This window comes from Pseudoxanthomonas sp. UTMC 1351, from assembly GCF_040948865.1.
Taxonomy (GTDB): Bacteria; Pseudomonadota; Gammaproteobacteria; order Xanthomonadales; family Xanthomonadaceae; genus Pseudoxanthomonas_A.
Window position 1 is genome coordinate 1 of the sequence record NZ_JAVGJT010000032.1, and the last position, 57,671, is coordinate 57,671.

Here is a 57,671-nt window from a genome sequence, read left to right on the forward strand (position 1 = left end):
AGGCCGGGGCCCAGCGACTTTGCCATCTGGAGTGCGAGGCACTGGGTCCCGGCCTGCGCCGGGACGACGATGAATATTGATTCTGGTCGCTACTCGGGGAAATCCCGGCTGAACTGTCACGTATTTGTCATCGTTTTGAGGTAGCGGCACTCGCCAGGCTACCGCTATGGTGCGCGACCGTTTGCTCCCCATTGTTGCCCGCCATGCTGCGCCTGCTCGCGCTGGCCTGCGTCTGCTTGTCGCTGGCCGGCTTCACCTTTACCTCTACCCAACTGCCCTCTCTGTCGCTGAGCGATCGCCTGGCCGCGCCCGGCGGAGTGTCGCCGTTGCTGCCGCTCGCGCGAATCGATGCACTGTTGACCCGGTTGCCGCATCACGATGGCTTCGTCACCACCGCTGGCGGCGTGCGCCTGTATTGGCGCGCGTTCGATCCGGGCGATTACGGAATGCGCTACCGCTACGATGGCGGAACCGCCGACAACCGCATGGATTTCGATCTCGACGTCACCGCACCTAAGTCGCCGCAGGTGGTCGCGCCGCGCGGCACCGTGGTGCTGCTGCACGGCTGGATGATGGATAGCGGTTCGCTGCTGCCATGGGCGTTGGAACTGGCGCAGGCCGGCTACCGCACCATCGGCATCGACTTGCGCAACCACGGACGTTCTGGACCGGCGCCGTCCGGCTACGGCACTCGCGAAGGCGAGGATGTGGTCGCGGTATTGCGTGAGCTACGCACGCGCGGCGAAATCACCGGTCCGCTGCATGTCATGGGTGTGTCCTATGGCGCGGCAACCGCGATCTTCGCGGCGCGCGACCTGGGCGTGCAGGCCGGCGGCGTGGTGGCGATGGAATCATTCGACAACGCCGGTAGCGCGATCCGCGACATGGTCCCGCACATGCTGTCGCGGCCACCGGAACGCTGGAGCGATTGGCTGGCCTTGCCATTGGCGCGCTGGCAATACGACGGTAAATCATTGGACACGGCTATTGCCGATGCCGACCGCAAGCTCGGGTTGGATCTGGATCGCATTGACGTAGGTGCCGCGCTGGCGCAGGCGCCTGCTTGCGTGCTGCTGATCCATGGCCGCGACGACCAACACATCCCGGTCGCACATGGTCGTCTTCTGGCAGCAGCGGCTCCACGCGCGCGCTATCTGGAAATCGCCGGTGAAGATCATTTGAGTTTGCCGATGCGGCTGGATCGATTGGCACCCACGGTAGTCGATTGGTTCGAGCGCACGCCGGCGGCGAGCAAAGATTGTCCACAGCCGTTGCTGCCGGGTTAGTCGCGCCGGGATTGTCTTTCGTAGAGCGGAGCTGCGCCCGTGATAGTACCGAGTCGGTAGCAATGGGGCCGTCGCAACGGCAGGCGATAGCGAATAGTTATTTAAGGGCGCCTCGTAGAGCCGATATCCTGTATTGACCGTCAAACCGTGATGGCGGCAGTGTCGACACAACATCCTTGTGGGAGCGACGTGAGTCGCGACGTTGATGTTTCCGGTCGCGACTTACGTCGCTCCCACAAAGACTTCGTCCATTCTTTCGTAGAGCGGAGCTTGTTTAAATCCCCTTGGGGGGCTCCGCTTCTCTAGATTTTTTTCGCTCCGGGCCGAAGAGCAGCCGGGCAAGCTCGGCTCTACGAGAAGCGCAGGTCACCGTCCGTTCAAATGCCGTTCGCTCCACGTAAAGCGGAGCTTGCTCCGCTGCTCTAGATTTTTTCACTCCGGATCGAAGAGCAGCCGAGCAAGCTTGGCTCTACGAGAAGCGCAGGCCACCGTCCGTTCAAATGCCGTTCGCTCCACGTAGAGCGGAGCTTGCTCCGCTGCTCTAGATTTTTTCACTCCGGATCGAAGAGCAGCCGAGCAAGCTCGGCTCTACCAAAGCATCCTACGAAGCTAATCCAACCATCCCTTCGCGACAGCCGCAACAACATCATCCTCAGTATCCAAATCATGCTGCAATTCCGGCGCTGTCATCATCGCCAAACCATCGCGCGGAAATGCATTAAGGATCTCGCCCAGACCGTGGTCGCCACGCAAACTGTAGGCCGTGCGCAGAACCGGCGCGGAGACCACGACGGGGATGCCGATCCGCTCGCCATGGAGAGTGGCCGCACAACCGGAAGGCGTTTTTTGCGCGATATCCAGCAAGTCCTGCAGATGCGAGATAGCCAACGCAGGTTGATCGCAAGACAAAATCAGCGTCGGTCCCGTGTGACGCGCCAACGCGGAAGCGGCCACGCGCAAGCTACTGCCCAGCCCGCCTTGCCAGTGGGTGTTGATCAGCAATTCGATGGGCAGGTCGTGCACGGCAGCACCCACTTCGTCAGCGTAGCCGCCGCATACCACCAGCAAGCGATCAGGTGCGGTCTCCATCGCCAGGCGCGCGGTGCGATGCACCAGCGTTTCGCCATCGCGCAGAAGCAACTGCTTGGGCCGGCCCAGGCGGCGACTACCACCCGCGGCCAGCACGATGACGGCATGCGGCTTCATGCTTCGAGTCCGTTGCGCCAGGCTTGCAGCTGCGCGGCGATGCTCAACGCAATCGCTTCCGGTCCATAGCCACCCAGGTCCAGCCCGACCGGCGAACGCAGGCGCGACAACAATTGCGTATGCGCGGACGGTGGCAACAAACGGAACAGATCCTCGCGGCGACGGTTTGGACCCAGCAGCCCGATAAAGGGAATAGCGGTATCGGCCAGCATCGCCAACGCCTCGCGATCCAGTTCGAAGTGATGGTGCATCACCAGCGCCGCATCGAAACGGCCAGCGGCCACTATCTTCGCGGCCGATGAAGGTGTCGCTTCAGTGGTGTCGTCTGCCATTTCCCGCACCGGCAACCAGCGCGAGCGCCGTTCGACCAGATGAGTTATCCAGCCGGACTGGCGCAGCAACGGCAATAGCGCCGGCGTCTCCGGCCCACCACCGAACACCGCCACGGCGGGCGGTGGCGCAATCGACACCTGCATCGTTGCCGTCATTGGCCAGGGCGGCTGTGCCGCTGTAAGCCGCCAGTGCTGGCGATGTTCGCCGACGCTAGCGGTCAGCGCACCATCGGCCTGCAGTTGCAGCACTAGCGCGCCCTGGCGCTGCCGCCACGCTTGCACCAGTGCGGGCCAGCCGGGCAACAGACGCAGCGGTATCAATGCGATATGCAGACGGCCGCGGCATCCCAGCGCGGAGCCGGAAAGCAGGTCTTCGTCATCGCGGGTATCGATGTCCATCCACGTCAGCTGCGCATCGCGGTCGGCCGCGGCGGCGCGCTCGGCGATCTCCGGTTCCAGGCAACCGCCGCTGAGCCAACCCCACTGTCGCTGCGCCTCGCCGAACAATGCCATGCCGCCGGCACGTACGTAGGTGGAGCCTTCGGTATCGACCACCAGCGCGAGCACCGCCGACTGTGCGGTCGCGGCATGGGCGGATTGTTCAAGGATGCGGGCGGTGCTGGACATGCGCGTCACGATGGCCCAGGCCAGGGTGGATTGGCAACCGCGAAACTACTGAGTTCCCGGGCATCCACCGCCCTCCTTCGCGATCAGGCAAACATCCAGCAGGATCAGGCAATCGCCAAAGGGCGGCAGGGAGTAATGTCAGCTGGCCCTATTGATTCGGAACAGCCCGAATCAATCTCCACCCTTTCCTCCCCCGAGAAGCAGGGGAGGAAAAAGAGAGGCACTCGATGTTCGAGTGCCGCATACCCAAGCCATCGCCAGGGAATTCCCATGAAGCTGCAAGTCAACGGTGCCGATCACGAAGTAGAAGCTGCGCCCGATATGCCGCTGCTGTGGGTTCTGCGGGACCTGATGGGGCTGACCGGCACCAAGTTCGGTTGCGGCACCGCCCAATGCGGCGCCTGTACCGTGCATATCGATGGTGCCCCCCTGCGCTCCTGCGTCACGCCAGTAGCCGCGGTTGCCGGCAAGAACATCACTACGATCGAAGGTTTGTCCGCTGACGGCACGCACCCGGTGCAGCAGGCGTGGACCGAACTGGATGTCGTGCAATGCGGCTACTGCCAATCCGGGCAGATCATGTCCGCCGTTGCGCTGCTGGCCAAGGTGCCCACGCCCACCGATACCGATATCGACCAAGCGATGTCCGGCAACATCTGCCGTTGCGGCACGTACCCGCGCATCCGCGCGGCGGTGCATCGCGCCGCCACGCTGGCCAAAGGTTGACGTCTCGAAAGCAGTCAGCTTCCGCTTGCATCCTGTAGTCGAACAGCAGGTTCCTCACGACGTTCGTAACGCCATTGCCGGAGATTCTTGTGAACGCTGTGACCAATAATTCCCGCCGTAATTTTTTGAAAGCCGGTGCCGTCATCGGCGGCGGCCTGGTAGTCGCTTTCGTGGTGCCCGGCGCGCGCCGCTTCGCCCATGCGCAAACGCCCGCCGCTGCTGCTGCGTTCGCGCCCAATGCATTCCTGCGGATCGGCAGCGACGACAACGTGACGGTATTGCTGGCGCACTCGGAAATGGGCCAGGGCATCTGGACCACGCTGCCGATGCTGATCGCCGAAGAACTGGACGCCGACTGGACCAAAATCAAGGTGGAACACGGCGCCGCATCGCCCGCCTATGCCCACGCGGTGTTCGGCATGCAGATGACCGGCGGATCCAGCACGACCTGGTCTGAGTTCGATCGCTACCGCCAGGCCGGCGCCGCGGCGCGCGCGCTGCTGATGCAGGCAGCGGCTGATCGTTTGAAAGTACCCGTAGCAGAGCTGCGCACCGAGAACGGTGAAGTGATCGCCGGCAACCAGCGCCTGCGTTACGGCGACCTGGCCGACGCGGCGGGAAAGCTGACGCCGCCGGATCCCAAGTCGCTGACGCTTAAAGATCCGAAAGACTGGAAATTCATCGGCAAGAGCACCAAGCGTCTGGATACGCCGGAGAAAATCACCGGGCGCGCGAAGTTCGGCATGGATGTCCAGTTCGAGGGTCTGCTGACCGCCGTGGTGGCGCGGCCGCCTGTATTCGGCGGCAAAGTCGCTTCGTTCGACGACAGCGCGGCCAAGGCTATTCCCGGCGTGCGCCAGGTGGTGCAGGTGCCCAGCGGAGTAGCGGTTGTCGCGGATCATTATTGGGCGGCCAAGCTGGGCCGCGATGCATTGAAAGTGGAGTGGGATCTGGGGCCGAACGCCGGCCTGGACACCACCGAATTGCGCCAGCAATTCGCCGCGTTGGCGCGCACGCCTGGCGCCGTGGCCACACAGGCCGGCGATGCCGCAGCGGCAATGGGCAAGGCGGCCAAGGTGGTGGAGGCCGAGTACAGCGTTCCTTATCTGGCGCATGCGCCGATGGAACCGCTGAACTGCACCGTGAAGATTTCACCCGACGGCTGCGACATCTGGACCGGCACGCAATTCCAGACGGTCGATCAGCAGGTCGCGGTCGGCATCACGGGATTGAAGCCGGAACAAGTGCGCATCCACACGACGTTCCTGGGCGGCGCCTTTGGCCGGCGCGCCACGCCCACGGCGGATTCCGTTACCGAGGCTGTGCACGTGGCGAAGGCGGCGAACGCGCCCGTCAAGACGGTCTGGTCGCGCGAGGACGATGTGCGCGGCGGCTTTTACCGGCCGGCCTACGTGCAACGCGCGAAGGTCGGGCTGGATGGCAACGGCATGCCGGTCGCCTGGCAACAGGTGATGGTGGGCCAGTCGATCATCACCGGTACGCCGTTCGAATCGGCAATGTTGAAAGATGGCGTTGACGCTACGTCGGTCGAAGGCGTCGCCGATTCGCCCTATATCTCGGGCACAGCGGCGCATCGCGTCGATCTGCATTCGCCACAGACCGGTATTCCGGTGCTGTGGTGGCGTTCGGTCGGACACAGCTACAACGGCTTCGTCATGGAGAGCCTGGTGGACGAGCTGGCGCACGCCGCCGGCAAGGATCCGGTGGAATACCGTCGCCTGCTGCTGAAGGATCACCCACGTCATCTGGCGGCCTTGAATCTGGCCGCGGAGAAATTCGGTTGGGGCAAACCCGCGGCACAGGGCCGCGGGCATGGCATCGCTGTGCACGAGTCCTTTGGCAGCTTCGTCGCGCAGGCGGCGGAAATATCCGTGGAGCGCGCCGCCGACGGTAGCAACGCCATTCGCGTGCATCGCGTGGTCTGCGCGATCGACTGCGGACCGGTGGTCAATCCGGACAACGTCACGGCGCAGATGGAAAGCGGTATCGCGTTTGGATTAGGTGCGGCGCTGCACAGCAAACTGACGTTCCTGGCAGGCCGTGTGCAGGAATCCAATTACCACGACTATCAAGTGCTGCGGCTCAACGAGATGCCAGTGGTCGAAGTGCACATCGTGCCCAGCACCGAGAAGATGGGCGGGGTGGGAGAGCCGGGCACACCACCGATAGCCCCTGCCGTCGCCAATGCGGTGTTCGCGTTGACCGGACAGCGTCTGCGCGACTTGCCGCTGCGCTTATCCGCCACCACGACGGAGGCTTGAGGAATGTCCATGCGAATCGCCGCAATCCCATTGATGGCACTGGCCGTCCTGACGCTCGCCGCCTGCGGGCAGCGCGTCAGTCCTGAGCAGCAAGCAGAAGCAGTGCGCGCCTTCGCCACGGTGGAGAAGGTCTTCCAGCACCCGCGCTGCAGCAACTGCCACATCCCGGGCGATCAACCGCTGCAGTTCGACAGCCAGACGCCGCACATGATGAATGTCGTCCGTGGCCCCGAAGGCAAAGGTGCGCCCGGCCTGCCCTGCTCCACTTGCCATGGCGAAGCCAATCTTCCCGCCAGCTACGGCCCGCATGCACCGCCCGGCGCGCCGCATTGGGCGCTACCGCCGCCGGATCAGAAGATGGCCTGGATCGGCGTACCCGCCTCCGAGCTATGCGCGATGATCAAGGACAAAAAGCAAAACGGTGATCGCGACCTGGAAGCGATGCTCCAGCACGTTGCCGAGGACAAACTGGTTTTGTGGGGCTGGCAACCTGGCGGCAACCGCGCACCGGTATCGGTACCTCACGACGAATTCGTCGCCGCGTTCAAAGCTTGGTCCGATGCCGGCGCGCCCTGTCCGGAGCGTGAGGTTGCCAAGGCGGGCGCCTCACGGTAAGCCGATGACCGTCAAACCATGTAGGAGCGCCGTCTCGGCGCGAGCTCTTTAGCTTCTATAGCGATCTGACGGGAGGAGCTCGCGGCGAGACGCCGCTCCTACAGGGAGTATCCCGTCTCTCATGGCAGCAGCGTCGACATAGCGTCCATGTGGGAGCGACGGCTTTCAACAGCCGAATGGCTGGTCAAGTCGCGACGTTGATGTTTCCGGTCGCGACTCACCGGTGGTGGCATGCCACCACCACTCCCACAAGGAGTCTATCCGTGGTTTTGTAGAGCCGAGCTTGCTCGGCTGCTCTCCGGCCCGTGTGCATAATGCTCAAAAAGCAGCGGAGCAAGCTCCGCTCTACGTAGAGCCACCACCGGAACGATGTACTACGCGCCTTCAGCCACCGGCACCGCAGGCCTACGCCGCGAGCGCCACAATCCGTCGCTGGCGAACACCAACAAGCCTACCCAAATCGCTGCAAATCCAATGGCCTGATCCGCGCCAAAATCTTCCTTGAAAACGAACACGCCAATCAGGAACTGGATGCTGGGCGCGATGTACTGCAACAGCCCGACCACCGACAACGGAATGCGCCGCACGCCATAGGCGAACCCGATCAACGGCACCGCCGTCACCACGCCGCCGAAGATCAGCAGCAGGCCACTCCACATGCCGCCGTGCAAAAACCCGCCACCGTGGCCCATCTCTGCCCACACCACATAAGCCAATGCGGGCAGGAACAGATAGACGCTTTCCACGCCCAATCCCGCCACTGCGTCCACCGAAATTATCTTGCGCAGAAGACCATACATGGCGAACGAAAACGCCAGGCCCAACGCGATCCATGGCGGCGAACCGGACTGCACGGTCAGCCAGCCGACACCCAATAACGCGAACGCCACCGCCACCCATTGCGCCGCGTTCAAGCGTTCGCGCAACAGCACCACGCCCATCAGCACGTTGATCAGCGGATTGATGAAGTAGCCCAGGCTGGTTTCCACCACATGGCCGGCATTCACCGCCCAGATGTACAGGCCCCAATTGAATGCAATGAACACGCTGCTGAGCGCCAACGTCGCCAGCGCGCGTGGCTGTTCGCGAATGGTCCGCCACCAGCCAAGTCCATTCCTCAACACCAGCCAGCCCACCACCAGCAAACCGCTCCAGACGATGCGATGCGCGATGATCTGGAATGACGGTACGGCTTTCAGCAGGTACCAGTACAACGGCACCACGCCCCACAACAGGAACGTCAGCGAGGTGACGATCAGACCTTTGCGGTCGATAGCCGCGGCGTTCATCAGCTGCGCTTCGCCTTGGCCAGCGTGATGATCACCACGCCCAGCAGGATCACGGCCATCGCGCCCAGGTCATGTGCGCTGAAGGTTTCATTGGCCAGCCAAGCGCCAAGCGCGACCGCGATGACCGGATTGACGTAAGCGTAGCTGCTCGCCAGTACCGGACGCGCGTTCTGCAGCAACCAGACGTAGGAACTGAACGCGATGATGGAACCAAACACCGCGAGATAACCGATGGCCGCAGCGCCCTTCATAGTCCACTCGCCGTCGAAACGCTCACCCACGAGCAAGCCGGTAATCATCAGGAACACGCCGCCACAGATCATCTGCGCGGATGCCGCCATGAAGGGAGAAGGTTGATCGCGGCCGCGCGACCACACCGAGCCGAACGCCCATGCCACCGGCGCGATCAACAGCAGCACCAGGCCTTTTGGAGAGGCAGTCAGCGTGCTGCCGGCATTGAGCCACACCACACCGGCGAAACCGACCGCGATGCCCAGCCATTCGCTGCGCGTGGGGTGCTGGCCGCGCATCATGCCGAACAATCCCATCCACAGCGGCACCGATGCAATGGCGATCGCGGCCAAGCCGGAGGAAACGGTCTCTTCGGCCAAGGTCACCAGGCCGTTGCCCAGCATCAGCAACAACGCACCCATGATGGCCAGGTTCTTCCATTGCGCGCGGGTCGGCGCGGGAACGCCACGCCAGCGCAGGAAAGCGAACATCAGCAATCCCGCCACCACGAAGCGGCTGCCGGACACCATCAGAAACGGCGGGAAGCCGCCCTCCAAGGCGAAGCGGATGCCGAGGTAAGTGGATCCCCAAACGATGTAGACAGTCGCCAGCGCCGCAACGACGGCTAAGCCGCCGCGCGCGGGCACGGCCGTGGCGGGTACGGAGGAATTCATGGGGGAGGCGTCTCGGGTATGGCGCGTATTTTAGGCCAGCCACATGTAGAGAATGCGGCAACGCGTCGCGAAAGGTTTGATACGACGTGTTGCATTTGGCTCAAGTCGTGCCGCGCCGTTGCGGGGGCGGTGCCGGCCTGTCGGCGCCGGTCGGTCGCGATCGAAAAACCCAAAGCTTTAGACACGGATCAACGCAGATGAACACGGATAGAAGTATTCGTTGCCTTATCCGGGCTTTCCGCGTTAATCCGCGTCAAAAGCTCTAGCTCTATTCCGATCGCAACAGGCGTTATCGGTAAAGCTACATCGCCACTTACGTCGCTCCTACAGGTTCGTGGGCTGGCTCAAGCCCGCTCGCGCTCCAGCAAACTCTGCTTCATCGGCAACCCCCAGCGGTATCCGCCCAGCGAACCGTCCCCGCGCACGATACGGTGGCAAGGCACCACCACCGCGACCCGGTTGTGTGCACAGGCGCTGGCAACGGCACGTGCCGCGCGCGGCGCGCCCAGTTGTTGCGCCAATGCGGCATAGCTCAGGGTCTCGCCGGCAGGAATCTTCATCAATGCGTCCCACACGCGCTTCTGGAAACTGGTGCCCATCAGGTCCAACGGCACCTCCGCGCGCAATCCTGCCAGCCGGTCGGCCACCGCTTGCAGGCGCGGCGCCAGGAACTCATCGCTGCCGGCATCCACGCGTTCGATCCGCGCCCGCGGGAATTCCTGGCGCAAGCGCCGTTCCAGCGCCTCGGCATCGTTGCCCAGCTCCACCGCGCAAATGCCGCGCTCGGTAGCCGCCACCAACGCCTTGCCCAGCGCGGTGTCGACCATCGACCAGCGGATCTCCACACCCAGGCCACCAGCGCGATAAGTGGCGGGTGTCATGCCCAGTTTCGCCGAGCTCTGTTCGTAGACGCGCGACGGCGAACCGTAACCGGCGTCGTATAGCGCCGCAGTGACATCGCTGCCAGCGCGCAATGCGGATTTCAGCGCCGTCAGCTTTTTCTGCGCCAGGTATTCCGCGGGGCTGATGCCATAGCGCGCGCTAAAACGGCGCTGCAAATGCGATGCGCTGAGACCGGTGTGGGCGGCCAGTTCGGCCAGCGAGGGTTCACCGCTGTCGAGCAGTTGCCGCGCCAGCTCCAGGGGGTCGTGCTTTGTGGGAGCGTGCTTTATGGGAGCGTGCTTCGTCGGAGCATGCTCCAAGCGGGCATCCTCCAGACGAACACGTTTCAAGGGGTCGTATTGTTTGGCCATGAAGTTCATGCGCCTAGGTTAGGACGGAGCGGAAAGCCCTGCTATCCGGATCTTGCGATCCCGCTTCAAAAACCAAGGGAGCCGGAAACGCGGAGAGGGTGGAAAGAAGCGCATCCGCGTTCTCACCACCCTCTCGGCATTTCCAGCGCTGGCGCCGCCTTTGACGCTAGCGCTTTACTCGGCCCAGCGGCCCGGACCAGTCGACTCAGGCAATACCTGCGCCGACAGCTTGCGGTCCTGGCCCAGCACGTCGATGGCATCGGCCAGGATCGCGGCCGATTCGCGCAGCAGCGGATCAGGGCGCTTATCGGCGAGCTTCTCGCGCGCGGCGTCCTTGATGATGTCGCGCTCGTTGGCGCCCAGACCATCGTCGGCCATGTCCTCGGCCAGCGGGTCCAGTGCCAGCCCCAACGTTTTGCGCTCGGCCTGGCGCTCGATACGCTGCTTGTCCTGCTTCTCGCGTTCGGCGCGGCGTTCTGCTTCGTTCAACGACAGGTATTTCTTGGCGGCTTCGGCGCGGAACTGCGCCACGTCTTCCGACCACCACTGGAATTCCTTGTCGGTGGTCGCGCGCGCGGCGTGCAACGCCTGCAAGCGCGGCACCAGCGGCGCGAAGTTGCCGTACTGCGTGTGCGGTACCGGGGCGATGCGGGTCCACGGCAAGGCGTTGTCGTAGGTGTTCTCGCCGTACTCGGTAGCATCGACGCTGACCGGGAATGCGATGTCCGGCACCACGCCCTTGTGCTGGGTGCTGCCGCCAGCGACGCGGAAGAACTGCGCGATGGTCAGCTTGACCTGACCGAACCGAGGCGTCTCGTTGCTCGGCCAACGATCCAGATCCACCAGGTTCTGCACCGTGCCCTTGCCGAAACTGGTCTCGCCGATCACCAGGCCGCGGCCATAGTCCTGGATGGCGCCAGCGAAGATTTCCGATGCGGAAGCGGAGCCGCGATTGATCAGCACCGCCAGCGGGCCGTCCCACGCCACGCCAGGCTTGCGATCGCTATTGACCGTCACTCGACCACCCGACTCGCGCACTTGCACCACGGGACCCTTGTCGATGAACAAGCCGGTCAGTTCCACCGCCTCGTCCAGCGATCCGCCGCCGTTGTTGCGCAGATCCATCACCACGCCGTCGACGCCTTCGGCCTTGAACTTGACCAGCAGCTTGGCGATATCGCGAGTCGCCGAGGTGAAGTCATTAGGGTTGCGGCGGCGGCCTTCGAAGTCCTGATAGAACGCCGGCAGCTTGATCACGCCGATGCGGCGCTCCGGCTCGTTGCCGTGCGCCGGCAAGGTAATGGTCTCCGCCTTGGCGGCCTGCTCTTCCAACTTGACCTTCTGGCGCGTGATGGTGACCTGCGCGTGCTTGCCGTCGATACCGGCTTCGGCCGGGATGTACTCGATGCGCACCTGCGTGTCTTTCTTGCCGCGGATCTTCGCCACGACGTCATCGATGCGCCAACCGATCACGTCGGTAAGCGGGCCCGAGCCACCCTGTCCCACGGCGACGATGCGATCGCCCACCTTCAACTTGCCGCTGAGGTCGGCCGGGCCACCGGGGACGATCTCGCGGATCGCCACCAGATCGTCCTGGCGCTGCAGCACCGCGCCGATGCCTTCCAGCGACAACGACATGGACTGATTGAAGTTTTCCGCGGTCTTGGGTGTGAAGTAGTCGGTATGCGGATCGATGGCCGAGGTATACGCGTTGAGGAACGTCTGGAAGACATCCTCGCTCTTCAATTCGCCGACGCTGCGCTTGAGGTTGGCGTAACGCTTGTCGAGCGTCTTGCGGATGTCCTCCGGCTTCTTGCCGGCCAGCTTCAATCGCAGCCAGTCGTTCATCACCGACTTCTTCCAGATCTCGTCCAGCTGCTGCGAGTCGGTTGCCCAGGGCGCTTCCTCGCGGTCGTATTCCCAGCGTTCTTGACCGCTGAAGTCGAAATTCTGCTTCAGCAGCGCGCGCGCATAGGCCACGCGCTGATCGACGCGTTGGCGGTACAGCGCGAAGATGTCGTAGGCCGGCGCGAGGTCGCCATTGCGGATGGCGTCGTCCATCTGCGTCTTATAGGGCTCGAACTTGGCGATGTCGGCCGCGGTGAAAAATTGCTTACCGCTGTCCAGCGCTTCCAGATAGCGCTTGAAGACATCCTGCGAAAGCGCGTCGTCCAGCGCCCGGGGGCGATAGGCGTAGCGGCTGTCGGACAGCAGTCCGTACACCAGCTTGGAGGTCGTCGACTGATCGGCACTGGGCGCGGTCGGCAGACCGGCCGGCAGAGCCTCGCCTTCGCCGCGCGCCAGCAATGCCAGCGGGGTGGTCAGGGCCAGTGCCAGGAGTACAACAGGGAGTCTTGGTTTCATACGACAGCTCGGGCCCTCAAGGCCGGAAGGTGGATGCTACGGAAGCGCTTGGACCGGTTCACTGTGCCGAAAGTTGCAGCACCTGTCACCTTGTCCGGAGCAGCCAGCCTAGCCGCGTAAACGTAGAGAAAAGTGAATGGGATCGTATCGGGCGACGCCGCGGCGCGCGGGCCGAAAACAGCCCGCAAGAAGCCGAAAGGACAAATAGGGTGGGCCCTGGCCCACCGATGAACCGCGATACTGCCCCAACTACATTCTTGCGACGTTCACAACAGCGCGGTGGCCGACCGGCATGACTTGCCTATTGCTGTGAGGCGACGAGCCGCTGGTCTTTCGGGCAGTGTAGCGGCGCCTTAGCGGTGGGCCTGGGCCCACCCTACGCCGCTACGCCCGCCTCGGCCGCCTGGCGATCCGCGTGATACGAAGAACGCACCAGCGGGCCGGAAGCGACATGGCTGAAGCCCAGCTCGTCACCGTAGAGCTCCAGCTCCTTGAACTCGTCCGGTGTCCAGTAGCGCATCACCGGATGGTGATGGGCGGTGGGCTGCAGGTATTGGCCGATGGTGACCATGTCCACGTCGTGCGCACGCAGATCGCGCAGGGTGGCCTTCACCTGCTCCATGGTTTCGCCCAGGCCCAGCATGATGCCGGACTTGGTGGGCAGTTGCGGATGCTGCTGCTTGAACTTCTGAAGCAAGGTCAGCGACCACTGGTAATCGGCGCCTGGACGTACGTTGGGGTACAGATCCGGCACGGTTTCGATGTTGTGATTGAACACGTCCGGCGGATTCGTCGCGAGGATTTCCAGCGCGCGATCCATGCGGCCTTTGCCGCGGAAGTCGGGCGTGAGGATTTCGATACGCGTCCTGGGCGAATGCTCGCGTATCGCCGCGATGCAATCGACAAAATGCTGAGCACCGCCATCACGCAGATCGTCGCGGTCGACGGATGTCACCACCACATACTTCAGACCCATATCGGCGACGGTCGTCGCCAGGCTCAGCGGTTCACTGGCATCTGGCGGCTTGGGCCGGCCATGGGCTACATCGCAGAACGAACAGCGTCGCGTACAGACCTCGCCCAGGATCATGAAAGTGGCGGTGCCGTGACTGAAGCATTCGTGGATGTTCGGGCAGCTGGCTTCTTCGCACACCGTGACCAGCCGATTCTCGCGCAGCTTCGCTTTCAGGCGCGCCACCGAACCATCCGAAGGAATGCGCACGCGTATCCAGGAGGGTTTGCGCAATACCGGCGCGTCGGCGAACTGAACCGGCGAACGCGAAATCTTGTCGCCACCCAGCTGTTTCACACCGGTTTCCAATGAAACGGCCGGCGCATTGCCTGAAGCAACATTGGCTGAAACGACTTGGAGTGGGATCTGGCGAGGAGTGGAATCGGTCATGCCGCCATTCTACTCCGAGCCCCAGGATCGGAGCCGAGTCTTCTTACAGGAATCCGGCCGCCACAAGCGGCTCGACATCACGCACCTGTTTGGCCCGCCTGTGGGATTGTTCCGGCCGGAGCACTCTGGAACGGGGCAAAAAAAAGCCCGCAAAGGCTAGGCCAATTGCGGGCTTTGCTCCCTCCCCCACGTCGGGATGCGGGACCATCGTGAAGTAGCTCTTGGCGATCTTGCACGCTGCACTGCAAAACAGAACTGAGCGGTTCAGTAGAGGGTCATATGGCCTGATATCTGTGAACCGGGTCGCAAGCCTTGTCCTACTTGGATGTTATCGATACCAGACCAATTCCGGATTCCCTGAAAAAGGCGCCCCGCCGGATCGCCACTTTCCAACCTGAACAGGGCGGCCAAGATTCGACCGCACCAAAAATGCGCTATTTGAGCAAGGCGGGCTGGGCGTCGTACCAGGCTTTGGCGCCGATCAGATGGAAACGTCGGCGGTCGTCCTTTAACTCCAGACCCACACTCAGCGCCCGCCACTTGGCGTAGAGCTGGCCGTTCCTGCGGGTGCCCTGCAACCGCAGCCGGGCATGCAGGTCGAAACGTCGGTTCCGCGCTTCCATGCTGTCCAGGATCAGGGTATCGGCATGCCATTGCACGCGGCCTCGCATTTGGGCCGAACCGGCATCTACCAAACGGTATATCCAGGCCGGGTATTCGCGTTGCCGCGAGAACAGCGACAGCAGGAATCCGACATCCTTCATCGTCACATTGGCGAAGCCGCCCGCGTTGAGCGGACGGTCCACGTCCAACTGCGCGCGGTCCAACACGATCCTGGCCCACCAGCCGCTGCGCGCCTCACCGCCTGGATCTCGGAAACCGACGTTTCTCAACTGCACGGTACTGCCGTCGACAACGAAGCGGCGGCGCTTCAAATCCGCGCGCCGCAACCGCAGATCGATATCCACATCGCCGCGTAGCTGCAAGCCGGCCATCGTCATCTGCGCCTGCCGCCCCACCACACGCAAAGTGCCATACCCGACATTACCCGCCGCATCCAGCACCAAATCGCCACTGAGTCGCCCAGAGCCTCCCAGAAAGCGCAATTGCGACTGCGGCAGGTATCGGTTGTAGACACGCAGGTCGGGCACCGAAGCATTCTTGAAGTTCACCTGTCCTTTCAGCGACTGGCGCAGATGGTCCAACTGGGCGCCGGCCTCCAGGCGCAGCCGCAGGTCGCGCCCCTGCACATAAGGTTTTTCCGGTGTTTCCACAGCGGCAATGTGGAAGCGCTCCATCACCGCATCCAATCGCGGCAGCAACTCGCCGTTGGGGCCAGCTTCCAGACGGATATCGGCACGCGCGCGGCCGCGGATGCGGTTGCCCATCACGTCCGCCACGGCGTCCACATCCGGCACGCCGATGCGGCTGCCTGCCGCCAACTGTCCGTTCACCACCTGCACGTCGGCATCGACATCGCCCGCCCCGTCCAGCGACAGCCAAGGTGCCTGAGGAAAGAAATCGCCCGCCAACGCAGCGAACCGAACCGCCAGCGCGCCACCACATGCCCCGATGCACGCGGGATCAGCGTGGTGAAATTGCGCAGCGGAACCTGTGTGCCGGCGATGCGCAGATCCGCGTCCACCGACAGCTTTCCTTCGGCTTGCGGCGGCACCTTCATTTTCAATGCGATATCGCGATCGACCGAAAGCGCGATGTCCAGTTCGTCTTTATGCTCACCACCGGCGATGTCACGCCCCGTGACTGGTGCCGTCCACCGCAACTCGCTACCAGGCTTCAACGCGCCGCGCGAAAGCGCGAGATCGATGTGTGCGTTGCCTTTGCCCGGCAACGATGTCACCGCGACCTTGCCCGCCGGACTGACCTGGATATCCAGTGCGGCGGTAACGCCATCCAGTTTCAAGCGCGCATCGGTCTTCAACAGTTTGTCGATACCGATGGCTTCAGTACTACGGTGCTGCGCAATGGCGAACTCGGCATCGAGCGTACCCTCCCGCAGCCACTCGGCACCTCCATAGGTCAAACGCGCATTGCGAAATGTCGCCTTGGAAGGCAACAGCGCCATCGGGCCACCGCGCAATTGCTTGAAAAAGCCTACTTCCGCGTTGCCTTGTCCTTGCAATACGAGACCGCCGAAACGGCTCTGGCCTATTGAGGCGCTGACGATGCGATCGAAGCGCAGCGTCCATCCCTCGCCTGATCGCGACGAAGATGCCGAGACAGGTGCCGCCTGCTTCCGGTCGACGCTGCCACTGACACTATCCACACGCAGTTCGGGTACATGCACGTGTTTGCGCAAAAGCTGCAGCAGCGCGATGCGCCCGCTGGCGCGACGCGCTTCCACCTGCCAGTCCGCACGCACCGCATGGCCTTGGATCTTTACATTCGCAATCGTGATGCGGCCAGGCCACCACGTGTGCCCGGAACTCCAGTGCATCTGGAACTTCTCGGGCATGCGATTCACCGTGGAAGGCCCGAGCGACGTATTGAGAAACAGATTGCCTGCGGCCAGGTATGCGCCGTAGAGCAGCAGCAAGGCCAACACGGTGCGGCGCAGCCAGCGCATTGCGCTGGTCGAAAAAGATGACGTCCTGTTCATGCGAACAGCATGCCCGAAGAGTTGCGCGTGGGGAATCGCGGCGAACTGGCGGGCTTCAATTATTCTTGGCGTTTATCGCGATCCGACAGAAAGAGCTCGCGCCGGGGACGGCGCTCCTACAAGAGCGTTTGCCTTGGTAGGAGCGCCGTCCCCGGCGCGAGCTCTTCGCCGTAGCGATGCAAGATGCACTAACCCACCGCAAAATGACCGTGGAAACCCAACGGGAACGCATACGGCAGCCACGCCTGCGCCAGCGGTCCATCGCTGACTCGCTGCGCATCCAACACCGCGATACCGCTGCGGCCACGTTCGGCATCCAACAAGGTTCCCACCAACCACCCATCGCCCGCACGACGACTACCTGGCCGAGGTACGAAGACATGCTCTTCGGCCATGATCGCGTCGCCATAACGATGCACTTGCCGTCGGCCGCGCTCCACGTCGAATGCCCCAACGGCATTGAAGTACGGTGTCGAGCTGCCTTCCGACACCGGCGCGTACAGGCGGGCGGCACGGTCGCCGCGGGTGCGTGGATCGAACAGCGGAAACTCCAGATCGCCAATGCCCGTATCCACCCAGCGCGCCTGGCCGCTGCGGAGATTCAATCGCAGATCGAACAAGCGGGTGGGAGAATTGACCGCGCTGCCATCTCCCTTCATTGCCGCCTTCAACGGCGATTTCGCTGCCTGGGCGTCGGTGTGATGCACCGCGCGGACGACGATCTCGCCATTCTTCTCGAACGCATCTCCGAAGTGATAGACCGCGGCGAAGTCCGCTTCGAACCACCGCGTTTGCTCGGCCGAATCCTTTGGCACAACGGCGATACGGCACGCCTGATCGGTGCTGAAATGCAGGCGCTCGAAGAATGCGCCCTCGCCTTCCGCATAGCGAAATGGCGCGAGTACGAATATCAGGTGCTTTTCTGTCATTGCGAAGCTGTGCAGATAGCCGTGTATCGGCGTTTCCAACACATTGGCGGTGATCAGCATTCCGTTGGCGCCGACATGCCAGACCATCAGGCCCGCTCCGCCCATCAACCCAATGGAACCGAAGTTCCAAAGCGACCCGTCGCGGTCCTTCAGCGGATGCGCGGAGAACGGCACCGCCACAAGATCGTCACGCCAGGTGACGGGACCCAACGTCGTCAGCTGATCCGGATCCAGTTCGAAGGCCGAACCCCCTTCATGCAACGCAAACAAACGTCCATTGATCGTCGTTACCGACGTATTAGCGGTATTGACGTCGTCGTTGTTGCGAACGGCCCGCACATCCGGAATGGATGTGCCCGCCGCCGGATAGAGAAAACGTCCGGCTTTTTGTTCGCGCACGAACTTGGGTGTGGCGACCATGCGCGACCGGTGAGTAACGCTGCCTTCATCGAAATGCCAGCCGTGCACCATGCCGTCGCCATCGAACCAGTGTTCATAGCGGAACCCGGCACGTTCGGTCCACGCGGGACCATTGCGGTACAACGTGCCGGCGAAGCCATCCGGAAGGCGGCCTTGCAGTTCGACCGTCGTTGGGCCGAATGATTCGGTGTTGACGCTTTTCCAGCCTGCGAGCCAGGGATGCTCTCGAAGACCGGTGGCGAATCGCGAAGCGTCGCCCGCCTGCACCCATTCGCCATGCAGCAGCGTAGGGCCTACGGCGAGCGCGGTAGCACCGGACAGAAAATTACGGAGGAAGCGGCGGCGATCCATGGTGATGTCCTCAGCGCAGCGTGACGTCGATGGCCTGGTCGGCCGCCAACTCGAAGCGCGCTTCTTCCCAGGTTGGCTTGCGCATCACCGCTGGGTTGTTGCTGAAACCGTAGCCTTCGGTCGGCATACCCATGAAGTTGCTGTCCAGCTTGCCGTTGCCGTTTTCGTCGTGGCTGATCATCACCGCGTAGGTGCCCGGCGCGAGATCCTTGAACACGAACGTGGCGCCGTCGCCCTGCGGCGGCGCGCCGTCGGCTTTCACCGGAGCGGCCTTGCCGTCCCAACCTGGCACGCCATCGACCAGCGCCACCTTCAGCACGCCCGTCTGGGCACGAATGTCGTGGATGCGAACGGTGAGTTCGGCCGCCTGCGCGTTGATGCAGGACAAACCGGCGGTCAATGCGGATGCAACGAGGAAGTAGTGAAGGCGACGATTCATGGCGAAGTCCTCTGGCAATGTCGGCTCGACAAGGCCAGTCTGCTTCGGCGTGTCGTCAGGGTCAGTTGCCTGAGGTCACTACTTCCAGGTGCCGGAAGTCATTTTGTGCGGTGGTTTGCAGGGCCTCATGGATTCGAGGTCACCGCGCGTCTCGTAGAGCGGAGCTTGCTCCGCTGCTCTTCGTGTCCGTTGCCTCAGAGCCAAAAGCAGCGGAGCAAGCTCCGCTCTACGGCATCGGCTATTGGTTATCGCCTGCCGTTGCGACGGCATTGTTGCCATTGCTTCGGTCCTATCGCGGGGCGCGCCGTTGCGACGGCCTCATTGCTACTGACTCCGTACTATCGCGAGGCGCAGCTAGGCTCTACAAAGGCGCGAATGAATTTCTTGTGGGAGCGACGTAAGTCGCGACCGGAAACACCAACGTCGCGACTTACGTCGCTCCCACAAGGAAGCATACGGTGCTAAGCCGCCTGCGACAGCCGGCGCTCGCGGCGGCGGCGGACGGCTTCGGCCAGGCGCTCCAGCACGGCGACCGAAGCATCCCAACCGATGCAACCATCGGTGATGCTCTGGCCGTAGATCAGCGTCTGCCCGGGAACCAATTCCTGGCGGCCGGCGACCAGATGGCTTTCGATCATCGTGCCGATGATCCGGTGGTCGCCGGCTTCCACCTGCGCAGCGATGGCATCGACCACGCGTGGCTGATTCTCCGGATCCTTGCTGCTGTTGGCATGACTGGCGTCGATCATCAGGCGCGCGGGCAGGCCCGCCTTCGTCAGCACCAGGCTGGCCGCCTCCACGCTTTCTGCGTTGTAGTTGGGCGCTTTGCCGCCGCGCAGGATCACATGGCAGTCGGGATTGCCGGTGGTGGATGCGATCGCGGAGCGGCCTTCCTTGGTGACGGCCAGGAAATGGTGCGGATGCGAGGCGGCATTCACCGCATCGGCGGCGATTTTCACGTTGCCGTCGGTGCCGTTCTTGAAGCCGACGGGACAGGACAAGCCGGAGGCCATTTCGCGATGGATCTGGCTCTCGGTGGTGCGCGCGCCAATCGCGCCCCAGGCCACCAGATCGGCGATGTACTGCGGTGATGTGGTATCCAGATATTCGCAGCCGGCCGGCAAGCCGAGGCGGTTGATGTCGCGCAGCAACCCGCGCGCCAACCGCAACCCTTCATTGATACGGAAGCTGCCATCCAGGTCCGGATCGTTGATCAGGCCTTTCCAACCGACAGTGGTGCGCGGTTTTTCGAAATACACGCGCATGACGATTTCCAGGTCCGCGCCCAGCGTATCGCGCAGCGGACGCAGCCGACGCGCGTATTCCATCGCGGCAAGGGGATCGTGGATCGAACAGGGACCGATGACGACCGCCAGGCGATCGTCACGGCCATGCAGGATGTCGTGCAACGCCTGCCGGCTGTTGGCAACGGTTTCGGAAACCACGTCGTCGCACGGTAGTTCGGAAATCAACTGCGCAGGCGGTGTGAGCGGTTCAAGCTTGCGGATGCGCAGGTCGTCGGTATGGGGGGCCATAGGTGTTTCTCCAGTTATTTTGTTCCGCCGGCCCTGGCAGCAAAAAAGCCGCCAGGGTGGCTGGCGGCTTTCAGGGGATGCTTCTGTTTCAAATCTTCAGAGCGATCGCAACCCTTCCTCCGCCAGCGGCATTGGAAAACCGTAATACCAAAAGTAAAAGCGGGCGCGGGGTGCGTTCGTTGGCGCCATTGATAACACAGGTTTTGGCGGGTTACGAATGTTTCATCTGCAACGGGCATCCTTTTTATGTGAGATGCGGAAACGCTGCCCTGATGCGATCTACCTGGGACAACGTAGGAGCGTTTTGCCCTTGTAGGAGCGGCGTCCCGCCGCGAGCACTTCCTGTCAATCGCATCGTAAAGCCAAGACCCAGGCGTCCGCCATCCGGACGCGCTGCGGCGCGCTTTTGATCCCGCACGCCGAGAAGCTACCGAGGCGCGGAGCGGCGTCCCGCCGCGAGCACTTCCTGTCAATCGCATCGTAAAGCCAAGACCCAGGCGTCCGCCATCCGGACGCGCTGCGGCGCGCTTTTGATCGCGCACGCCGAGAGACTATTGGGGCGCGGAGCGGCGTCTCGCCGCGAGCTTTTTCGCTTCCATCGCGATCTGACAGGAAGAGCTCGCGCCGGGACGGCGCTCCTACGGAAAAAGAAAAACCCCGCCTCGCGGCGGGGTTTTTTGTGTTGCGGTAGTGCGTACGGAAAGGGGCTGGATCAGAAATCCATGCCGCCCATGCCGCCCATGCCACCGCCGCCCGGCATTGCCGGCTCGTCCTTCTTCGGCGCTTCGGCCACCATCGCTTCGGTGGTGATCATCAGGCCGGCGATCGACGCTGCGTTCTGCAGGGCCGAACGGGTGACCTTGGTCGGGTCCAGGATGCCGAACTCGATCATGTCGCCGTATTCGCCGGTCTGGGCGTTGTAGCCATAGTTGCCCTTGCCGTTGGCGACGTTGTTCAGCACAACCGAAGGCTCTTCGCCGCAGTTGGCGACGATTTCGCGCAGCGGGGCTTCCATCGCGCGCTTGGCGATGTTGATGCCGTGGTTCTGGTCTTCGTTGGCACCCTTCAGTTCGCCAATGGCCTGCAACGCACGGATCAGGGCAACGCCGCCGCCCGGGACCACGCCTTCTTCCACCGCCGCACGGGTCGCGTGCAGGGCGTCTTCAACGCGGGCCTTCTTTTCCTTCATTTCGACTTCGGTCGCCGCGCCGACCTTGATGACGGCCACGCCGCCAGCCAGCTTAGCCACGCGCTCCTGCAGCTTCTCGCGGTCGTAGTCCGAAGAGGTCTCTTCGATCTGCGCCTTGATCTGCTTGATGCGGGCCTGGATGCGATCGGCTTCGCCGGCGCCATCGATAATCGTGGTGTTTTCCTTCGACACCACGACCTTCTTGGCACGGCCCAGGTCGTTGATGGTGGCCTTCTCCAGTTGCAGGCCGACTTCCTCGGAGATCACCGTGCCGTTGGTCAGCGTGGCGATGTCTTCCAGGATGGCCTTGCGACGGTCGCCGAAGCCCGGCGCCTTCACGGCGGCAACCTTGACGATGCCGCGGATGGTGTTGACCACCAGGGTGGCCAGTGCTTCGCCTTCGACTTCCTCGGCCACGATCAGCAGCGGCTTACCGGCCTTGGCGACGCCTTCCAGCACCGGCAGCAGCTCGCGGACGTTGGAGATCTTCTTGTCGTGGATCAGGATGAACGGGTCGTCGAATTCGACCTGCTGGCTCTGCTGGTTGTTGATGAAGTACGGCGACAGGTAGCCGCGGTCGAACTGCATGCCTTCGACCACGTCCAGTTCGTTCTCCAGGCCCGAACCTTCTTCAACCGTGATCACGCCTTCCTTGCCAACCTTCTTCATCGCTTCGGCAATGATGTCGCCGATGTTGCTGTCGGAGTTGGCCGAGATGGTGCCGACCTGGGCGATCGCCTTGTCGTCGGCGGTGGGCTTGCTGATCTTCTTCAGCTCGGCCACGGCGGCGATGACCGCCTTGTCGATGCCGCGCTTCAGGTCCATCGGGTTCATGCCGGCGGCGACCGCCTTGGAACCTTCGCGGATCAGCGCCTGTGCCAGCACGGTGGCGGTGGTGGTGCCGTCGCCGGCGTTGTCGGAGGTCTTGGAAGCGACTTCCTTGACCATCTGCGCGCCCATGTTCTCGAACTTGTCAGCCAGTTCGATTTCCTTGGCCACGGACACGCCGTCCTTGGTGATGGTGGGGGCGCCGTAGCTCTTCTCGAGCACGACGTTGCGGCCCTTCGGGCCCAGGGTGGCCTTGACGGCATTGGCGAGAATGTTCACGCCGCGCACCATGCGCGTACGAGCGTCTTCGCCGAAACGGATATCTTTAGCTGCCATGATGTTTCCTTAGCAAGAATGAAAAGCGGGAAAGGGGAACAGGGAACGGGGAATGAAAGCTGGTCGTGATCGGGAGCGGAGTCTGCGCAGGAGCTGACGATGTGTCATTCCCGGTTCCCCGTTCCCGCCTTTCGCCTTATCCCAGGACCGCGAAAATGTCGTCTTCTTTGACGACCAGGTAATCGGTACCGTCCAGCTTCACTTCGGTGCCGCTGTACTTGCCGAACAGGACCTTGTCGCCCGCTTTGACCTTAGGCGCGCGTACGCTGCCGTTGTCCAGCGCCTTGCCTTCGCCCACGGCGACGACTTCACCCTTGATGGGCTTCTCGGTGGCCGAGTCAGGGATCACGATGCCGCCAGCGGACATCTTTTCTTCTTCCATACGCTTGATGACCACGCGGTCGTACAGCGGCTTGATATTGCTCATTTCAATCCTCTTTAAGTGATTGATTACACACGGGAAAGGGTGGCGATGTTAGCACTCGGACATGCCGACTGCCAGCATCGCGGGCGCAAAAACCCGGCACGAACGCCGGATTGCCCTGATGTTGGGGCCCCAAGATGACGATTCAAGGGCCGCTTGCCGGATTTTTTTGCGAAAGGAGTCCTGCCGGGGTCTGCGATAATCCGCAGCCCATGCCCATCCACCTTGTCTACTGCACCTGTCCGGACGCCGCTACCGGCCAACGCATCGCCGATGCCCTGGTGGGAGAACGGCTGGCCGCATGCGTGAACCTGCTTCCCGGGGTTACTTCGGTGTATCGCTGGCAAGGCAAGGTGGAACAGGCTAGCGAAATCCTGCTGCTGATCAAGACCACCGCGGATTGCCTGGAAGCGCTAAGCGCCCGTATCCGCGAGCTGCACCCATATGAACTGCCGGAGGTAATCGCGGTCGAAGTCCGCGCCGGCCTGCCCGCTTATCTGGATTGGGTCGCCGCCCAGACCCAAAAACCCGATTGATTCCCCAGAGTGATTCCATGACGCCGTCGCGCCGCCCGTTCTTCATGTCCGCCTTTTCCGCGCTGCTCCTGATCTTGGCGAGCGCCTGGCCGAGCGCCCCCGCGCTGGCCGTGGATGTGGACGACCTGCTGCCGGTGGACCAGGCCTTCGAGCTGAGCGCCAAGGCGTCGACCCGCGACCGCATCGAGGTCGAGTGGAAAATCGCCGACGGTTATTACCTCTACCGCCATCGCACCGATGTGCAGGCTACCGAAGGCTTCACCGGCGAGGCGCTACAACTGCCCAAGGGCAAGGCTTATCGTGATGAATTCTTCGGCGATGTGGAAACCTATCGCGACCGTTTGACCGGCATATTGCCAGGCACCGCGACCGCAGATCGCGTCACGCTGAAGGTGAAATACCAAGGTTGCGCGGACGCCGGCGTCTGCTATCCGCCACAAACCCGCACGCTGACCGTCACGCTGCCTGCGGCAGGCAGCGCTCCGGCGGCGTTCGTCCCGCTTACGCGCCCTGGCACGTCGCTGCTGGGCAACCCGGCCGCAAGCGCCATCGATGCCGCGCCGCTGTCGCCGGAGCAGGCGTTCGCTTTTGAAGCGATCGCCTTCAACGGGGACCAGCTGCTGTTGCGCTTTACCCCGACGCCCGGTTACTACGTGTACCGCGACCGCACCTCGATGACGCTGGAAGGCGCGCCCGGCATCGCGCTGCAACCGCCGCAATGGCCGACGGGCAAGGCGTATCACGATGAGCACTTCGGGGACGTCGTGGTCTATTTCGATCAGGCGGAAGTGCCGGTCCCGCTGAAGCGCGAACACGTGCGCGCCGCCGATGCCACGCTGCGGGTGACCTTCCAAGGTTGCCAGACCGGTGGCATCTGCTATCCACCGATGACTCGGCAGGTGAAGCTGTCGCTTCCGGCCGGCACCATTACCCCTACTGCCGCGGTGACCGGTTCTGCGACGTCCGCGGACGCCGCCGTTGCGTCAGAACCCGACAACGCGGAAGTCGCGGTTACCCCAGGCGCCACGGCCGCAGATACCGCTGCTGCAAGCACTCCGGCCGAAGTACCGCGCACCACGCCGCCGGCAGACGTGCAGCGCCGGAATGCGGCTACGGTCGGCAGTTTCTTGCTGGCGCTATTGCTGGCACTCGGCGGCGGAATAATCCTCAATCTGATGCCGTGCGTACTGCCGGTGTTGTCGTTGAAGGCGCTGTCGCTGGCCGATAGCGGGCGCAGCGGTGGTCGCGCGCGGCAAAGTGCGCTGTGGTACACCGCCGGCGTGCTGATCAGCTTCGTGGCGATCGGCGCCTTGGCGCTGGGTTTGCGCGCCGCCGGACAAGCGTTGGGCTGGGGCTTCCAACTGCAGCAGCCCTGGGTGGTCGGCTTGCTGGCGTATCTGATGTTCGCCATTGGCCTGAGCCTGTCCGGCGTGTTCTCTGTTGGTCATCGCCTGGCCGGCGCTGGCGATGCGCTGACGCGCCAATCCGGACCCGCGGGCGATTTCTTCACCGGAGTGTTGGCGGTGGTGATCGCCAGTCCCTGCACCGCGCCGTTCATGGGCGCGGCGCTGGCGTTCGCCTTCACCGCCTCCACGCCGCTGGCGCTGATGGTGTTCGCCGCGCTTGGATTGGGGCTGGCGCTGCCATTCCTGCTGATCGGCTTCGTGCCGGCGCTGGCCAATCGGCTGCCGCGCCCGGGCGCATGGATGGAGACACTGAAGCAATTCCTCGCCTTCCCGATGTACCTAACCGCGGTCTGGCTGCTGTGGGTGCTCGGCAATCAGCGCGGCATCGACGCCATTGGACTGGCGTTGGCTGGGTTGGTGCTGCTGGCGCTGGGGCTGTGGTGGTTCCAGCGTTTGCGCCTGCGCACGGCACCCTTGCGTCGTGGGCTGGCGGTGTTGCTGGCGGCTGCCTCGCTGGTGCCGCTGGCGATGGCGCATCGTCTGCCCTCGGCGCCTCGTGCAGGCGCGAACGCTTCTGCGATTGTCCCGTTCTCCAACGCCACGTTGACCGCGCTGCGGGCGGAAGGACGCGTGGTGTTCGTCGACATGACCGCCGACTGGTGCGTCACCTGCAAAGCGAACGAGAAAACCGTGCTTCACACCCAGGCCTTCCGCGACCTGCTGGAGCAGCACAACGCCGTATTCGTGCAAGGCGATTGGACCAACGTGGATCCGGAAATCACCGCTTTCCTGGAAAGCCACAAGGCCGTCGGTGTGCCGTTGTATGTGGTGTATCCGCGCAACGGCGGCGAAGGCGAGGTCCTACCGACCGTGCTGACCCGCAAGATCGTGAGCGACGCAATGGCGCGCGCGGCGCAATGAAAGTCACCACGCCTCGCATTGTGTTGGCTGCTGTCGTAGCGGCTGGGCTAGGCGCGGTCGCCAGCGTGTGGTTCGACGGTAGCCGGGTGTTGCTGCGGACAGAAACGGGACAGCGCGTACTGCAAAGCGCCGCGGATGCGTCGGCACCCAAACCGCCTGCCGGTGTGATTCCTGCCAAGCGCGGCGATGCGATGCCGTCTGTCGTGCTGCCGGGCTTGGATGGCGAACGCATTGATATCTCGGCTCAATATCGCGGTCGCCCGATATTGATCAACGTCTGGGCCAGTTGGTGCGGCCCTTGCGTGGAAGAAATGCCTGAACTGGAAGCCTTCGCCAAGACCCAAGCGGCCGACGGTGTGCAAGTGATCGGATTGGCACTGGATACGCCAGAAGGAGTACGGGATTTCCTGCAGCGCGTACCGGTCAGCTACCCCATCGTGCTGGACACGCCCGGTCCCGCCGATGCCAGCGTCTGGCTAGGCAACACGCGCGGCGTGCTGCCGTACACGGTGCTCGTTGGCGCGGACGGACGTATCGTCAAACAGAAGATCGGCCCATTCGTTCACGGCGAGATCAAGAGCTGGGCGAAGCCGTAGGGTGGGCCCCGGCCCACCATTGCCACGCTTCAACTCACGATGGCAATCAACGAAGCCAGTTCGAAACACCCGCGGCATGGATTTTTCGATGATTGCCGATGCAAGCGTCAAGATGGCAATGGTGGGCCAGGGCCCACCCTATGGGACGTAGGTCGGAACCACGCCCCGACGCGCGCTCCGCACAACAAGCAGCAGGTTGCTCAGCCCTCCTCCAATTCACCCTTCTGCTTAGTCGTCACCAGCCGCAGGAACGTCTCGTGCTGGTAGCGGCTCATGCGCAGTTGCTGGCCGGTATCCATGGTGACGACGTGGTGGCCGTTGAACCACGGATGGATCGCCTTGACGCGGCGGATGTTGATGATCGCCGAGCGGTGGACACGGGCGAAGTGGCGTGGATCCAATCGCGCGGCGAGCGTTGCCATGGTTTCACGCAGTTCGTGCACGCGGTCGGCCAGGTGCAGCTGCACAATGTTGCGACTGGCCTTGATCCAAACGATGTCCTGCACCTCGACGAAGACGACATGCTCGTCCACGCGCACCGGAATACGTTCCAGATACGCATCGCGCTGGCGCAGCGCATCCAATGCCTGCAGTATCTGAGCGGTGACCTGCGGGCCGGTGCCGCCGGCGGCCAGACGCGTCTTCGCACGTTGCAAGGTGTCGGCGAAACGCTCTCGGCTGAAAGGTTTGACCAGATAGTCCACCGCGTTGGCCTCGAATGCGCGGACTGCGTACTGCTCGAATGCGGTGACGAAGATCGTCGCCGGCATGTGCGCCGCACCGATCGAGGCGACCACGTCCATACCGGTCATCGCAGGCATCTGGATATCCAGGAATACCAAGTCCGGTTGCTGACTGCGGATGGCGATTACCGCCGATGCACCGTCGCCGCATTCGCCCAGTAGCTCGATGTCCGGGTCGCCACGCAGCAGGCGCACGATGGCGTGGCGCGCAATCGGCTCGTCGTCGATCACCAGCGCGGAGATACTCATAAAGGCAGACCCACAACGGGCGGCACGTTCATGCGGGCACATGCTCCGGCATATCGTCGGGCTCTTCCAACTCGCGGAATGGCAAACGGATGCGGCAGGCCACGCCTTGCGGCCAGATCATGTCGAGACGGATCTGCGCATTGTCGCCATAGAGTTCCCTGAGGCGCAGCCGCGCGTTGGACAGGCCAATACCGTGACCTGCGACGCTCCGCTCGCCCTCAGGCCTGCCGTTGTCGATCACGCCGCTATCCAGCGTGTCTTTCGCGAGCATGCTGTTGCGATTGCGCACATCGATGCACAAACTGTCGCCCTCGCGTCGGGCTTCTATCTCTATGCAGTCGCTACCGACGCGCTGGCTGATGCCGTGCCGGATCGCGTTTTCGACGATGGGTTGCAGGATCAGGCTGGGCACGGCGCAATCCAGCACATCTGGCGCGACATAGACCTGCGTGGTCAGGCGATCCTTGAATCGCACGCGCTGGATACCGAGATAGAGATCCAGCAGGGCCAGTTCCCGGCGCAGGGTAATTTCCTGCCCGTCGTAGTCTTCCAGGAATGCGCGCAGCAGGTCGCTGAGCCGCAGCAGCATGTCTTCGGCCGATAACGTGTCTTCGTCAAGCAGCGTCACGATGGCGTGCAGCGTGTTGAACAGGAAGTGAGGCTGCAGCTGCGATTTCAACGCCTGTAGGCGAGATTGCGCGAGCTCGGTGGCCAGACGGCTCGCCTCGACTTCGCGGCGGGTCTTCTCGGCATGAAAATGCAGCGCCTGCTGGATGGTGAAAAGTGCCCAGTAGGTAAATAGTCCGGTAGCGAAATGCATGCCCAGAAAGAACCGAAGCTGTTGGCCGAACGAACTTGGCTCGAACGCGGTAGAGACAAACGCGCCGATTCCCAGCGCAAGCAGGGTCACGGCGATGCTCAAAGGCAACTGGCGTCCCAGCCCGCGCAAGCGCACAGGCGCCTGGATGGGGTAGCGCTCAGCCAACCGGAACACCAACGGCGCGAGCGCAGCCCAGGTGTACCACTGGATCATCGACCAACGCAGATAGTCGGAAGCCGACCACGTCGGCCCATCGATCGCGTCATACAAGTATCGCTGTATGGCGAACACCACCACCACCGCCGACCACAGGCCGAGATAGCGGAACAGGCCGATTTCCGTGCTGCCGAGGCGGATATTCATTCGCACAGTTCTGGTTGGGTACGCCGCCATCCTAGGCGCAGCGCGCGGCGCTGAAAAGCACAGCGGAACGCAGCTACGATTCGCAACGGCGTAGCGACGATTCGTCCCGGATCGCTTTCCCGGGCGCCCATGAAGTGGCTTGATCGGTGCGCCGGGTGGCGCAATCCATCACCGCTACCGGCGACCCATCATTTCGTCGGAGACCTCGTCATGCGCCCGATCCTCGCCGCCGCTTACGCCCCTCTTCTGTTCGTCACTGCCGCATATGCCGATAAGGGAACGCAGACGCGGTACGTGGAGTTGATCAACCGCGCACACGACAGCGTGATATCGCTTTCCATCGCCACCGCCGGTAGCGATTCATTCCAAGACAAGCCGCTGGGTGCGGCGCTGCGCGGTGGTGGGGATTCCGCCACTATCGAAATCGCGAGCGACAACTGCTTGCACGATTTTCGTTTCGGTTTCCGCAATGGCCAAACAGTGATCTACGAGGGCGTGGATGTCTGCCGCGGCAACCGTCTTCGCATCGCGCCGTTGCCCGCCATTGCCAAGCATCGGGGAAGCGATTCATCTGAGACGGCTGCCGAAGGCAATCCATAGTTCTTGTTGAAAGTGCCGGCGTTATACATTTGCCCGATTACGCGCCCGTGCGAGCGAGTGTAATTGCGGCTTCGTCAGCTCCGCTCAATCCCATGTCGTAAGTGCCATTACACGGTTCGCATGTTTTCGTTGACCGGACGTCATAGAGAAAAACGGCAATTACGCCTGTTTTTCAGCTTTTTACGCGCCGCCACGTAATCGCGAATTCGCTCTCGCCAAATTGGGCTTGTTTTCATTTTCGATAAGTTAAAGAAGTGGTAAACCTCTCTGACGGCTCCACGAGTCCGAAACTATTCAGGAGGAAATCCACTCATGTCCCAATCGAGTCTGCGTCATTTGACCCTGGCGATCAGCGCCGCTTTGGCCGCTTCCGCGCTTACGCCCGCCCATGCGCAAACCACCACAACGGCTTCCAGCAGTACGGAAGCCAGAACGCTGGATGAGGTCGTCGTGATTGGCACCCGCGTGCGTGGCCGCACGGCGGAGGAAACCGCCGCACCTGTCGACGTGATCGGCAAGGAAGAATTGAATTCCACTGGCGCCATGGAAATCGGCCAGATACTGCAGATGCTGGAGCCTTCTTTCAATTTCTCGCGCACGTTCGTCAGCGACGGCACCGACATCCTGCGCCCAGCCACGCTGCGCGCGCTGGGTCCCGACCAGGTGCTGGTGCTGGTCAACGGCAAGCGCCGCCATCAGCAGGCGTTGGTGAACGTACAGCAGACTATCGGCCGCGGTTCGGCCGGCACCGATATCAACGCCATTCCCATTTCCGCCATCGAGCGCATCGAAGTGCTGCGCGACGGTGCGGCGGCGCAGTACGGCTCCGATGCGATTTCCGGCGTCATCAACATCATCCTGAAAACCCAGACCGATCACACCGATGTTTCGATCGAGGGCTCGCAGTACTACGCTGGCGATGGCGAGATGCTGCACGGCTCGGTCAACACCGGTTTCAAGCTGGGCAGCGAGGGTTTCCTCAATCTGTCGGCGGAAGCGCGCAATCGCAATGAAACCAACCGTGCCGGCCCGGACAGTTTGCGTGTGGATCCGCCGCGGGTGACGCAGCGCTTGGGCGACGCCGACGCCAAGGACTACTACCTGTGGTGGAACGGCGGCTTGCCGGTAGGCACAGGCGAACTGTATTGGTTCGGCGGTGTGTCCAAACGCGAAGGCGACTCCTCCGGCTTCTTTCGCAGCGCCGGTGACAATCGCACCGTGCCCGCGCTGCATCCGAATGGATTCCTTCCCAACATCCTGACCACGGTGGAAGACGGTTCCCTGGCAGTCGGCTACAAGGCGCCGCTTGGCGACACGTGGGATTGGGATATCTCGATCAATCACGGGCGCAGCAAGTTCGGTTTCGAAGAGAGCAATTCGGTCAACGTCAGTTGGTGGTACGAGCCCTTACCCGACGGCAGCGGCATCTATGCCGAATCGCCCACGTCCGCCGACACCGGCACGCTGGAGTTCGAGCAGACTACCTTCAATTTGGATTTCCGCGGACAAGTGGGCGGCTTCAACGATCAGCCGCTGTATCTGGCCACCGGTTTCGAATGGCGTGAGGACAACTACCGCATCAAGGCGGGCGATCCGGTGTCGTATACCTACGGCCGTACCAACAACCCCAACATTCTTATCGTCGGCCAGACCGGAGACCCGGCGGCGCCGGGTATCCAGGGTTTCCCCGGCTTCACTCCCGGCACGGAAGTGGATGATGGCCGCCATAGCATGGCGGTGTATTTCGACGCCGAAACCAACCTCACCGAGAAATTCCTGGTGGGTGCGGCTGTTCGGTTCGAGGATTATTCTGACTTTGGCAACACCACCACGGGCAAGCTGTCGGCGCGCTTCGACGCGACCGAAGCGTTCGCCGTGCGCGGCACGTTAGCCACGGGCTTCCGCGCACCCGGCGTGCAACAGCAGTTCTACAGCCAGGTCTCCACCAACCTGGACCCCGGCAGCGGCACGCTGACCGACACACTGACCGCGCGCCAGGACAGCGAGGTGACGCGTGCGCTGGGCATTCCCTCGTTGCAGGAGGAAACCTCCACCAGTGCGACGATGGGTTTCGTGCTCAAGCCCAATGAGCGATTCACGCTGACGGCCGATCTGTTCCGCATCGAGATCGACGACCGCATCATCTTTTCCGGCAACATCGCGCCGGAAGCAGTGGGCACCGACGGTCTGCCGTGCGCGGCGGATAACGCGAACTGCCCGATTGCAGCGGCGCTGGCTCCCTTCAATGTGGGCCAGGCGCAGTTCTTCACCAACGCCATCGACACCCGCACCACCGGTCTGGACATCGTCGCGAACCACAACACGGCGTTCGATGGCGGCAGCAACCTCAATCTGACTGCGCTCATCCACTTCAACAAGACCGAAGTGCTGAACCGGCGCTCACAATCGCCGATCCTCTCGCCCACCGCGTTGTTCGACGACACCCAGGTGACGTTGGTGGAACGCGGACAGCCACGCGCCCATCACGTGCTGCAGGCGGTGTGGGAGAAGGACCAGTGGCAACTGACCACACGCGCGAACTATTTCGGTTCAGTGGCGGCGGAAGGTTTCACGCCGGGGTTCGTGCAGACCTGGGGCGGCAAGTGGCTGTTGGATCTTGGCGTCCGCTACGCCTTCAGCGATAACCTGGCGCTCAGTGTCGGCGGCAACAACATCCTGGACGAGTACCCGGACGAATGGGATCCGGTCAACGCGGCACCATTCCCGCAGCTTGGCTTCAAGTACGGCTGGGAAACCATGCCCTTCGGCATGAATGGCGGCAGCTACTACGTGCGGTTGGATTATCGCTTCTGATTGGGGTGGTGGTGTGGTGAAAAGAAGACGGGCTGGGCCCGTCTTTTTTTCTTCCGATCTTTGTTCGATGCGGTTCTTGTGGGAGCGACGTGAGTCGCGACCGGGAAAATCAACGTCGCGACTCACGTCGCTCCCACAAGTACGAAGCCGCCAAGCGAGAGCCAGGACACAGCGACCGGCATCGTTCGTCGTGATCTTTTTGTCATGATCTTTTGTAGGAGCGGCGGGACGCCGCTCCTACACAAGCCCGATTTACCTACGCCTGTTTACCCACGTGTCGCGCTATATCTCAACGGCTTCCGCCGTTAAGTCGCGCCTTCTTCGCGGGCGGTGCGCCGCGACTGCGGCGATCCCGCCACTGGTCTTCCGCCACTTCGCCCTGATCGGTCAGATCGACCTGATCGAGGGCCTTCTCCACGGGCTGACCGACATCGGGCCGGCGCAAACCTTGATGTTGTCCACTGGCGATTCCACTACCTGCATCGGGCGCGGAACGAAGCGCGTTGCTCTTGCTGACCATCGTCTTCTCCTTACACGAAAATGCCGACGCATCGATGAAGAAAAGTGATGCCGTACGTCGTCAATAAGGGCGTGTCATCCATTGGGTAGTCACCCGCGCCGCACGGCTTGACCTGACGGCCAGTCAAGCGCTACGCCGCGCAACACCACCTGGCGACCGTACTGACTCAACGCGGATGATTACCCAATGGATGCACGCCCTATCATCGCACCGGAGATGTAAGTGATTTGACAAGCGCTATTCAGTGGTATGAACGCAAGCGACGAACAAAAGAGAGTGCTTTTTTTTCGGCTTTTAGTACCAAATGAAACAGTGCTATTGCAGGGTCAGCAGTAAGTCGCGTCGGGCCTGAGCCACGTTGCCGCTGTAGTCCTTCGCGGTAATGCGCACTGTGTAATCGCCGGCTGGCAGTTCGCTGGGTTCCCAGAAGCCGGTCGCGACTGCGCCATCGCGCACGGTATTGGTCGCCACGTATTGGAACCGGGTCATCGCGCTACCGTGCGCGGTGACGCCACTGTCGGGGCCGTAGGCGATTTTCACCGCGTCGATGTCCGCCGGCATGCGGTTGAACTCGATGTTCATCCGTGGCGTTTCATAACCAGGCAATGGTGTGCCGTCACTACCCAGTATCTGGTAGCCAAGCGCATGCAGCCCCAGCCGCCGGCGCGGTAGATTGCGGTCGACCTGATCCCACGCCTCCACCAGGATCTGCACGCGGGTCAGATCGCGTGGTACGAGCAATCGGCCTTTCTGCTTCTTTTGCAGCGGCTGTTGCGATACATCGACCAAGCGAATGCTGTCGATGCGTGGCGGATAGCGGTCGGCGTAGTCTTTGAAGCCCAACGCCACTGCATTGCGCTCAAAGCCATTGACGCCAACGCTGAGATGCACATGCGCCAGGCCGTTAAGGGTGCCGAGTACATCGCCTACCTTGAAGCGGGTTCCGCGTTGCACGCGTACACGTTCCAGCGCGCCGGCATCGTCCCGCAGCATATGGAAACGTTGCGGGTCGATCGCCGCGCCCCGCGCGGTCCGGCCTACCCGCATGTGGATATAGCTGATGCTGTCCAGTGCAATGCCTTCGCCCTGCTCGCCAGTGCCCCAGGTGCCTGATGGACTGCTGACCTTGGCGTCGGCGATCGCCAGCACTTCGGCGCCCACATCGCCGCGGATATCCAGTCCGCTGTGCAGGTGGTCGCGATTCTCGCCCTGGTAGTTGCCGCGCACTTCGCCAAGCGTGCCGACCACTTCATGCCAGCCGTCCTGCGGACGCAACGGCCAGCGGCCGGCCGTATCAGGCAAAGGATGATCCGCGGCCGGGCCTACTGTCGCCAGCGATGGAGCGGCATCTCCGGCCAACGGTGAAATCTTGTGGATGCGATAGCTGGTGGCATCGGCCGCGTAGAGCGCGCCAGCCGCGTTGATCGCCAGGCCGGACGGACGCGACAGCTGCTGACCGCGGATGCCGCCGGTCAGCACATGCCACTGACCGCCTCGGGAAAGCTGCAGTATCCGGCCGCGCGCCATTTCGCCGACATAGAGCAGCCCATCGCGCGTCACCGCCAGGCTGAGTGGTCGGCGCACTGCACTCATCTCCCCTGGCAGCGCGCTCACCAGCGTGCTCACTTCGCCGCTGGGCGTCAGTTTGCGGATCGCGTTGTTGCGTGTATCGGCAATCCAGACATTGCCCAATGCATCCACTGCCAAGGCGGTGGGCGTATCGAAGCGGGCGGCGATGGCCGGACCATCCTGATAACCGGGCTGTTCGGCGCCGGCCAAAGTAATCACGTGGCCATCGGCACGGATGACGCGAATACTGTCGTTGTACGTGTCGGCGACGTACACGTTGCCAGTCGCGTCCACCGCCACGCCGATCGGTCCATTGAACTGTGCCTGCGAACCAAGGCCGTCGCGAAAGCCCGCGGTGCCGTTACCCGCCAGCGTGGTCACCACGCCTTGTGGGCTGATCTTGCGGATCGCGTGGTTGCCGGTATCGGCGACATAGATATTGCCCGCGGCATCGCATGCCAGTCCGGAAGGCGTATGAAAAGCCGCGGCGCTGCCAACGCCATCGGCGAAGCCTTCGACGGAACCCGCCAGAGTCGTGATGGTGCCGCCGACACCGATCTTGCGGATGAGGTTGTTTTCGCCGGCATCCGCGATGTACAGCGTGCCATCGCCATCCACGGCAACGCCGTACGGGTCAGCGAAGCGCGCCTGCAAGACTGGGCCATCCCGCAAGCCCTGCACACCATCTCCCGCTACCAGCCCCAGCTGCGCGGTCCAACCGAAAGGCGTGGCTTCGGGTGTGTTTTCGGGCCGGGGAACGGGGTACTTTGGGTTGGAGATGAAGGTGACCGCCAGCGCTGCCGCCATCAGCAGCACCACCAGCCAGAGCCAGGAATTTCGAGTCATGAAGTGCTTTACGGCAGAAGCGAGGCGGCACGATAGTCAATTGATGATGACGTGGGAAGCCCTGATTGCGGCGCGAGATCGGGAAGTCGGCGCATAAGCGCCTGTGAACAGGTCAGTCGGCCACTTCGTGGCCTGTAAACGATCAAGACAGTTTCGTCATGACCCGCCATTCGGCTGTTGAACGGCGCTTCCGGTCAGGCAGGGATCCAGCGACTTGACGGTCTGGAAGGCACTGGGCCCCGGCCTGCGCCGGGGTGACGGCGTTGCGGATTCCGAAAAATACCAAGGTGCTTTCGCTCCCAGTTCCCCTTACCGGCTCCCCACCTGCTCTGCCCAGCTCTTGGCGTCGCTTTGGCCGTTGAGGAACGGCAGGGCGGTTTCCATCAGGCGGGGCGAGGTGAAGATGTCGTAGTGGGTCAGGTTCGGCAGGATCGCGAGGCGGTTCTGCGACAGCGTCTCCCGGCCCCAGCCGGCGTCCTGCAAACCGCCGCCGAGCAACTGGTAGAACTTGATCTCGTGCTCCGGGCGGTACATGTCGCCATCGCCGTACACCAGCATTACTGGCATCTTCAGCTGCGGGATTTCCGCCGACCAGTCGTAGTGGCCGCGCATGTAGTCGCCCAGAATGCCGAGCAGCCGCGGGAAGTCATCGACCTTGGGAGCCACCGCGACATAGGACTGGTACATCGGGGTTTCTTTCATCATCGGGGCCGCATCGGCGGTCAGGCTGTTCTGCTGCGCGCGGATACCGGGATAGAAGCCTTCATCGGAAAATCCCGTCGAAACCAGCACTAGGCGCCGGACGCTTTCCGGCTTTTGCAGCGCCATCCGCAACGCCACGCCGCCGCCCAGCGAATAGCCAAGCACGTCGACCTTGTCGTAGCCCAGCTTGCGGGTGAGCGCCGCCATGTCATCGCCCATGGATTCGAGGCTGAACTTCCTCTCGCCCAACGCGGTGCGACCATGACCGTGCAGGTCCACCGCGATCACTTGGCGGTTCTCCGTCAACTTCGGCAGCGTCGGCCGGAACATATCGATGGAACCCAAGCCGCCGTGCAGCAAAAGAAGCGGCTCTCCCTGCCCGTGCACTTCGTAGTAGTAGTCCACGCCGTTGATGGCCATCTTTCCGCTCTTGGTAGCAGCGGTCACAGACGATGGGGTTGACGACGACGTCTGTGCTGCGAAAGACGGGAATGCGGTGGCAACGGCTGTACAGACCAGCAAAGCGAGCGTGGTGAACTTGGACATGGCGATCTCCTGTTTCGTTGACGGATGCGACGGCCAGATTGGCGTCTTCGTGGATACGACGAACCAGGTGGTGGTGAATCGACATGTTGTAAACATAGTGCGGAGACATTCCTTGTGGGAGCGACGTGAGTCGCGACCGTGATGTTTCCGGTCGCGACTCACGTCGCTCCCACAAGGACGCTATCCCGGCACGAACGCCGTGACAGGTTGACCGTCTGCAGAGGCCTCCAGCTCTACCAGAGCGCATCCGCCGACCCAATTCATGGTGCGCTGCGACTGGCATGTAAACGTTTTCATCCCTAGTATCCGGCGTCTTGAAGCCGGCTGCGGCGGGCTTCATTCCCCTGAGCCCGCCCCCGGTAAGCCGCATGCCTACTGAATCCGTCCGCCTTTTCTTCTCGCCCGCATGGCTTGGGCGCTTGGCGGTGCTCGCCGGGCTATGCCTGCATCTGTCGTCCGTGTTTGCGCAGGACCGGCTGCCACCTCGTGAGCAATGGCAGGCCACCAGCTCTTCCAGCACGCAACAGACCATGGTGCCGCCGTTCGGAATCGATGGCGATCCGACCACTCGTTGGGGTGGCCCGTTTTCGCCGGGGCATTGGTATCAGGTAGATCTGGGCCGTGTCGCCACGGTCGGCGGGGTGATCCTGCAATGGGACTACGGCTTCGCCCGTTCCTACCTGATCCAGTATTCCAACGACGGGCAGCAGTGGCAGACCGCCTTCCAGACCCGCGACGGCAGCGGCGGCATCGAGTACCAGATGTTTCCCGCGGTGAAGGCCAGATACCTGCGATTGGCGGCGCCTGAGCGCACAGCGGATTGGGGCGTATCGGTGTTCGAATTCGAACCATTGGCGCCACGCGAAACACCCCGCATCAGTGGTACCGATAACGACAAGGACGCGGTCGGTCTGTGGGTGGCCGCTTCGCCGCGCACAGTGGAGTCGCGCGGCAAAACGGCGGGCACGCGGCAATTGGACATCGCACTGCCGCGGCCGTTGCCGCTGGCGGGATTGGAGGTGTTCTGGCGCGGCACTCCGCGCAGTGCGCGCCTGGAAGGTCGCGAAGAGTCCGGACGCTGGATCGCCTTGTCCGATGATCCCGACGCTTACGGCGAAACTTCGTTTCTTGCGGCGAACGAACCGCATACGATCGACGCGCTTCGCTTGACCGTCGCCGATGGCGCGCAGTCGACCGAGGTGCAGCGCCTGCGGCTACTAGGCCCGAAGCAAGTAATGACACCGATGCGGCGCTATGAAATCGCTGCCTCGCGCCGGCACAAGGAATTGTTCCCTTCTTCGCTGCATGCCAAGCAGGTGTATTGGACGGCCGTAGGCATTCCGGCCGGACAACAGAAATCCGTGTTCGACGAATACGGCAACCTGGAAGCCTTCAAGACCGCTCCGCTGGTACAGCCGCTTTGGCGCGATGCCTCGGGCCGCGCTGCCGCTGCGTTCGACGCCGACCTCAAGCACAGCCTGCGCAACGGCTGGATGCCTATGCCGACCGTGCAATGGTCGCCGCAACCGGGCCTGCAGTTGAGCAGCGAAGCCATCGCCATCGAGCAATCCGGCGCGCCCGTCACGCTGGTCCGCCATCGGCTGACCAATACCGGTTCGACGGCGATCGAAGGACAGTTCGTACTGCTCACCCGACCGATGCAGGTCAGTCCACCATGGCAGAACGGCGGTCTGTCGCCCATCCATGACATCGCGATCGAAGGCGATGACAAAAGCCAAGCCGTGCGTGTAAATGGACGCGTGCTTTTCCACGCACTGACCGCCGCCGATGCCCAGGGCACGGCGCCGTTCGGCGCACATGGCGAAACCGAAATCACCCGCTACGCAGCCGAAGGCAAGGTTCCGGAGCAAACCCGCACACAGGACGAAAGCGGGCTTGCCGCCGGCATGTTGTCCTACCGCGTGCAACTGGCGCCGGGCGCGCACCGCGACATCGTGCTCGCTTTCGCACTGGGCAAGGACCGCATCGATCCCAAGGCCAAGCGCCTGCCCAATTCGCCCGCGCTGGACAGAAACAACTTGCTCGGCAACGCACGCGATGCAGGCGCCGCATTCGACAAGCTGTCCGCGCAAGTCGAGCAGCAATGGCAGTCGCGTCTGGGCAAGATCGGGCTGTCGTTGCCTGACGCTTCCCTGGTCGACATGGTGCGCGCGCAAGCGGCCTACATGCTGATCAACCAGACCGGCCCGGCCATGCAGCCCGGTCCGCGCAACTATGACCGCTCCTTTATCCGCGATGGCTCGGCCACCGCCGCGACCCTGCTGCGCATGGGCATGACGAAGACCGCGCGTGATTATCTTCGTTGGTATTCCGATCATGCCGTGCACGAAAACGGCTTGGTCTCGCCGATCCTCAACGACGACGGCACGGTCAACACCGGTTTCGGGTCGGATATCGAATACGACAGCCAGGGTCAGCTGATCTGGCTGATTGCCGAAGTCGCGCGTCTGGATGGCGGGCCGGACAGCGTGCGCGACTATCAGCCCAAGGTGAAACTGGCACTGAAATTCCTGCAGGAACTGCGCGAGCGCACCATGGTCCCCGGCTACCAGGCCGAACACGAAGCGCCGGAACGTTTCCACGGCATCATTGCGCCATCCATCAGTCATGAAGGCTATCCCACGCCGACACATAGTTACTGGGACGATTACTGGGCGCTCAAAGGCTGGCACGATGGCGCATGGCTGGCCGAACAATGGGGCGACCGCGAAACCGCAGCCTGGGCGCGTGAACAGTATGAAGCGCTGAGCAAGTCTGTCGCTGCATCGATTCGCGCGACGATGAAGTGGAAAGGCATCGACTTCATTCCGGCCTCCGCCGATCTTGGCGAAAGCGACCCCACCAGCGTATCCATTGGCATTGATCCCGCCGACCAACAGGCGTTGATGCCGGCCGATGCACTGGAACGCACCTTCGCACGCTATCTGGACAACGTGCGCAAGCGCGACGAACCGAATTCGCTGTACGCCTACACGCCGTACGAGATGCGCAACGTATTGACCTACGTGCACCTCAACCAGCCGAAGGAAGCCAACGAACTGCTGATGAACCTGCTGCGCCACCGGCGACCGGCCCAATGGCAGGTGTTGGCGGAAGTCGTCTATTCCGATCTTCGCCATGCCATCTATCTCGGCGACATGCCGCATACCTGGATCGGTTCGGAATACGCCCGCTCCATCTTCGGCATGCTGATGCACGAAGCCGACGATCATCTGGCGCTGTTGCCGGGTACGCCGCCGTCTTGGGTCGCGGGTGATGGGCTGAGTGTCAGTGCGTTGCCCACCGCTTATGGCGCGCTGACGATGTCGGCGCGGCGCGAAGGCGACCAGCTGCATGTCAAGCTGGGTTCCGGATTGCGTAAAGGCACCGCCCTACAGGTCAGCTGGCCGAGTCGTGAGCGGCCCGTGCGAGTGACCGTCGACGGCAAAGCGATAACGGACTACAACGCGGATGGCGTCCGTATCGGCAAACCGTTCAAGGAGTTGGTGGCGCAGTGGTGAAGGCGAGGAGTCAGGTAGCCCGGATAAGGCCAAAGGCCGCATCCGGGGGTGCTTCACACGGAAACTCCACGTTCCCGCCCGAATAACCTAGCCGTAGGATGCGGTAAGCCAAAGGCGCACCGCATCGTTCGCGTTCTTTCCACACCCGAGAGTTTCCTTGCTTCGGGCGCTCGACCGATGCGGTTCGCTTTGCTCACCGCATCCTACTTTTCCACGTGCCATTCGTGCGCATCGCCCAGGCACGGCTCAGCGTTCCCCCGCCATCTCCACCAGCTTCGCAACCGTATTCATGTTGCGTGCCGTGCCGGTCTTGGCTACCGGTATGACCAGCTTGGAATCGGCCATGCCATCGCCGTAGTGCACGTAGATCTCGCGCTTGCCGAGGACGATTTCTTCGTCCTTGCGGTGCTTGACGGTTGCCAGCGCATCCGCGGGCGGCGGCGCGTCCAGGAAGATCGCCACGGTCCGGTTGGACGCGGCACCCGGGAACGGATTGGCGGCCAGCACCTGCGCCATTTCAGCGGGGGTACGCACCAGCACGCCAACGGGTTTGCCCGCGTAAGCAGCCAGCGCGGCTTCCAGCGACGCTTTTACCTGCTTGGCGGCAAAAGTACTGGTGAACACCACATTGCCGCTGGCGATATAGGTACGCACCTGTGCAAATCCGGCGGCTTCGCACATCGTGCGCAATTCGGCCATCGGCAACTTTCCGGTGCCGCCCACGTTCACGGCGCGCAGCAAGGCGATATAGGTATGCATGTGGAAAGGATAGCGGGAATGGGGAATCGGGAATCGGGAATCGGGAATCGGAGAAGCTCTTGCTTTACTTCCCCTTTTTAGAAGGGGGGCTGAGGGAGATTTGCTTTTGCTTTCTAAAAAAGCGAAAAGCAAAAGCAAATCCCCCGTCGTCCGCTGCGCGGACGCCCGCCCCCTTCAAAAAAGGGGGCTGCTCACACTCTGCTGGTGCAAGGCTCCCATGCAACTAACCGATATTCCATTCGACACCACAGACTGGTCCACGCTGGAAGCCACCGCCCACAAAGGCGAGCACGGCCTGGCGTATTGGCGCACGCGTACCTTTGGGAATATCCGCGTCCGCATGGTCGAGTACACGCCGGGTTATCTGGCGGATCACTGGTGTGTGAAAGGACACATCCTGCTATGCCTGGAAGGCGAACTGCATACGCAGCTGGAGGATGGCCGTGAGTTCGTCCTTAAGTCCGGAATGAGCTATCAGGTGGCGGACAACGCCGAACCTCATCGTTCCTATACGGCAACCGGGGCTAAGCTTTTCATTGTCGATTGACTCGCGAACGCGGATTTATCCTAAAAGCGCCTCCCTGCTTTCAGCGGATTAATAACCTTGGATCCCAGCATGTTGCGAAGCCTGTCCTTCTGTTCTCTGACGGCGATCCTGTTGGTCGCAAACGTTGCCGACGCCGTGCAGCCCACAGCGGCGGTCAGGGTAGCCTTCGACCGCAATGGCATCACCGCGGTGCGCGCGGACGGCGTGGCCGACAAAAACACCGCACGCCGGATCACCGCCGATGACCCGGTTCGGATCGCCTCGATCTCCAAGCTGGTCACCGCCATCGGCGTGATGCGGCTGGTAGAAGAAGGCAAGCTGGATCTGGATGCCGATGTTTCCGAATTGCTGGGCTGGCAACTGCGTCACCCTGCTCACCCGCATATTCCCATCACCTTGCGGTTGCTGCTGTCGCATCGTTCCAGCCTCACCGATGCGGCGGGTTACTACGCCGTACCGCTGGATGGGGAGCTGAAAGACATCTTGAAGGACCGACGCGCCTGGGATCGTGAGCACGCTCCCGGCACCTATTTCCGCTACACCAACTTGAACTTTCCGTTGGTGGCATCGGTGATGGAAAAGGCGACGGGCGAGCGTTTCGACAAACTGATGGACCGGTTGGTGCTGCACCCGCTCGGTATCGCCGGCTGCTTCAACTGGGATTCGTGCGATGACGCGACCGCCGCCCGCGCCGTGGTGCTGTACGACCAGGATCACAAGCCGCTGCGCGACGACAACCGCGGCGGCAAGCCAGCGTGTTCCGTCGTGCCTGCGCGCAATGGCGAATGCGATCTGTCTCGCTGGCGGGCCGGCAGCAACGGTGCGCTGTTCTCGCCGCAGGGCGGACTGCGTATTTCCGCGAACGGCTTGGCCAAGGTCGGAAGAATGCTGCTTGGCGACGGCAGCGTGGATGGCGCGCGAATATTGACGCCGGCCTCTGTGCAGACGTTGGTGCAACCCGCCTGGACCTACGCGCCCGGCAATGGCATGACTTACGAAGAAGACGATAGCGGCCAACCGCATGAAGGCTTCTACTGCCGCTATGGCTTGGCAGTACAGACCCTGGCAACGCTGCGCGAAGGCTGCAGAGACAACCCATTCGGTGACGGCGTCGCCCGCGTCGGCCATGCCGGCGCGGCGTATGGATTGCTGTCGGGCTTGTGGGTGGATCGCGACGCCGGCACCGGCGTGGCTTACTTTGCTACCGGTGTGCCGGATGCACCGACCGGCGTACGCTCCGTCTTCAGCGCTGTCGAGGAAAAACTGGCGCGCGTTCCGTAGTTGCGTTGCCGATTGAAGGATCGGTAGGACGGGTCGAGCGCAGGACGGACCGAGCGTCACTCTTCCGTTTGGCATGGACCTTGCGTCGCTCTTTCCGTCCTTGGGAGGGATCGACATGAAATGCGTGCTTATGATCTGGGTGCTGTCCTTGGCTGCCGCTCCGGCTGCGTGGGCGCACGGCGGCGGCCTTAACAAAGACGGCTGCCACAATGACCGCAAGAACGGCGGCTATCACTGCCACCGCGGCGGCGGCAGCTTCACAGTTGCACCCGCGCGCGACATACCGCGCGATGACCTGGCGCCGGCGCCTTTTGCTCCGCCCCGGAATGCTCCCGGCGGAGCCTTCGCGAACTGTGCCGAGGCGCGCGCCGCAGGTGCGGCGCCGGTGCGCCGCGGCCAACCGGGCTACGGCACGCATCTGGACCGGGACAACGATGGCGTGGGTTGCGAGCCCTATCGTAGGAAATGATCGGTGGTTAAGCGGCCTGCTGTTCGCGTTCGAGCAGGCGCTCCATGGCGAGGCGCAGTTCGGGCTGCGCCGGCACTCGGATACCGAATTCATTGCGCAATACCGCAACGATGTCGTCCACGCTGCTCAAACTATGATGCTCGCTGGGAGTGCCAAGGCGATGCACCGTGAAGCGATTGCCTTGCAGCGTCTTGCGCAGCCCGGCGCCAGTGCGTGCCGCCGTCAAACGACCACGGAATGATGAATCCGGATGCGTGGCCACGTACCAGTTGCCCACTTCCAGATCGACCAGTTCCTGGGGTTGCAGGTCGAAGCGGTACATCGCGCGCCATTCGCCGGTCACCTCCGCACTCAGCAGGAAGGCCTCGCCCTGCCGGATGATGCGATACGGCTCGTGCGGCGTGGACTGCACCGCTTCGGTGTCCAGACGTAATGGTGCGGTGGGCACCATGCCGCCGAAACCGACGTCGGCTATGTACGGCGCTCCGTCGACGGTAACCAACACCACCAAGTGAGTGCGCGCGGTGATCGCATCTTCCGGCCCGCCCATCACCACGCGGCCGGTCAAGGCGCGCGCGTCGAAACCCAGGTGATGCAGCAATGCCAGGAACAAGTGGTTGAGTTCGTAGCAGTAGCCGCCACGCCCGTCGTGCAGCAGCTTGCGCTCCAGCGACGACAGGTCGACCGGCACGGGCAGGTGCAGGAACGTGTTTATTGTCTCGAATGAAAACGTCTGAGTGTGCCGCTGCACCAGCTGGCGCAGCGTTTCCAATGTGGGCGGCGGCGCGGCAGCATAGCCCAGGCGTTCCAGATAGAGAGCGGAATCCTTCAGCGACGGGGAAGTCATGGGTACTCCTGGCTGATCTGTGCAGGCCCACAACGGTAGAACCTCAATCCTGGTTGAGGTCAAGCGGCCTGTGGTTTCGACCGCGGTCGGTTCACGATGACCTATGCCACCCAATACCTGTCATTCCGGGCCAGGAGAGGAGATCTGCTTTTTTTTACACGAAAGAGCTCCTCCCTTACGACCGGGCGGAGCCGTGTCGATCCATGCCACCCTCGTTCGTCGTCACATAGTCCGCATGTGCGGAAGACAGGAGCAACCATCATGGTATCGGCAGTCAATCCTTATCTGAACTTCAAGGGCAATACGCAGCAGGCCTTCGATTTCTACCGCTCGGTGTTCGGCGGCGACTTCGCCGGCGTGATTCGCTACGCGGACTTTCCCGGCCACATGGGCGTCGCCGAGTCCGACCGCGACAAACTGGCGCATATCGCATTGCCGCTGGGCAAAGGAAACGTGCTGATGGGAACGGATGTGGTGGGCCAGCATGGCAACAAGCCATTCACCCCGGGCAACAACTTCTACATCTCCCTGTCTCCGGACGATGCCGACGAAACAAACCGGTTGTTCACCGCGCTGTCGGCGGGCGGCCAGGTTGAAATGCCGCTGCAGCAGACCGAGTGGGCAGAGCTTTTCGCCTGCGTTGTCGATAAGTTCGGCGTGCAGTGGATGCTCGACTACACCGGCAACGTGAAATTTTCGTTCTCGTAACGGTTCGCGGACGACGCATCGGGTGGGCCCCGGCCCACCCAAGCTACCCTCGCTTTTCGCAGCTGACGTCGCGGGGCGGGCTTGAGTCCGCCCTATGAACATCGTACGACAGCCACTTCACACCTGCCTGCGGACAATGGCGACACGCCATCGCGCCAGAACCCGCCGCGCGGTGCAGCCTATTTCTGGTGGAAGGAGGCAATGATGGATACCAATGTTCTGGCCAGCGGCAGGGATATCCTGAGCCTGGTGATATTCGCTTTCCTGTGCATATTGGCGATCCTTTGGATCCTGGTGCCCTTCGCGGTATTCGGCGTCAAATCGTTGTTGCACAGTCTGATCGCGGAACAACGCCGGACCAATCAAGCACTGGAGGCGCTGTCTGAACAGTTGCAGGCCAGTGCGTTGCGGCCGGTTGTTCTGCATGATCCCGCGCCTACAACGCGTGTGGTGGATACCGGTCCGACGCCCGGTTGATAAGCAGAACGGTGTTTCGCGCTGCGAAAGCGTGCTGTCTTGACTTGATAAGACCGCTTTTTTTGTAGGAGCGCCGTCCTCGGCGCGAGCTTTTGATTTGTTTGTGGCACCGGTGAGAAGAGCGCGCGGCGATGGCGAATGGTCGCCTCGCCGAGCGCAGCGGGCCCGTCGGCTTCCACCCGCCCTGCTTACTGTTTGCCGCGCAGTACCTTGATGATCGCGGCCACTTCCTCGTCGCCATAACCCGCATCGGCCGCACGCTGGAACAGGCCGGACACGAACGAGGGAAACTCATCGTTGATGCCGGTGTCGCGCGCAGCCTGTGCAATGCGCTCCGTGGCTTCGATCGATATCTTCAGCGGGCTTTCGCCTACTTTGAAGTCGCCCGATTGGATCACGTCACCTTCGTACTTGAGGAAGTCCGTTAGCGTCGGACCGATCCCTGCGACCAGCGCCCCATATTGATCCACCCGGAAGCCCGCGGATTCCGCGATGCGTGCACCGTGGAAGAAACCGATCGCCGCGCCATAGATATACGACAAGGTTGCCATGTCCATGGCCGATGCGGCGCCTGCGTCCTCTCCCAGATAGCTGAGTCCGCCGCCGAACACGCGTAGCAGCGCTTCTTGTTCGCGGAAGGTGGGCTCGGCGCCGGACAGCAGAATGGGAGTGTCGGCGCGACCCATCTGGCTGGGCGCAGCCTGAATGGCGCCGTCCAGATAAGCACTGCCCTGGTCACGCAACCATGCTTCAAGATCCCGAGCTTCCTGCACGCCGCCCGTGCTCAACTGGATCAGCAATTTTCCCGCCAGCGCGCCGGCAACGCCGTCCAATGCCAGGATCGCGCGCGTGGCCACGTAGTTGTGGACACACACCACGATCACCGGGCTGGCCGCAATTGCGGCGGCAGCGCTGGGCGCCAGCACCGCGCCATTCGCCACGAGGTCGGCCTTGCCCGCACTGCGATTCCACACCGTCACCCGATAACCACCGTCCAGCAGCAGTTGCGCCAGCGTGCTGCCCATTTGTCCTAATCCGATTACCGTCGCTTGTTTCATTGTCTGCTCCGTTCTGTAGTCGCCCGGTCCGCGGTTGCGGGATTCGTGTGGGCGGGTGCGCATCCTGTCGCCAGCGGACGATGACGTCGCGCCGAAACGGACCCGGACTGAGCACATTCGGACAATGGGATGCTGTGTCCACCGCATTGGGCCAATCGAAACAGGACAATGGCCTTCGGCCTTAGCCCGGAGACTTCCATGAATCTCGCCACCCTCTCCAATGCCATGCCGTTCAACGCGGCGGTGATGGATATCGCCGCCGCCACCGCTTTAACGGGTGGTATGCAGGTCGAGCGCATGGTGACCCGGCCGGGTCCGGTGACGCTGGAACCGGCAGCGGACCACCGCATCAAGATCCACACCGGCGCGCCGGTGACCGGCACCTGCCATAGCGGCCGGTTCATGTACCAACATGGCGACATCGATCTATTGCCGACAGGCAGCAGCGACGACTGGGTGGAAGATGTCGCCAGTACTTCGGTGATCCTGCGATTCCCGCCTGCGCTCATGACGCGCGCGGCGGAGCACATTGGGCTGGATGGATCACGGGCCAGCATCACGCCACGGCATAATTTTCGCGATGCGCAGATCCAGCATATCGGCTGGGCATTGGATGCAGACCACGAAGCCGGACATCCCAGCGGCCGTGTCTACACCGAAAGCCTGAGCATCGCGCTGATCGCGCATCTGCTCGCCCGCCATCGCACCGCGCCGGCAACGCCGCCGGCACGTGGCCTATCGAAGCAGCAATTGCAGCGCGTGACCGAATACATCGATACGCATCTGGATGATGATTTGTCGCTGTTCCAACTGGCGCAGGTCGCGGGGATCAGCGCTTCGCATCTGAAGACGTTGTTCAAGCGGTCGATCGGGATGCCGGTGCATGCCTATGTGGTTCGGCAACGCGTCAATCGCGCGGTGGAGTTGCTGCGGCGGGGTGATCTGCCCGCCAGCCATGTCGCACTGGAGGCGGGCTTCTCCCATCAGAGCCATATGTTGCGTTGCATGCGGCGGGTGTTGGGGCGCCCCGCGATAGCGTCGAGTCAGTAGCAATGAGGCCGTCGCAACGGCAGGCGATAGCGAATCTTCAAAGGTGCTTGTTGTAGAGCCGAGATTCTATGTTGGCCGTCAAGCCGCTGGCGGCAGCGTCGGCATAGCATCCTTGTGGGAGCGACGTGAGTCGCGACCGGAACCATCAACGTCGCGACTTACGTCGCTCCCACAGAAGATGTGTCCGCGCTTCTGTAGAGCCGAGCTTGCTCGGCTGCCCTAGAAGCGGATTAGCGGTTATTCGCCATTGCCAGCCGTTGCAACGGCCTCATTACTACTGACCCGAAGTTATCGCGGGGCGCAGCTCCGCTCTACGAGAGGCCGCTCGCTGTTTCGTTCTATCTTTTGTATGAAGCCAGCTGCCGATCGGCGTACCACCGTGCTTGGTCATAGGAGCCATCCTGTGGGAGCGACGTGAGTCGCGACCGGGAACATCAACGTCGCGACTTACGTCGCTCCCACAAGGAATCCATCCGTGCTTTTTAGAAGCGTCATTCTGAGGCGCCGGGAAGTCCTGCCCTGTTTTTCTACCATTTGTTCTTCTATTTTTTGCACGGCGCTAGCTGGCGATCGGCGTACCACAGCGCTCGGCGCGCCTGGTCGTAGGCGTTGTCGGCGGTACGCGGCAGCAGGTGTTCGGCCTGGACGGGATCGGCGCCGCGGGCCATGGCGTATTCGACACGCTGCAGATCGGCCAGGTGCGATTGGACGGGTGCTAGCAAGGTCTTAGTTCGGGTCGGGTCGCACCCGGCGTGGCGCTTCTCAAGTTCGCTCACTGCCTGGCGTATGCGGCGGCTGGCTTCGCCTTTGAGGTCTGGTGCTTTTTCGAATGCGATGGGTGCGGACTTGTAGGCGTCGCCGGTTTTCTCGCTACCCAGGTCTCCTGAGCGTTCGTGCAGCCCGGGGTTGAAGCGCACATCTGGCGGTGGCCGCGGTGCGGCTGGCTGGGTGTCCTCGCCGAAGATCAGTTTGCCGATGGATTCCATGCGTTTGCCAAGTTTCTGCGCGGCGATGTCGCCCGCGGTGCCGTCGCTGACCCAGTCCTTGTCGAAGCGTGTCTTGCGGTAGTCGATGGGATTGGGGCGTTCCAGGACTTGCTTCGCCCTCGCCAGTTCGCGTTCGTTGGGTGTGCCAGGCGGACTGGTCGACGGAGCGGGCCCCATCGGATCGGATGACATGCCCGGCGGCAGCTTCGCCCGCCCTTCCCGGGTGTACAGCTTGGTGGCCACTGAGGGAGCAGTGGGCGTGGTCTGCGGCCGGCGCGGCGGCAGTGCGGGCGGAATGGCTTCCGGAGTCCGTGCTGGTGCGCTGGCCTGGTCGCCCGCGCGGTCGGGCTGGATCGGGGGCAGCGCGCGCGGCGGGATGACTGATGGCTCCCTTACGCGTTCAATGAAGGAGATCCGCATGCGCTCGCCTTCTTCGCGCGGCAGCAAGTGCGGACCCTTGAGAAGCTGCCGGCCCATCAGCAGCAATATGATCGCGGTGACCACCACGGCCACGACGTTGGGAACGAACTCATCATGGAAAGCCCGCTTCACCAATATCGATCATCCCGGCCAACGAAAGTATTCGGCAGTCTATTGACGCCAACGCGAACGCTGGTTGACTGGGATTCTCATTGGGAGTTCCTGGGCTATGCGATTCCGTTGTGTGTCCGGTCAGGCAGGCGGATGGGCGCCCGGTTGGAATCGCGTGATCGTGCCCACAACGCACGCTACTTCATCCGTTCGACATCTTGATTCATGTCATCCGGCGGCTCGGAGCGGCCACGTAGGATGCGGTGAGCAAAGCGAACCGCATTGATCGCGGCCCCGAAGCAAGGAAACTCCCCTCCCACGGAAAAACGCGAACGATGCGGTGCGCCTTTGGCTTACCGCATCCTACACTCGCCATGACCAGCCATTCGGCTGTTGAGAAGCTTTTTCGGCTCACACTGGGACCTGGCGCCTAGAGCCCGACTATCTACCCAGGTGCTTGTCGAAAAACTTCGCGATCACCGCGTAGGCTTCTTTCGACTCCGGTAGCTCCGGATCGGAGAAGAACGAGTGCCACATGCCATCCCAGACGTGCAGGTCGGCTTCCACACCCGCATTGGTCAGCAGCCGGTGGCTTTGCAGTACGGCGCTCATGGCGGAGTCGCGCGTTCCGGTGATCAGCAACGTCGGAGGGAAGCGCTTCAACATGTCGGGCGAGTTGGCCGGAAGCACCAGTGGGTCGGCTTCATCGGCGCCTTTGAAGTAAGGCAAGCGTTCGGTGATCGGTATAGGACCGCTGCCGACCGGGTCGCCACTGAGCGCCGGTGAAACGTACGAGGAATCACCGCCCAGCGGCGCGATGGAGCCGCAGAAGGTGCCGATGGCACCGGGCACCGGAATACCATCCTTGATCAACCGCGCCACGACCTCTCCGGTCAGTATGGCGCCCGCGGAACAACCATAGATGCCGATGTTCGCAGCCGGATAGGTCTTCAGCAGCGCTTTGTAAACGGTCACTACATCCTCGGTGGCGGCGGGAAAGACGTGCTCCGGTCCTTGCCGATAATCGACGCCGATGACTTTGATCTTGCCGAGCGCCGCCACCGGAATGGCTTCCACCAGCGCACCGCTATGCGCACCCCACAGGAAAGCACCGCCGTGCAGGTTGATCAGCACCCGTTGGCGGTTAGTGGACGCGATGCCGTCGGCAGGTTCGACTACGTCCGCACCCACGCCGGCGATCGTCTGTGTGGACAGCTTCACCGGGTAAAGCTTCTTCATGCGCTCGGCGCGATCGGCGTTGATCTGGTCGTAGAAGCGGCGAGGCGCTTCGATGCCCCCTTCCCAACCCGGCGTCTGTTTGCTTTCCACCAATATCTCGCGAAATCGCTTCAATGATTCCGGCGAGGCGAACATCGAATAGGGCACGGCAAAACTGGGCAGCGTCATGCTGCCGTCGTCGGAACCGACAACAGGACGCGGAGAGGGAGGCGGTTCCACACCGTAGGAAACGTTTGCCAGGCTCAATAACCCGGTAAGCAAGAACAGAGATGCGCGCATGCTGTTTCTCCTCGATGGTCTTCGCCGCAGCCGAATGTAGCAATCGCAGGCGGCGCCCTCGTCGACAATCCTGAAGCGTCTTGTGAACGTAGGATGGGTCGAGCGCAGCGGCTTTCAGCGGCGCAGCCGGTCCACCCATCGCTCGTCAAGGCATCCGAGTGATGGGTGTCGCTGCGCTCGACCCATCCTACCGCTCTAACGGTGCTCCACCGCCAACGGGCGCACGTATTCCAACAGGCTGACCAGCGTCTTGCCGGGTTCTTCCCATGGCGCCATGTGGGCGGAGCGTTCGAACCATACTGCTTGTTTGTATGGCGCTGTCACTTGCTCCATCCAACGCGCTGTGGGTTCGGAAGGCGTGGTGTAGTCGTGGCGGCCCATCAGCATCACCACCGGGATGGGGAATTGCCGCACGCCGGTGAAATCCACTTCCAGGAATTCCGCCATCAGCTTGTCCAGGGTGAACACACTGCCCTGGTTGATCGCGCAGCGGTCACGGTCGTCGTAATCCGGCGACAGGCGTGGGGCGCGGAAGTAGTACGTGGAATCCTCGCGGAAAGCCGTCAGGCCACCGTAGAACTGCGGCCACTTGCGCGCAATGATGATGCGTTCGCGGGTGATCGGCTGGTCACCGGGATACGGGCCGATGGATTCCAGTTCGCGTAATGCTTCCGCATTGCCGCGAGCCTTCGCCTGTGCCAACCCGTACTGGTAGCTGACGCGTTCGTTCTCGCGCGTGTTGATGACCTGGCCGACGCCGACATAAGCATGGAACAGATCCGGCCGTTTCAGCGCCACGTGCATGCCGACCACCGTGCCCCAGCTGTGACCCATCAGGATCAGTTTCTGCTTGCCGTAGCGCTTGCGCAGGTGTTCGGCCACTTCAATAGCATCGTCCACGTAGCGCTGGACGTGGATGGTGTCGGCAATGCTTTCCGGCGGCACCAGATTGAACGTCTTGCCGGCGCCACGCTGGTCGTAGTTGGCGATGGTGAAGTATTCCTCCAACGGCCGCTGGAACTGCCATTGGCTGGGCGTGATCGGCGCCGCCGGTCCGCCATGCACGAACAGCACCATTGGATTGCCGCGGTCCTGCCCGCGCACGTTGATCCACTGGTCGATACCGCCGATTTTGGTGGCGTAGGCTTCCTGCACACCGGTGGGCGCGACTATTTTCCCGAGATCGCGGATGATTTCGCGCGCGGGCTCATAGGCGGATCTGTCGGGGCAGGTCTCCTGCGCTTGCGCCAACGACGAGAGTGCTGCCAGCAGGGCAATGACGGATAGCGATGATTTCATTGAACGTCTTCCCGATGCGGATGCGGGCAGTATTGGCATGTCGAGCAGCGCGCTTCCCGTGTAGATCGTCATGATTAGTCGTTGCGTGGGCGATGCGCATGGAGGCGGGTCGCCGGAGGCATGGGGGGGGTGGACGCGTCGACGTGCGCACAGCGCACGCTACCAAAGGCAGCCACGATCAATGCTACGCGGGGTTACGGACTCCGGATACGATAAAGCGTCTTGGAACGAACATTCTTCCCCGGAGCCATTCGATGATCCAACGCCTATGCATTTCACCTTTCTCGCCACTGCTCGCAGCCGCCGCGGCGCTTGCTGCACTTTCCGGCTGCGCCACTGCCTCCGCCGACAGCGCGCCGTCCGTCGGCCAGGAGGCGACCATCGAAGGCAACGTGGTCAGCGTCAACACTGATCCATGGGCCTACGACGGCAACGCGGTGGTGATGGTGTCCACTGCCGCGGGCAACGTCCGCGTGCAACTTCCCGCACGCTGGAATCTGTGCAAGGCACAACCCCTGGACGATATACAGTCGTTCGAACCCAACGACCGCGTGCAGGCCGTTGGCACGGTAACCGGCCCCGGCGAGCTGGTGGTATGCGGACAACCGGAGCATCGGTTACGCGAAATGGAATGAGAGTGTGTCATTTGTGGGCTGTACGGGCGTGCCGCTGACCAAAGAAGCAGCGCCAGCGTCATCCACCTTGTGGGAGCGACGTGAGTCGCGACGTCGATGTTTCCGGTCGCGACTCACGTCGCTCCCACAAGATTGCTGCCGTGGGCGAGTCGTATTTCACTGCCACGTCGCTAACAATGCGGCAGCGGCCTGAGGAGCAGCCGCAGAACCCGCAGCCGGCCCGGCGAATATGACGATTCGCTTCGAAAAGTAAACCCGATCTCGGTTTTCGCTATCCGCGGCCCCTACAATCCTCGATGACGAACGCGATGCCTGCGGCCCCCACCTCAGCCAGGCCATAAAGCCAAGCGGCTTCGTTGATCTGCATGTGCAACAAAGCGGACGCCTTGTGGCCGCGCGACACGTCGTGCGGGTATGGGTGCGATTGACTCAAATATGTCACGGAGCCACCCCCCATGAGCCCCGAACAACGCATCGATTCGTTAACCGGCATTCGCGGAATGGCGGCACTCCTGGTCGTCTACGCGCACCTTGCCGAAGAGCATTTCTTCGCCATCAGCGGACTGCACCCCGGCGAGATGGGGGTGATGGTGTTCTTCACCCTCAGTGGGTTCCTGATGGCCTTTCTCTACGGCAACAAGACGTTCGACTATTCCGCCGTCGCTCGCTATGGCATCTCCCGCTTCTCGCGTATCGCACCCGCATACCTCACCGTGGTGGTGGCGTCGTATCTGATCTACAACCTGATCGATGCGAAGTTCGTCTACGCCATTACTCATCAGAACCTCATTCGCCACCTGGCGTTCTCGGGCAACGTCTCGGCGCTGTGGAGCATTCCGCCGGAAGTGCAGTTCTACGTGATCTTCGTGGGGCTGTGGCTTGCGCTGTGGGCATTCAGAACCCGCAACAACGCCGCCCTGCTGGTGTTGGCGTTGACCGTTGTCTTCACGTTGATGGCCAATCGCGGCGCGCTGCCGGGCACGTTCGTCGGCTCCAAGATCCATTACTTCGTTGTCGGCGTGGCGTTTGGCCTGCTACGCAGCCGGATTGCTGCCGGCGTCGGGCTGATCTCCCTCAGTTACCTGCAGGCGCTGGCCGTGGTGCTGATCGGGCTGGTGGTGGCTGGCGTTGTCGGGCTGGACCTTGGCACGAAGCGCGAGTTGTATCTCGACCTGGTGCCCGCGCTGTTCGCCGGCGTCTTCGTGTTCCTGTTCTCGTTCGACACCGGCTTGAGCAAACTTATATTCGGCAACCGCGCGATCACGATGTGCGGCGAATGCAGCTTCTCGATGTACCTGCTGAACCTTCCCATCATCTATGTCGCGATGGTACTGATGGGCGATATGCCACCCACTCCCGCATTGGCTATCCCGGTCACGGCGGCGATCCTGCTGGCCGCTTGGGCGATGTATCGACTGGTCGAGCTACCTGGTGCCACGCTGCTGCGTGGGCTAGGCACGCGATTGCTCCTCAGGCCACCCGCGGTTGCAGCCGTTGCCATGGCGCCTGTCGTGGAGGAAGCATTCGTGGAAGAACCGCTCATCGTGGACACGCTCGCGATCAACCCGGCAGGTGCCGAACAAACTCAGTGATGCGCCAACAGCGTGAAATGCATTTCGCAAACACGCGATAGCTGGGTTGGCTTCATCAACCCAGTATCGTAAGTCTTACATCGGAACGCTGGGTTGATGAAGCCAACCCAGCCTACGGACCGATTAACTCCTCAGCGTCCTGTTGGGATCCCTACTTCCACCCCGTGGTCCAGGTGCCTTCCCAGATGATGTCGACACCGCTCGCGTCGTCCTTGAAACGGACTACCTTCGCCTCGCCACTGCCAAGCTTGTAAAGAAGAACGTGGCCCTTCCCGTCGATCAGCATCGGCGAAAACGCGGTCCAGCCTTTGGTCCAGCTCATGTCGCCGGTGATTTCGACGCCTTGGCCATTGGCCTTGAGCTTGATGAGCTTCGCATCTCCCGTCGCCGCCTTGTAGCCCAGCAGGAACTGCTGCCCCATGTGGGAGACGGGGACCAGGTTCGTCCATCCCTTCGTCCATGCGCCCGTCCACACACCGACAGCAGCGACGTTGTTGCCGCTGCCGGTGATCTCGTCGATCTCAACTTCACCGGTACCGCCTTTGTACAAAAGGACGAACTGTGCGCTGCCCATCTGGTATGGAATGAGCGCCGTCACTCCCTTGTCCCAGGTGCGCTTGTAGACACTCGTCGTGCCATCGCCCGTCGCGCTGATGCGGTCGATGTTGGCGTAGCCGTGGACCGAGTCGTACGCAATGAAATACTTGTCCCCGGCCAGCGTCAGCGGGACGAAATCCGTCCAGCCTTTGTACCAAGTGTTGCTACTGAGCGTGGTCACGCCTGCCCCATGCAGGTTCAAGCGCAGGAAGCTCACCTGGCCGGTGGATGACTTGTAGACGATCGCGTGCGGATGGCCGCCGGTCGCCAGGCGATAGGGCATGAAGTTCGTCCAACCCGTGCTCCACTCCCCGTCCCAGGTCGACGTTATGCCGGTGCCGTCAGGCTTCATGCGGACAATCTTGGTCTCGCCGGACCCGGGCTTGTAGAGGAAGTTGTAGTAGTTGCCGCCCTGCGACCAGCCCATGAAGGTATTGCCGGCACAGTTCAGGCTGATGATCTTCTCGGCGCTGCTCTTGCCCCAGGTGCCATAGGAACTCTCGTTACCTGCATGCGTTTTGATCAACGCGCCCGCGAAGGCGATCCGCACGGCTTGATTATCTTGCAGCTGCGTGTAGTGCTGGTGGATCGCATCCGCCCCGCTCTTGCCGGTACGCCCGACCTGTTCGCCCTGAGCGATTTCCCGCCCAACCGTAATCGGCAACGGGCTCTCCGTCTCAAGATGGATGTAATGGGTGACCCAACCATCGCCGTGATCGAGATAGACCCGGTACTCATCATTCACCATGCCCGCGAACGTCACCTTTCCCGCGGCGGAAGCGAGCACGGGCTCACCCGCGCCGATATTGGCCAGGTTCTCGTCACGGACGGTAAGGTCGATGCTGTCCTGGTCCGGCCAATGGCCGTCGTAGGTCGATGCATCCCATATCTGGCCGCATTCGGCCGGGAATTGAAACAACGGGCGCGGGCCGGCGGCATGTGCCGAGGGCATTGCGTTGACGAGCAATATCGAGCTAAGCAGGAGTGTCGTTTGCAGCTTCATCGTTCTTCTACCTCAAAAGTTTGTCGGTTGTGTGCGACGGGATCGGACGCCGGCAGTCGAGCAGTCCCTAGTCGGCTTCGGCGACCGGACTCGAAGCGGAGCGGCGTCTTGGCCCCGTTCATCCATGTAGTCGCGAAAGCGGGAAAGAACCCGCCACTCGCTGTGGAACGGGCTGGCAGGACGCGAAATGAGCGCGGTAGCCCGTGGGAGGTGGTAAGCGCCGCGTGTGTTGTAGGAGCGCCGTCTCGGCGCGACCTCTCCGCTTCTGACGCGATCTAAAGGGAAGAGCTCGCGGCGGGACGCCGCTCCTACACAAGCTAATGGCCGCTTCTACAAAGGATGAGCGCTCGCGACTACGTCTACGCTTTAGACGTATTCCAGCCACCGACGAATCAGCACCTGCAACGCAAAGCACTTCGCATTCACGTCATCCACGCTGACGAATTTCAGCGTGGCGCGGTCCGGGCCTAACCAGGTGAGCAGTTGTTGCGGGTCGTCGATGGCGCCTTTCGGTATCGTGCGTTTCTTCGCGCCCAGGTGCAGGATCAATTGCACGGCGCCGGCTTGGCGCAGGTGCATGGTGGCGAAGTGTTCGCCGGCATGGAAACTCGGTGCGTTCCACTTTATCGCCTCGCCTATCGCGGTATCCGTCCGCAGCAGCGACTCCCGCAACGCCAGGATCACCGACTTGAGTGGATGATCCAGATCGGCGAGGAAGGCTTCGACGGTTTGCGGGGATTTGGGGCTGGACTTCTTTGCGGGCATGTCCATTCCGGGTGCGGCGCTGAGGTCACCATAATGCCTATGTATTCGCGGGATGGATCGGGCGCAATGGCCTCAACGGCGCAACCTGCCTGCCGTCGTTTGTTGTAGGAGCGGCGTCTCGCCGCGAGCTCTTCGCTTCTGCTCGCAAGCGGCGGAACGTCGCTCCGCACCTCCGTAGCCGTTCAATGGGCGCGATTGAAAACGCGCCGCAGCGCGTCAAGAGGGCGAACGGGCTTCGGTTGCTTTTGGCTTTGTTGCGAGCTGATGGAAAGAGCTCGCGGCGGGACGCCGCTCCTACAGAAGCTACGGCCGCTCGTGCGACTACCGAGATCCCGAAGAAGCAGCGCATTCTGTCGTCGTGCGAACTCTGCCCAGGTTGAAGATCGCCATGCTCACCGCCGCGAGCACCCAAACGCCCACGGCGGCGTACCACATCAACAAGTCGAAGCCATGGGAGAGTGCGGCGCGCACCGCGTCGTAAGCGGCCAACCCATGCGGCAACGCCTGCAGATCACCCAGTACAGATAGGTTGCCGGCGGCGATCTTTTCCGCTGATGCGCGCAGGATCTCGGCACTCACGTGACCACCTAGGCTATCCCGCAGATTGGAATGGATGCCAGACAGCAGAATGAACCCCATGACCGCGATATTGATCGACAAACTGATGAAGCGCGCGCTCATGTCCATGCCGGAAGCCATGCCCGCCCGATTGCTTGGAACCGAGCCGGTGGTTGTGTTCGTCACCGGCGTATTGGTCAGGCCCAGTCCGGTACCGGCTAACAACAGGCCTGGCAGCAGCGTTGTCCAGCTGGCGTTTGCGGCGTTCCCGCCCATTCGCAGCAACAAGAAGCCTGTACCAATGACGAACAACCCCGCTGGAATTACCCATCCGGCGCGATATCGCAGGCTCAGTCGCTCGGCCAGCGGCGGCATCACCAATGCCGGCAGCGTGTACGCAAGCAGGCAAGCGCCAGCGACGAAAACGCCGTAGCCCAACACGCCTTCAAGATAGATCGGCAGGTACACGATGAAGGGCCAGAAGCTGAAGTTCATCGCTACCGCGCCGACCATGGCACCGGAGAAATCGCGCAGCTTGAATACCGAAAAATCGAACATCGGATGCGGGTGTTTCTTCTCCGCGCACACGAACACAGCGAATGCCGCCGCGGTGACCAACGCAATGCCAATCGCGGCCGCACTGGTCAATCCCAAACTTGGCCCCTGCGTGATGTAAAACACCAGGCCGAACACAGCCAGCGACAACGTCGCAATGCCCAGGCCATCGAGCTTCTTCGCCTGCGGATCGCGCGATTCACGCACGCCGATAAGCAGCGGAAGCAGCGTCATCGCCATCAGTGGCACATGCACCAGGAACACCCAGCGCCAGTTGGACACCGCGACAATCGCGCCGCCGATGATCGGCCCGAAACCCAGCCCGA

The 57,671-nt window shown here is 62.4% G+C and carries 46 protein-coding genes (1 of these 46 running past the window's edge); 18 read left to right on the forward strand and 28 right to left on the reverse strand.

The annotated features are described in order from the left end of the window. The first annotated feature begins 203 nt into the window (after window positions 1-203). Window positions 204-1,286 (forward strand): alpha/beta fold hydrolase, encoded by a 1,083-nt coding sequence (locus tag AB6O04_RS17985; RefSeq protein WP_368565650.1) that lies wholly within the window; start codon window positions 204-206, stop codon window positions 1,284-1,286. Window positions 1,287-1,895: 609 nt separating this feature from the next. On the opposite strand, the gene AB6O04_RS17990 is transcribed toward AB6O04_RS17985, so the two are convergent. Both AB6O04_RS17990 and AB6O04_RS17995 read right to left on the reverse strand, forming a co-directional pair. Next, entirely contained in the window at window positions 1,896-2,492 is a 597-nt protein-coding gene (locus AB6O04_RS17990; protein WP_368565652.1) for an NTP transferase domain-containing protein, read from the reverse strand. After that, on the reverse strand, window positions 2,489-3,451 hold the full coding sequence (locus AB6O04_RS17995; protein WP_368565653.1) for an XdhC family protein: 963 nt from the start codon (window positions 3,449-3,451) through the stop codon (window positions 2,489-2,491). Before AB6O04_RS17995 ends, AB6O04_RS17990 begins: the two co-directional genes overlap by 4 nt. Before the next feature lie 270 nt (window positions 3,452-3,721). Here AB6O04_RS17995 and AB6O04_RS18000 point away from each other — a divergent pair, with 270 nt between their 5' ends. From AB6O04_RS18000 to AB6O04_RS18010, 3 genes are all read left to right on the forward strand, one after another. Then, window positions 3,722-4,177, forward strand: a complete 456-nt coding sequence (locus AB6O04_RS18000) for a (2Fe-2S)-binding protein (protein ID WP_368565654.1) — start codon at window positions 3,722-3,724, stop codon at window positions 4,175-4,177. Between the two features lie 89 nt (window positions 4,178-4,266). Beyond that, window positions 4,267-6,459 (forward strand): molybdopterin cofactor-binding domain-containing protein, encoded by a 2,193-nt coding sequence (locus AB6O04_RS18005; RefSeq protein ID WP_368565656.1) that lies wholly within the window; start codon window positions 4,267-4,269, stop codon window positions 6,457-6,459. A 9-nt stretch (window positions 6,460-6,468) separates the two neighbouring features. After that, window positions 6,469-7,074: a hypothetical protein gene (locus tag AB6O04_RS18010; RefSeq protein WP_368565657.1), complete on the forward strand. Its 606-nt coding sequence runs from the start codon at window positions 6,469-6,471 to the stop codon at window positions 7,072-7,074. Window positions 7,075-7,448: 374 nt separating this feature from the next. Here AB6O04_RS18010 and rarD read toward each other — a convergent pair whose 3' ends face one another. From rarD to groES, 12 genes are all read right to left on the reverse strand, one after another. Then, window positions 7,449-8,363, reverse strand: coding sequence for an EamA family transporter RarD (rarD, locus tag AB6O04_RS18015; protein WP_368565659.1), 915 nt, complete (start codon window positions 8,361-8,363; stop codon window positions 7,449-7,451). Beyond that, on the reverse strand, window positions 8,363-9,268 hold the full coding sequence (gene yedA, locus AB6O04_RS18020) for a drug/metabolite exporter YedA (RefSeq protein WP_368565660.1): 906 nt from the start codon (window positions 9,266-9,268) through the stop codon (window positions 8,363-8,365). Before yedA ends, rarD begins: the two co-directional genes overlap by 1 nt. Window positions 9,269-9,612: 344 nt before the next feature. Then, entirely contained in the window at window positions 9,613-10,521 is a 909-nt protein-coding gene (locus AB6O04_RS18025; protein ID WP_368565661.1) for a bifunctional transcriptional activator/DNA repair enzyme AdaA, read from the reverse strand. 174 nt (window positions 10,522-10,695) lie between these two features. After that, entirely contained in the window at window positions 10,696-12,885 is a 2,190-nt protein-coding gene (locus AB6O04_RS18030; protein ID WP_368565663.1) for a carboxy terminal-processing peptidase, read from the reverse strand. 376 nt (window positions 12,886-13,261) lie between these two features. Then, window positions 13,262-14,287 (reverse strand): lipoyl synthase, encoded by a 1,026-nt coding sequence (gene lipA / locus AB6O04_RS18035; protein WP_368565665.1) that lies wholly within the window; start codon window positions 14,285-14,287, stop codon window positions 13,262-13,264. Between the two features lie 434 nt (window positions 14,288-14,721). Continuing rightward, window positions 14,722-15,819: a hypothetical protein gene (locus AB6O04_RS18040; RefSeq protein WP_368565666.1), complete on the reverse strand. Its 1,098-nt coding sequence runs from the start codon at window positions 15,817-15,819 to the stop codon at window positions 14,722-14,724. Beyond that, window positions 15,738-16,907, reverse strand: coding sequence for a hypothetical protein (locus tag AB6O04_RS18045; protein WP_368565667.1), 1,170 nt, complete (start codon window positions 16,905-16,907; stop codon window positions 15,738-15,740). Before AB6O04_RS18045 ends, AB6O04_RS18040 begins: the two co-directional genes overlap by 82 nt. 188 nt (window positions 16,908-17,095) lie before the next feature. Next, window positions 17,096-18,607 (reverse strand): carotenoid oxygenase family protein, encoded by a 1,512-nt coding sequence (locus AB6O04_RS18050; RefSeq protein ID WP_368565668.1) that lies wholly within the window; start codon window positions 18,605-18,607, stop codon window positions 17,096-17,098. Window positions 18,608-18,617: 10 nt separating this feature from the next. Beyond that, window positions 18,618-19,046 (reverse strand): DUF2141 domain-containing protein, encoded by a 429-nt coding sequence (locus tag AB6O04_RS18055; protein WP_368565669.1) that lies wholly within the window; start codon window positions 19,044-19,046, stop codon window positions 18,618-18,620. A 461-nt stretch (window positions 19,047-19,507) separates the two neighbouring features. Then, window positions 19,508-20,581: a 3-deoxy-7-phosphoheptulonate synthase gene (locus tag AB6O04_RS18060; protein WP_368565670.1), complete on the reverse strand. Its 1,074-nt coding sequence runs from the start codon at window positions 20,579-20,581 to the stop codon at window positions 19,508-19,510. Between the two features lie 712 nt (window positions 20,582-21,293). Then, window positions 21,294-22,934 carry a chaperonin GroEL gene (gene groL, locus AB6O04_RS18065; protein WP_337343629.1) on the reverse strand — a complete coding sequence of 547 codons (1,641 nt, stop codon included), beginning with the start codon at window positions 22,932-22,934 and terminating at the stop codon, window positions 21,294-21,296. Window positions 22,935-23,070: 136 nt separating this feature from the next. Then, window positions 23,071-23,361 (reverse strand): co-chaperone GroES, encoded by a 291-nt coding sequence (groES, locus tag AB6O04_RS18070; RefSeq protein ID WP_368565672.1) that lies wholly within the window; start codon window positions 23,359-23,361, stop codon window positions 23,071-23,073. A 209-nt stretch (window positions 23,362-23,570) separates the two neighbouring features. Here groES and cutA point away from each other — a divergent pair, with 209 nt between their 5' ends. The 3 genes from cutA to AB6O04_RS18085 are packed head-to-tail and all read left to right on the forward strand — an operon-like array spanning window position 23,571 to window position 26,817. After that, window positions 23,571-23,894, forward strand: a complete 324-nt coding sequence (gene cutA / locus AB6O04_RS18075) for a divalent-cation tolerance protein CutA (RefSeq protein WP_368565673.1) — start codon at window positions 23,571-23,573, stop codon at window positions 23,892-23,894. A 44-nt stretch (window positions 23,895-23,938) separates the two neighbouring features. Further along, a complete protein-coding gene (locus tag AB6O04_RS18080; RefSeq protein ID WP_368565722.1) occupies window positions 23,939-26,221 on the forward strand; it encodes a protein-disulfide reductase DsbD family protein in 2,283 nt (760 codons plus the stop codon). Continuing rightward, complete coding sequence (locus tag AB6O04_RS18085; protein ID WP_368565675.1) at window positions 26,218-26,817, forward strand: TlpA disulfide reductase family protein; 600 nt, start codon at window positions 26,218-26,220, stop codon at window positions 26,815-26,817. Before AB6O04_RS18080 ends, AB6O04_RS18085 begins: the two co-directional genes overlap by 4 nt. Before the next feature lie 200 nt (window positions 26,818-27,017). Here AB6O04_RS18085 and AB6O04_RS18090 read toward each other — a convergent pair whose 3' ends face one another. Together AB6O04_RS18090 and AB6O04_RS18095 are read right to left on the reverse strand one after the other, a co-directional pair. Further along, window positions 27,018-27,809 (reverse strand): LytR/AlgR family response regulator transcription factor, encoded by a 792-nt coding sequence (locus AB6O04_RS18090; RefSeq protein WP_368565676.1) that lies wholly within the window; start codon window positions 27,807-27,809, stop codon window positions 27,018-27,020. Window positions 27,810-27,837: 28 nt separating this feature from the next. After that, a complete protein-coding gene (locus tag AB6O04_RS18095; RefSeq protein WP_368565677.1) occupies window positions 27,838-28,992 on the reverse strand; it encodes a sensor histidine kinase in 1,155 nt (384 codons plus the stop codon). Window positions 28,993-29,202: 210 nt separating this feature from the next. On the opposite strand from AB6O04_RS18095, the gene AB6O04_RS18100 reads away from it, so the two are divergent. Both AB6O04_RS18100 and AB6O04_RS18105 read left to right on the forward strand, forming a co-directional pair. Continuing rightward, a complete protein-coding gene (locus tag AB6O04_RS18100) occupies window positions 29,203-29,592 on the forward strand; it encodes a hypothetical protein (protein WP_368565679.1) in 390 nt (129 codons plus the stop codon). 312 nt (window positions 29,593-29,904) lie between these two features. Continuing rightward, window positions 29,905-32,406 carry a TonB-dependent receptor plug domain-containing protein gene (locus AB6O04_RS18105; protein ID WP_368565680.1) on the forward strand — a complete coding sequence of 834 codons (2,502 nt, stop codon included), beginning with the start codon at window positions 29,905-29,907 and terminating at the stop codon, window positions 32,404-32,406. Between the two features lie 289 nt (window positions 32,407-32,695). Here the strand turns inward: AB6O04_RS18105 and AB6O04_RS18110 are convergent, their stop codons facing one another. The 3 genes from AB6O04_RS18110 to AB6O04_RS18120 all read right to left on the reverse strand — a co-directional run bounded on the left by AB6O04_RS18110 (window position 32,696) and on the right by AB6O04_RS18120 (window position 36,589). Continuing rightward, window positions 32,696-32,926, reverse strand: a complete 231-nt coding sequence (locus AB6O04_RS18110; RefSeq protein WP_368565681.1) for a hypothetical protein — start codon at window positions 32,924-32,926, stop codon at window positions 32,696-32,698. Between the two features lie 315 nt (window positions 32,927-33,241). Continuing rightward, the gene (locus tag AB6O04_RS18115; RefSeq protein WP_368565682.1) at window positions 33,242-35,341 is read right to left on the reverse strand and encodes a gluconolaconase; all 2,100 of its coding nucleotides are present in this window, start codon (window positions 35,339-35,341) and stop codon (window positions 33,242-33,244) included. A gap of 309 nt (window positions 35,342-35,650) precedes the next feature. Then, window positions 35,651-36,589 carry an alpha/beta fold hydrolase gene (locus AB6O04_RS18120; protein WP_368565683.1) on the reverse strand — a complete coding sequence of 313 codons (939 nt, stop codon included), beginning with the start codon at window positions 36,587-36,589 and terminating at the stop codon, window positions 35,651-35,653. Between the two features lie 368 nt (window positions 36,590-36,957). Between AB6O04_RS18120 and AB6O04_RS18125 the strand changes: the two genes are divergently transcribed. Continuing rightward, window positions 36,958-40,110 carry a discoidin domain-containing protein gene (locus AB6O04_RS18125; protein ID WP_368565684.1) on the forward strand — a complete coding sequence of 1,051 codons (3,153 nt, stop codon included), beginning with the start codon at window positions 36,958-36,960 and terminating at the stop codon, window positions 40,108-40,110. Between the two features lie 246 nt (window positions 40,111-40,356). Here AB6O04_RS18125 and AB6O04_RS18130 read toward each other — a convergent pair whose 3' ends face one another. Continuing rightward, window positions 40,357-40,869 carry a DUF1697 domain-containing protein gene (locus AB6O04_RS18130; protein ID WP_368565686.1) on the reverse strand — a complete coding sequence of 171 codons (513 nt, stop codon included), beginning with the start codon at window positions 40,867-40,869 and terminating at the stop codon, window positions 40,357-40,359. A 217-nt stretch (window positions 40,870-41,086) separates the two neighbouring features. Between AB6O04_RS18130 and AB6O04_RS18135 the strand changes: the two genes are divergently transcribed. From AB6O04_RS18135 to AB6O04_RS18145, 3 genes are all read left to right on the forward strand, one after another. After that, window positions 41,087-41,416 (forward strand): DHCW motif cupin fold protein, encoded by a 330-nt coding sequence (locus AB6O04_RS18135; RefSeq protein ID WP_368565688.1) that lies wholly within the window; start codon window positions 41,087-41,089, stop codon window positions 41,414-41,416. A 69-nt stretch (window positions 41,417-41,485) separates the two neighbouring features. Next, entirely contained in the window at window positions 41,486-42,697 is a 1,212-nt protein-coding gene (locus tag AB6O04_RS18140; protein WP_368565689.1) for a serine hydrolase domain-containing protein, read from the forward strand. Window positions 42,698-42,812: 115 nt separating this feature from the next. Then, complete coding sequence (locus tag AB6O04_RS18145; RefSeq protein ID WP_368565690.1) at window positions 42,813-43,166, forward strand: excalibur calcium-binding domain-containing protein; 354 nt, start codon at window positions 42,813-42,815, stop codon at window positions 43,164-43,166. Between the two features lie 7 nt (window positions 43,167-43,173). On the opposite strand, the gene AB6O04_RS18150 is transcribed toward AB6O04_RS18145, so the two are convergent. Continuing rightward, window positions 43,174-44,013: an arylamine N-acetyltransferase gene (locus tag AB6O04_RS18150; protein WP_368565691.1), complete on the reverse strand. Its 840-nt coding sequence runs from the start codon at window positions 44,011-44,013 to the stop codon at window positions 43,174-43,176. A gap of 261 nt (window positions 44,014-44,274) precedes the next feature. Between AB6O04_RS18150 and AB6O04_RS18155 the strand changes: the two genes are divergently transcribed. Both AB6O04_RS18155 and AB6O04_RS18160 read left to right on the forward strand, forming a co-directional pair. Further along, complete coding sequence (locus AB6O04_RS18155; RefSeq protein WP_368565692.1) at window positions 44,275-44,721, forward strand: VOC family protein; 447 nt, start codon at window positions 44,275-44,277, stop codon at window positions 44,719-44,721. Window positions 44,722-44,925: 204 nt separating this feature from the next. Next, window positions 44,926-45,198 (forward strand): hypothetical protein, encoded by a 273-nt coding sequence (locus AB6O04_RS18160; RefSeq protein WP_368565693.1) that lies wholly within the window; start codon window positions 44,926-44,928, stop codon window positions 45,196-45,198. Between the two features lie 188 nt (window positions 45,199-45,386). Here the strand turns inward: AB6O04_RS18160 and AB6O04_RS18165 are convergent, their stop codons facing one another. Then, window positions 45,387-46,403: an NAD(P)-dependent oxidoreductase gene (locus AB6O04_RS18165; protein ID WP_368565694.1), complete on the reverse strand. Its 1,017-nt coding sequence runs from the start codon at window positions 46,401-46,403 to the stop codon at window positions 45,387-45,389. A 51-nt stretch (window positions 46,404-46,454) separates the two neighbouring features. Here AB6O04_RS18165 and AB6O04_RS18170 point away from each other — a divergent pair, with 51 nt between their 5' ends. Further along, window positions 46,455-47,306, forward strand: a complete 852-nt coding sequence (locus AB6O04_RS18170) for a helix-turn-helix domain-containing protein (protein ID WP_368565695.1) — start codon at window positions 46,455-46,457, stop codon at window positions 47,304-47,306. A 542-nt stretch (window positions 47,307-47,848) separates the two neighbouring features. Here AB6O04_RS18170 and AB6O04_RS18175 read toward each other — a convergent pair. The 3 genes from AB6O04_RS18175 to AB6O04_RS18185 all read right to left on the reverse strand — a co-directional run bounded on the left by AB6O04_RS18175 (window position 47,849) and on the right by AB6O04_RS18185 (window position 51,640). After that, window positions 47,849-48,844, reverse strand: a complete 996-nt coding sequence (locus AB6O04_RS18175; RefSeq protein WP_368565696.1) for a hypothetical protein — start codon at window positions 48,842-48,844, stop codon at window positions 47,849-47,851. Between the two features lie 420 nt (window positions 48,845-49,264). Further along, the gene (locus tag AB6O04_RS18180; RefSeq protein WP_368565697.1) at window positions 49,265-50,341 is read right to left on the reverse strand and encodes an alpha/beta hydrolase; all 1,077 of its coding nucleotides are present in this window, start codon (window positions 50,339-50,341) and stop codon (window positions 49,265-49,267) included. 195 nt (window positions 50,342-50,536) lie between these two features. Then, window positions 50,537-51,640: an alpha/beta fold hydrolase gene (locus AB6O04_RS18185; protein WP_368565698.1), complete on the reverse strand. Its 1,104-nt coding sequence runs from the start codon at window positions 51,638-51,640 to the stop codon at window positions 50,537-50,539. Window positions 51,641-51,894: 254 nt separating this feature from the next. Between AB6O04_RS18185 and AB6O04_RS18190 the strand changes: the two genes are divergently transcribed. Together AB6O04_RS18190 and AB6O04_RS18195 are read left to right on the forward strand one after the other, a co-directional pair. Beyond that, on the forward strand, window positions 51,895-52,275 hold the full coding sequence (locus tag AB6O04_RS18190; protein WP_368565700.1) for a hypothetical protein: 381 nt from the start codon (window positions 51,895-51,897) through the stop codon (window positions 52,273-52,275). 455 nt (window positions 52,276-52,730) lie between these two features. Then, window positions 52,731-53,867: an acyltransferase family protein gene (locus AB6O04_RS18195; RefSeq protein ID WP_368565701.1), complete on the forward strand. Its 1,137-nt coding sequence runs from the start codon at window positions 52,731-52,733 to the stop codon at window positions 53,865-53,867. 151 nt (window positions 53,868-54,018) lie between these two features. Here AB6O04_RS18195 and AB6O04_RS18200 read toward each other — a convergent pair whose 3' ends face one another. From AB6O04_RS18200 to AB6O04_RS18210, 3 genes are all read right to left on the reverse strand, one after another. Continuing rightward, complete coding sequence (locus AB6O04_RS18200; RefSeq protein WP_368565702.1) at window positions 54,019-55,467, reverse strand: M23 family metallopeptidase; 1,449 nt, start codon at window positions 55,465-55,467, stop codon at window positions 54,019-54,021. Window positions 55,468-55,833: 366 nt separating this feature from the next. Continuing rightward, window positions 55,834-56,232 carry a DUF1801 domain-containing protein gene (locus AB6O04_RS18205; protein WP_368565704.1) on the reverse strand — a complete coding sequence of 133 codons (399 nt, stop codon included), beginning with the start codon at window positions 56,230-56,232 and terminating at the stop codon, window positions 55,834-55,836. 321 nt (window positions 56,233-56,553) lie between these two features. Further along, a protein-coding gene (locus AB6O04_RS18210) for an MFS transporter (protein ID WP_368565705.1) crosses the window boundary here: on the reverse strand, window positions 56,554-57,671 show its 3' portion. The gene runs 433 nt beyond the window's last position; 1,118 of the gene's 1,551 nt are visible here — the last part of the coding sequence; its start codon lies beyond the right edge, outside the window; the stop codon is at window positions 56,554-56,556.

What these genes read in the sequence shown, in the direction of transcription:
- AB6O04_RS17985 (WP_368565650.1), top strand. Translation starts at nt 204, where the DNA reads ATGCTGCGCCTGCTCGCGCTGGCCTGCGTCTGCTTGTCGCTGGCCGGC.
- AB6O04_RS17990 (WP_368565652.1), bottom strand. Translation starts at nt 2,492, where the DNA reads ATGAAGCCGCATGCCGTCATCGTGCTGGCCGCGGGTGGTAGTCGCCGC.
- AB6O04_RS17995 (WP_368565653.1), bottom strand. Translation starts at nt 3,451, where the DNA reads ATGTCCAGCACCGCCCGCATCCTTGAACAATCCGCCCATGCCGCGACC.
- AB6O04_RS18000 (WP_368565654.1), top strand. Translation starts at nt 3,722, where the DNA reads ATGAAGCTGCAAGTCAACGGTGCCGATCACGAAGTAGAAGCTGCGCCC.
- AB6O04_RS18010 (WP_368565657.1), top strand. Translation starts at nt 6,469, where the DNA reads ATGCGAATCGCCGCAATCCCATTGATGGCACTGGCCGTCCTGACGCTC.
- rarD (WP_368565659.1), bottom strand. Translation starts at nt 8,363, where the DNA reads ATGAACGCCGCGGCTATCGACCGCAAAGGTCTGATCGTCACCTCGCTG.
- yedA (WP_368565660.1), bottom strand. Translation starts at nt 9,268, where the DNA reads ATGAATTCCTCCGTACCCGCCACGGCCGTGCCCGCGCGCGGCGGCTTA.
- AB6O04_RS18025 (WP_368565661.1), bottom strand. Translation starts at nt 10,521, where the DNA reads ATGGCCAAACAATACGACCCCTTGAAACGTGTTCGTCTGGAGGATGCC.
- AB6O04_RS18030 (WP_368565663.1), bottom strand. Translation starts at nt 12,885, where the DNA reads ATGAAACCAAGACTCCCTGTTGTACTCCTGGCACTGGCCCTGACCACC.
- lipA (WP_368565665.1), bottom strand. Translation starts at nt 14,287, where the DNA reads ATGACCGATTCCACTCCTCGCCAGATCCCACTCCAAGTCGTTTCAGCC.
- AB6O04_RS18045 (WP_368565667.1), bottom strand. Translation starts at nt 16,907, where the DNA reads ATGAACAGGACGTCATCTTTTTCGACCAGCGCAATGCGCTGGCTGCGC.
- AB6O04_RS18050 (WP_368565668.1), bottom strand. Translation starts at nt 18,607, where the DNA reads ATGGATCGCCGCCGCTTCCTCCGTAATTTTCTGTCCGGTGCTACCGCG.
- AB6O04_RS18055 (WP_368565669.1), bottom strand. Translation starts at nt 19,046, where the DNA reads ATGAATCGTCGCCTTCACTACTTCCTCGTTGCATCCGCATTGACCGCC.
- AB6O04_RS18060 (WP_368565670.1), bottom strand. Translation starts at nt 20,581, where the DNA reads ATGGCCCCCCATACCGACGACCTGCGCATCCGCAAGCTTGAACCGCTC.
- groL (WP_337343629.1), bottom strand. Translation starts at nt 22,934, where the DNA reads ATGGCAGCTAAAGATATCCGTTTCGGCGAAGACGCTCGTACGCGCATG.
- groES (WP_368565672.1), bottom strand. Translation starts at nt 23,361, where the DNA reads ATGAGCAATATCAAGCCGCTGTACGACCGCGTGGTCATCAAGCGTATG.
- cutA (WP_368565673.1), top strand. Translation starts at nt 23,571, where the DNA reads ATGCCCATCCACCTTGTCTACTGCACCTGTCCGGACGCCGCTACCGGC.
- AB6O04_RS18080 (WP_368565722.1), top strand. Translation starts at nt 23,939, where the DNA reads ATGTCCGCCTTTTCCGCGCTGCTCCTGATCTTGGCGAGCGCCTGGCCG.
- AB6O04_RS18085 (WP_368565675.1), top strand. Translation starts at nt 26,218, where the DNA reads ATGAAAGTCACCACGCCTCGCATTGTGTTGGCTGCTGTCGTAGCGGCT.
- AB6O04_RS18090 (WP_368565676.1), bottom strand. Translation starts at nt 27,809, where the DNA reads ATGAGTATCTCCGCGCTGGTGATCGACGACGAGCCGATTGCGCGCCAC.
- AB6O04_RS18095 (WP_368565677.1), bottom strand. Translation starts at nt 28,992, where the DNA reads ATGAATATCCGCCTCGGCAGCACGGAAATCGGCCTGTTCCGCTATCTC.
- AB6O04_RS18100 (WP_368565679.1), top strand. Translation starts at nt 29,203, where the DNA reads ATGCGCCCGATCCTCGCCGCCGCTTACGCCCCTCTTCTGTTCGTCACT.
- AB6O04_RS18105 (WP_368565680.1), top strand. Translation starts at nt 29,905, where the DNA reads ATGTCCCAATCGAGTCTGCGTCATTTGACCCTGGCGATCAGCGCCGCT.
- AB6O04_RS18110 (WP_368565681.1), bottom strand. Translation starts at nt 32,926, where the DNA reads ATGGTCAGCAAGAGCAACGCGCTTCGTTCCGCGCCCGATGCAGGTAGT.
- AB6O04_RS18115 (WP_368565682.1), bottom strand. Translation starts at nt 35,341, where the DNA reads ATGACTCGAAATTCCTGGCTCTGGCTGGTGGTGCTGCTGATGGCGGCA.
- AB6O04_RS18120 (WP_368565683.1), bottom strand. Translation starts at nt 36,589, where the DNA reads ATGTCCAAGTTCACCACGCTCGCTTTGCTGGTCTGTACAGCCGTTGCC.
- AB6O04_RS18125 (WP_368565684.1), top strand. Translation starts at nt 36,958, where the DNA reads ATGCCTACTGAATCCGTCCGCCTTTTCTTCTCGCCCGCATGGCTTGGG.
- AB6O04_RS18130 (WP_368565686.1), bottom strand. Translation starts at nt 40,869, where the DNA reads ATGCATACCTATATCGCCTTGCTGCGCGCCGTGAACGTGGGCGGCACC.
- AB6O04_RS18135 (WP_368565688.1), top strand. Translation starts at nt 41,087, where the DNA reads ATGCAACTAACCGATATTCCATTCGACACCACAGACTGGTCCACGCTG.
- AB6O04_RS18140 (WP_368565689.1), top strand. Translation starts at nt 41,486, where the DNA reads ATGTTGCGAAGCCTGTCCTTCTGTTCTCTGACGGCGATCCTGTTGGTC.
- AB6O04_RS18145 (WP_368565690.1), top strand. Translation starts at nt 42,813, where the DNA reads ATGAAATGCGTGCTTATGATCTGGGTGCTGTCCTTGGCTGCCGCTCCG.
- AB6O04_RS18150 (WP_368565691.1), bottom strand. Translation starts at nt 44,013, where the DNA reads ATGACTTCCCCGTCGCTGAAGGATTCCGCTCTCTATCTGGAACGCCTG.
- AB6O04_RS18155 (WP_368565692.1), top strand. Translation starts at nt 44,275, where the DNA reads ATGGTATCGGCAGTCAATCCTTATCTGAACTTCAAGGGCAATACGCAG.
- AB6O04_RS18160 (WP_368565693.1), top strand. Translation starts at nt 44,926, where the DNA reads ATGGATACCAATGTTCTGGCCAGCGGCAGGGATATCCTGAGCCTGGTG.
- AB6O04_RS18165 (WP_368565694.1), bottom strand. Translation starts at nt 46,403, where the DNA reads ATGCGGTGGACACAGCATCCCATTGTCCGAATGTGCTCAGTCCGGGTC.
- AB6O04_RS18170 (WP_368565695.1), top strand. Translation starts at nt 46,455, where the DNA reads ATGAATCTCGCCACCCTCTCCAATGCCATGCCGTTCAACGCGGCGGTG.
- AB6O04_RS18180 (WP_368565697.1), bottom strand. Translation starts at nt 50,341, where the DNA reads ATGCGCGCATCTCTGTTCTTGCTTACCGGGTTATTGAGCCTGGCAAAC.
- AB6O04_RS18185 (WP_368565698.1), bottom strand. Translation starts at nt 51,640, where the DNA reads ATGAAATCATCGCTATCCGTCATTGCCCTGCTGGCAGCACTCTCGTCG.
- AB6O04_RS18190 (WP_368565700.1), top strand. Translation starts at nt 51,895, where the DNA reads ATGATCCAACGCCTATGCATTTCACCTTTCTCGCCACTGCTCGCAGCC.
- AB6O04_RS18195 (WP_368565701.1), top strand. Translation starts at nt 52,731, where the DNA reads ATGAGCCCCGAACAACGCATCGATTCGTTAACCGGCATTCGCGGAATG.
- AB6O04_RS18200 (WP_368565702.1), bottom strand. Translation starts at nt 55,467, where the DNA reads ATGAAGCTGCAAACGACACTCCTGCTTAGCTCGATATTGCTCGTCAAC.
- AB6O04_RS18205 (WP_368565704.1), bottom strand. Translation starts at nt 56,232, where the DNA reads ATGCCCGCAAAGAAGTCCAGCCCCAAATCCCCGCAAACCGTCGAAGCC.